Source organism: Campylobacteraceae bacterium, assembly GCA_013215945.1.
Taxonomy (GTDB): Bacteria; Campylobacterota; Campylobacteria; order Campylobacterales; family Arcobacteraceae; genus NORP36.
In genome coordinates, this window is sequence record JABSOM010000020.1 from 1 (window position 1) to 40,994 (window position 40,994).

Annotated in this window: 36 protein-coding genes; 29 read left to right on the forward strand and 7 right to left on the reverse strand. The window is 29.6% G+C overall.

From position 1 onward, the window contains the following. The 13 genes from HRT41_15525 to HRT41_15585 all read left to right on the forward strand — a co-directional run. On the forward strand, positions 1 to 5,990 hold a 5,990-nt coding region (locus HRT41_15525; protein NQY25431.1), incomplete at its 5' end, for a tandem-95 repeat protein. Between the two features lie 78 nt (positions 5,991 to 6,068). Beyond that, a complete protein-coding gene (gene tkt, locus HRT41_15530) occupies positions 6,069 to 7,985 on the forward strand; it encodes a transketolase (GenBank protein ID NQY25432.1) in 1,917 nt (638 codons plus the stop codon). A 119-nt stretch (positions 7,986 to 8,104) separates the two neighbouring features. Next, the gene (locus tag HRT41_15535) at positions 8,105 to 8,242 is read left to right on the forward strand and encodes a hypothetical protein (GenBank protein ID NQY25433.1); all 138 of its coding nucleotides are present in this window, start codon (positions 8,105 to 8,107) and stop codon (positions 8,240 to 8,242) included. Further along, positions 8,239 to 8,922, forward strand: coding sequence for an MOSC domain-containing protein (locus tag HRT41_15540; GenBank protein ID NQY25434.1), 684 nt, complete (start codon positions 8,239 to 8,241; stop codon positions 8,920 to 8,922). The genes HRT41_15535 and HRT41_15540 overlap by 4 nt, the downstream gene beginning before the upstream one ends. A 149-nt stretch (positions 8,923 to 9,071) precedes the next feature. Beyond that, the gene (locus HRT41_15545; GenBank protein ID NQY25435.1) at positions 9,072 to 9,383 is read left to right on the forward strand and encodes a winged helix-turn-helix transcriptional regulator; all 312 of its coding nucleotides are present in this window, start codon (positions 9,072 to 9,074) and stop codon (positions 9,381 to 9,383) included. 15 nt (positions 9,384 to 9,398) lie between these two features. Then, positions 9,399 to 9,755 (forward strand): gamma-glutamylcyclotransferase, encoded by a 357-nt coding sequence (locus HRT41_15550; GenBank protein NQY25436.1) that lies wholly within the window; start codon positions 9,399 to 9,401, stop codon positions 9,753 to 9,755. Between the two features lie 21 nt (positions 9,756 to 9,776). Next, complete coding sequence (locus HRT41_15555; protein ID NQY25437.1) at positions 9,777 to 11,039, forward strand: arsenic transporter; 1,263 nt, start codon at positions 9,777 to 9,779, stop codon at positions 11,037 to 11,039. 21 nt (positions 11,040 to 11,060) lie between these two features. Then, on the forward strand, positions 11,061 to 11,468 hold the full coding sequence (locus HRT41_15560; protein NQY25438.1) for an arsenate reductase ArsC: 408 nt from the start codon (positions 11,061 to 11,063) through the stop codon (positions 11,466 to 11,468). Further along, positions 11,468 to 11,800 carry an arsenite efflux transporter metallochaperone ArsD gene (arsD, locus tag HRT41_15565; GenBank protein NQY25439.1) on the forward strand — a complete coding sequence of 111 codons (333 nt, stop codon included), beginning with the start codon at positions 11,468 to 11,470 and terminating at the stop codon, positions 11,798 to 11,800. Before HRT41_15560 ends, arsD begins: the two co-directional genes overlap by 1 nt. 1 nt (position 11,801) lies before the next feature. After that, the gene (gene arsA, locus HRT41_15570) at positions 11,802 to 13,574 is read left to right on the forward strand and encodes an arsenical pump-driving ATPase (protein NQY25440.1); all 1,773 of its coding nucleotides are present in this window, start codon (positions 11,802 to 11,804) and stop codon (positions 13,572 to 13,574) included. Positions 13,575 to 13,600: 26 nt separating this feature from the next. Continuing rightward, complete coding sequence (gene rarD / locus HRT41_15575; protein NQY25441.1) at positions 13,601 to 14,482, forward strand: EamA family transporter RarD; 882 nt, start codon at positions 13,601 to 13,603, stop codon at positions 14,480 to 14,482. 90 nt (positions 14,483 to 14,572) lie between these two features. Then, the gene (locus tag HRT41_15580) at positions 14,573 to 18,070 is read left to right on the forward strand and encodes an MFS transporter (protein ID NQY25442.1); all 3,498 of its coding nucleotides are present in this window, start codon (positions 14,573 to 14,575) and stop codon (positions 18,068 to 18,070) included. A gap of 103 nt (positions 18,071 to 18,173) precedes the next feature. Beyond that, positions 18,174 to 19,163 carry an SDR family oxidoreductase gene (locus tag HRT41_15585; protein NQY25443.1) on the forward strand — a complete coding sequence of 330 codons (990 nt, stop codon included), beginning with the start codon at positions 18,174 to 18,176 and terminating at the stop codon, positions 19,161 to 19,163. Between the two features lie 7 nt (positions 19,164 to 19,170). Here the strand turns inward: HRT41_15585 and HRT41_15590 are convergent, their stop codons facing one another. Genes HRT41_15590 through HRT41_15600 form a run of 3 tightly spaced genes read right to left on the reverse strand, consistent with a single transcriptional unit; the run spans position 19,171 to position 23,358 of the window. Beyond that, on the reverse strand, positions 19,171 to 21,708 hold the full coding sequence (locus tag HRT41_15590; protein NQY25444.1) for an HD domain-containing protein: 2,538 nt from the start codon (positions 21,706 to 21,708) through the stop codon (positions 19,171 to 19,173). Continuing rightward, positions 21,708 to 22,457 carry a sigma 54-interacting transcriptional regulator gene (locus tag HRT41_15595; GenBank protein NQY25445.1) on the reverse strand — a complete coding sequence of 250 codons (750 nt, stop codon included), beginning with the start codon at positions 22,455 to 22,457 and terminating at the stop codon, positions 21,708 to 21,710. Before HRT41_15595 ends, HRT41_15590 begins: the two co-directional genes overlap by 1 nt. Before the next feature lie 28 nt (positions 22,458 to 22,485). After that, on the reverse strand, positions 22,486 to 23,358 hold the full coding sequence (locus HRT41_15600; GenBank protein ID NQY25446.1) for a hypothetical protein: 873 nt from the start codon (positions 23,356 to 23,358) through the stop codon (positions 22,486 to 22,488). A 140-nt stretch (positions 23,359 to 23,498) separates the two neighbouring features. On the opposite strand from HRT41_15600, the gene amt reads away from it, so the two are divergent. From amt to pyrC, 5 genes are all read left to right on the forward strand, one after another. Then, positions 23,499 to 24,713 (forward strand): ammonium transporter, encoded by a 1,215-nt coding sequence (gene amt, locus HRT41_15605; GenBank protein ID NQY25447.1) that lies wholly within the window; start codon positions 23,499 to 23,501, stop codon positions 24,711 to 24,713. Between the two features lie 125 nt (positions 24,714 to 24,838). Next, positions 24,839 to 25,177 carry a P-II family nitrogen regulator gene (locus HRT41_15610; GenBank protein ID NQY25448.1) on the forward strand — a complete coding sequence of 113 codons (339 nt, stop codon included), beginning with the start codon at positions 24,839 to 24,841 and terminating at the stop codon, positions 25,175 to 25,177. A gap of 119 nt (positions 25,178 to 25,296) precedes the next feature. Then, positions 25,297 to 26,481, forward strand: a complete 1,185-nt coding sequence (locus HRT41_15615; GenBank protein ID NQY25449.1) for an ammonium transporter — start codon at positions 25,297 to 25,299, stop codon at positions 26,479 to 26,481. A gap of 178 nt (positions 26,482 to 26,659) precedes the next feature. Beyond that, positions 26,660 to 26,998, forward strand: a complete 339-nt coding sequence (locus HRT41_15620) for a P-II family nitrogen regulator (protein ID NQY25450.1) — start codon at positions 26,660 to 26,662, stop codon at positions 26,996 to 26,998. Further along, entirely contained in the window at positions 26,998 to 28,011 is a 1,014-nt protein-coding gene (pyrC, locus tag HRT41_15625) for a dihydroorotase (protein ID NQY25451.1), read from the forward strand. The genes HRT41_15620 and pyrC overlap by 1 nt, the downstream gene beginning before the upstream one ends. A 30-nt stretch (positions 28,012 to 28,041) precedes the next feature. On the opposite strand, the gene fliM is transcribed toward pyrC, so the two are convergent. After that, positions 28,042 to 29,148, reverse strand: a complete 1,107-nt coding sequence (fliM, locus tag HRT41_15630; protein NQY25452.1) for a flagellar motor switch protein FliM — start codon at positions 29,146 to 29,148, stop codon at positions 28,042 to 28,044. A 1-nt stretch (position 29,149) separates the two neighbouring features. Continuing rightward, entirely contained in the window at positions 29,150 to 30,202 is a 1,053-nt protein-coding gene (locus tag HRT41_15635; GenBank protein ID NQY25453.1) for a flagellar basal body P-ring protein FlgI, read from the reverse strand. An 88-nt stretch (positions 30,203 to 30,290) separates the two neighbouring features. Between HRT41_15635 and HRT41_15640 the strand changes: the two genes are divergently transcribed. The 11 genes from HRT41_15640 (at position 30,291) to HRT41_15690 (ending at position 38,418) form a co-directional block, all read left to right on the forward strand. Next, positions 30,291 to 31,469, forward strand: coding sequence for a hypothetical protein (locus tag HRT41_15640; GenBank protein ID NQY25454.1), 1,179 nt, complete (start codon positions 30,291 to 30,293; stop codon positions 31,467 to 31,469). After that, positions 31,469 to 31,741: a flagellar biosynthetic protein FliQ gene (locus tag HRT41_15645; protein NQY25455.1), complete on the forward strand. Its 273-nt coding sequence runs from the start codon at positions 31,469 to 31,471 to the stop codon at positions 31,739 to 31,741. The genes HRT41_15640 and HRT41_15645 overlap by 1 nt, the downstream gene beginning before the upstream one ends. Beyond that, positions 31,738 to 32,133: a hypothetical protein gene (locus HRT41_15650; protein ID NQY25456.1), complete on the forward strand. Its 396-nt coding sequence runs from the start codon at positions 31,738 to 31,740 to the stop codon at positions 32,131 to 32,133. Before HRT41_15645 ends, HRT41_15650 begins: the two co-directional genes overlap by 4 nt. A 9-nt stretch (positions 32,134 to 32,142) precedes the next feature. After that, on the forward strand, positions 32,143 to 32,622 hold the full coding sequence (locus tag HRT41_15655; protein ID NQY25457.1) for a hypothetical protein: 480 nt from the start codon (positions 32,143 to 32,145) through the stop codon (positions 32,620 to 32,622). Continuing rightward, positions 32,622 to 33,152 carry a flagellar basal body-associated FliL family protein gene (locus HRT41_15660; protein NQY25458.1) on the forward strand — a complete coding sequence of 177 codons (531 nt, stop codon included), beginning with the start codon at positions 32,622 to 32,624 and terminating at the stop codon, positions 33,150 to 33,152. The genes HRT41_15655 and HRT41_15660 overlap by 1 nt, the downstream gene beginning before the upstream one ends. A gap of 9 nt (positions 33,153 to 33,161) precedes the next feature. After that, on the forward strand, positions 33,162 to 33,626 hold the full coding sequence (locus HRT41_15665) for a hypothetical protein (protein NQY25459.1): 465 nt from the start codon (positions 33,162 to 33,164) through the stop codon (positions 33,624 to 33,626). Then, positions 33,613 to 34,317, forward strand: coding sequence for a flagellar basal body L-ring protein FlgH (locus HRT41_15670; protein NQY25460.1), 705 nt, complete (start codon positions 33,613 to 33,615; stop codon positions 34,315 to 34,317). The genes HRT41_15665 and HRT41_15670 overlap by 14 nt, the downstream gene beginning before the upstream one ends. A 58-nt stretch (positions 34,318 to 34,375) precedes the next feature. Further along, positions 34,376 to 36,322, forward strand: a complete 1,947-nt coding sequence (locus tag HRT41_15675; GenBank protein ID NQY25461.1) for a flagellar hook-associated protein FlgK — start codon at positions 34,376 to 34,378, stop codon at positions 36,320 to 36,322. A gap of 10 nt (positions 36,323 to 36,332) precedes the next feature. Then, entirely contained in the window at positions 36,333 to 37,745 is a 1,413-nt protein-coding gene (gene fliD / locus HRT41_15680) for a flagellar filament capping protein FliD (protein NQY25462.1), read from the forward strand. A gap of 68 nt (positions 37,746 to 37,813) precedes the next feature. Then, positions 37,814 to 38,170, forward strand: coding sequence for a flagellar export chaperone FliS (gene fliS, locus HRT41_15685; GenBank protein NQY25463.1), 357 nt, complete (start codon positions 37,814 to 37,816; stop codon positions 38,168 to 38,170). Next, entirely contained in the window at positions 38,146 to 38,418 is a 273-nt protein-coding gene (locus HRT41_15690) for a hypothetical protein (GenBank protein NQY25464.1), read from the forward strand. Before fliS ends, HRT41_15690 begins: the two co-directional genes overlap by 25 nt. On the opposite strand, the gene tilS is transcribed toward HRT41_15690, so the two are convergent. Both tilS and rimO read right to left on the reverse strand, forming a co-directional pair. Then, positions 38,402 to 39,385: a tRNA lysidine(34) synthetase TilS gene (gene tilS / locus HRT41_15695; GenBank protein NQY25465.1), complete on the reverse strand. Its 984-nt coding sequence runs from the start codon at positions 39,383 to 39,385 to the stop codon at positions 38,402 to 38,404. The two genes, HRT41_15690 and tilS, sit on opposite strands and share 17 nt — an antisense overlap. Beyond that, a complete protein-coding gene (gene rimO / locus HRT41_15700) occupies positions 39,385 to 40,719 on the reverse strand; it encodes a 30S ribosomal protein S12 methylthiotransferase RimO (GenBank protein NQY25466.1) in 1,335 nt (444 codons plus the stop codon). The genes tilS and rimO overlap by 1 nt, the downstream gene beginning before the upstream one ends. Between the last annotated feature and the right edge of the window lie 275 nt (positions 40,720 to 40,994).

The following is a 40,994-nucleotide window of genomic DNA, read 5'->3' on the forward strand; positions in this document are numbered from 1 at the left end:
ACGGTGGAGATTTACCAGATTATAAAGTAAGTGCAGCATCAAGTACAGGTGATACAGGTTCAATAAGCATTGACCCAACCAATACAACAGATGTAGATGATGGCTTAACTGTAACAGTTGATTCTCAATTAGCTTCAATTACTGAAGGGACAGCAACAACTTCTACAATAGTGGGAGATGCGGAATCTACAAACCCAGATAATTCAACAATCACATTTAGTATAGATGACACAACAAACTATGCAATCGATCCAACATCAGGTGTTATTACATTAACAACTGCTGGTGCAAAAATCGTAAATGACGGTGGAGATTTACCAGATTATAAAGTAAGTGCAGCATCAAGTACAGGTGATACAGGTTCAATAAGCATTGACCCAGTAGATACAGATGTATTACCAGAAATTACTATCAATGATACTATATTGACAAATGACAATACTCCAACATTTAGTGGAACTTCTGAAAATACAGATGGCGACTTTACGTTAAATGTAAATGGAGAAGACTATACAGTTACACCAGAAGCAAATGGAACATGGAGCTTTACTATTCCAGCAGAAGATGCTTTAGATGATGGAAATTATACAGCTACTATTTCAGGAAGTGATGCACAAGGAAACAATGTAAGTGCAAATGATGCTCTTACAGTAGATGCAGATGCACCTGATATTAATGAATTAAAAATAACAGATATTGTTGATACAAATGGAGATCATTCTGAGATTATAATGAGTGGTACAGCAGATGAAGCTGGTAATACAATTAAACTTTATGATGAAGATGATAATTATTTAGGTTCAACAACTGTATTAGAAAATGGAACTTGGAGTTTTGATATTACAAATTTAGAAAACACTCCTCGAAATGATAATGAATTCTTTAAAGTAACAGAAACTGATGCTGCTGGTAATGTAACAGCTGAAACACCTGCGGTTCATTTTAATGCCTTTACTTGGAATAATGCTCAAAGTGATGATTTTGATGATTATGCATTAGCAGGTAGTGGTGATGATACTTTTACTTTTAATGATAATGATGTAAATGATAGTATTGTTTTTGATGGTGGAGATGGAACAGATACTGTTATTTTAAGTGGAAATAGAGAAGACTTTACTATTAGTATAAATGATAAGGGCGAAATTGTAATTGTTGATAATATCAATACCACAGGTGATACTATCATTGTAAGAAACACAGAGGTTTTCAAATTCAATGATGGTACATTTACCGCTGAAACTGTACTTTCAGGAGATTTACCAGAAATTTCTATTAATGATATTGGCTTAACTAATGACGATACTCCAACATTTAGTGGAACTTCACAAAATACAGATGGAGACTTTACTTTAAGTGTAAATGGAAAAGATTACAATGTTACACCTGAATCAAATGGAACGTGGGTGTTTACTATTCCAGCAGTAGATGCTTTAGCTGATGGAAATTATACAGCTACAATAAAAGGAAGTGATGGGCAAGGAAATCAAACATCTGCTAGTGATAGTTTGAGTATAGATGCAACTGCACCTGATATAAATGATTTAAAAATTACTGATATTGTTGATAATGAGGGTGATTATTCAAGTGTAACTATGAAAGGTACGGGAGCTGAAGTTGGAAATACTGTTACCCTTTATAATGAGGATGGAGATGCAGTTGGGACAACAGAAGTTCAATCTGATGGTACTTGGAATCTTTCAATTGAAAATCAAAGTGGAACACCTGTTAATGATAATGAATTTTATTCTGTGACAGAAACAGACAGTGTTGGGAATACAACAGCGCAAACAAATAGCACACATTATTGGCATGGGTCTTCGTCTAATATTAATACTGAATCAAGTGATGATTATGTAATGACTGGATCTGGAAATGATAGAATTAATACAGATGATGTATTATCTGGAACGAATGAAAATGGATATGTGACTAGTAATAACGATGATACAAATGATTCCTTAGTAATAGATGCGGGAGATGGAACAGATACTGTTTCTTTTGGAAAAGATATTGAAGAATACACGATTACGACTGATTCAACTGGAAATGTAATTGTAACAGAATCGATTGAAAGCGATAGTAATGATGACGGAAAAGGCGATGTTACAGAGCTTAGAAATGTAGAAACAATTGAATTTAAAGATGGTACTTATGATGTAGCAAGTGCTGTCTTTACTTCATACAATGTAGCTCCTGATGCAGTAGATGATAATACAATACAAGAGAGTGTTTTCTTAGGAACAAAAGAAGAAGACGGAAGCATCTCTCAGTGGGGAGCACAAAATACAGATGGTTCTTTAACCTACTCAACAGAAAATGGAAATGAAATCACTATAAGTGCAACAAGAGATGGATCAAGTACATCTATTGGATTTATGGATGATGATTTAGATAATCAAAAAGGCGTTGGTATAGGTGCCGTAGGTGGAAATGATGCACAATTAGAACAAAATGAAACCGTAACAATTGATTTTGGCGGAACTATTTTGGCAGGTGCAGAAATTGGATTAGCTGGACTTGGGGGCCATTTTGTTAGTACTCATAGTGCAGATGCAAAAGCAACATGGGAAGCATATGATAATAATGGAAATGTAGTAGCAAGCGGAGAATTACAACAAGATGATGATGCTTCTGTAATGACTAACTCTTTTACTGTAGGGGTAGCTTTTTCAAGTATTGAATTTTCTTTAAATGCAAATATAAATTCAAACTTTACTATTCAATACGTAGATGCTACTTATGTGGCTTCTGATATTACAACACAAGAAGATACGTCTCTTATTATTCAAGCCTCAGATTTATTGGCAAATGATACAGATACCAATGGTGATACAATAACAATTACAAATGTGACGGCTAGTACTAACACACATGGTACAGTTAGTTTAGATGATAATGGAAATGTTGTTTTTACCCCTGAAGAAAATTATTCAGGGGTTGCTAGTTTTACGTATACCATTAGTGATGGAAATGGGAAAAGTGATACTGCAACGGTTACAGTACAAGTAAACAGCGTTAATGATGCACCTGTTATTGATGCTTTATCTACACAAATAGTAGTAGAGGACGGAACCTTAGTTGGTCAAATTACTGCAAGTGATGCAGAAGGGGATACTTTAAGTTTTACTATTAAAGCTGGTGCTGATATACCAAATGGATTGATTGTAAATACAGATGGAAGTTATACCTTTGATGCAAGTTCATATGATTCTTTAAATGAAGGACAGTATGCAAATATCTTAGTGCCAATTGTAGTTAGTGATGGAAATGGGGGAATAAGTGAAACAACCTTAAATATTAATGTTACAGGTCTTAATAATGATCTTACTTTTGTAAGTGAGAGAGCTGGATATGATAATGTGGTTGGATATTATGAAATAGATGAGAATGGAAAGCCTATAGGAGAAGCAACCATAGTTGTGGATAATCAAAATGGAATGAATTCTGGGGCGCATTTAAGTGATTTAAATCCTAATACAAACTATGGATTCTTTATAATTGCTGGTTATAATGCAGATGATACTGTTGATGAAAACAGTGTAATTACTTTTGATACTACAAGTTCAACGCCTGTATTATTAATAGATGGAACTGCTTCATCTTTTCCTGTGTATTATGATAACCCTGTTTTTAATAGCGATGGAAAAGATCATTTTGTGTTTACTTCTGATGGACAAGGTGGAACAACTATTAAGATTGAAGATTTACCTAATCTAGGAGATGCTGATTTTGATGATTTAGTATTACATCTTAATTATGAAATTAGTGATAAAACATTGGCTGATTTTGCAGGTAAGGTTACACTTGATATTGAAGTGGTAAGTTACAATGTTGAAAAAGGAATGGGTAATATAGAGGATAAAATCAAGGAAATTGAATTAAATGATGATACTATTATTATAAATGGTGATTTAAATAATGAAATGGAATTAGGTTCTAGTGATGATGTGGTTTATATAGAAGGTAATACGAATGAAAAAATAAAGCTAGAAGCAGGTGATGATACTCTAGCTATAAGTGGGAATGTAAATAAAGAAATTAAGACAGGCTCTGGTGATGATGCGGTTTACATTGAAGGCAATACAAATGAAAAAATAAAGCTAGAGGCAGGTGATGATACCCTAGTTGTAAGCGGGAATGTAAATAAAGAAATTAAGTCAGGCTCTGGCGATGATAGAGTTTACATAGAAGGTAATACGACTGATAAAATAAAATTAGAATCTGGCAATGATATGATAACGATCAATGGTGCAATTAACAAAGACATTGATGGTGGTTCTGGAATAGATTCAATTGTATTAGGCTCATATACAAAAGCAGATTATGACAATAATGTAAATGGAATTCAAAACAAACTTAAAAACTTTGAAAACTTTAAATTCTCTGATGGTGAAACTATTGGAGATAGCAGCGTTTTTAATGAATCAGAAGTGACATATGAAACTACTATTTCTATTCTTGCTACACAAGAAGACATAAATGAGACTTTATCTGAAGTAAGTATTCTTATTCCTAATAATGTAAGTATGGTTAAAGATTCAAATGGAAATGAATTAAGTATTGAAGATGGAAGAGTTTCAATAGAAGTGCAAACAGGTGTACAAGCATCTATTATACTGATTAGTGGGAGTTCTTTAAGCAGCAGTGAAATTAATACAATAGAAGGAAGTGTTACTACAAGAGAAAGTAATGGAGATACAAGTACTGCAACAGATTCAATTGAGAGCAGTACAACAACGATGGATATTGTTAAAGAAGGTAGTGATATTGTAAATCTTGGTAATGATGGTGATGGGCATGCTTATGGATATGCACCTGATGATATTGAAACACAAGTATTTGATTTTGGAGTATTAAACGCAGGAAAAACAGTTACTTTAACATTTGATTCTACTGCTACAGGAAGCTGGGATAATGCGGAAACTGCATCTTCAATAACGGTTGATAAGTTTATTATTTCAATTAATGATGTAGAAGAAGAAACCTTGACATACAATCATTATACAGATTCAAATAATACATGGAATGAATCCAAAACCTATACGGGTGTATTAAACGAAGAAGGAAAGCTTGAGGTTTCATTTAACGTAAAAAGTACATACAATCAAGAAATTGTTAATATTACAGATATAGAAGTTGAGTTAAAAGATGCAATTGTTGACGGTACGTATTCAACACCTATTATTCTTGATTTAGACAATGATGGTATTGAAACTATATCTTTAGCAAATGGTGTGAAATTTGATATTGATAATGATGGAGATATTGATCTTACTGGTTGGGTTGGAGCTGATGATGGTTTATTGGTTCGAGATATTAACAATGATGGAATTATTAATGATGCCTCTGAATTATTTGGTGAAGAAACAATTAAAGAAGATGGAACAAAAGCCAGTGATGGATATGATGCTTTAAGAGAACTGGATTCAAATGAAGATGGCGTTATTAATGCAGATGATGATGCTTTTTCTGAACTTAAAATTTGGCAAGATTCAAATTCAGATGGTATTACTGATGAAGGTGAATTAATGGGTCTTAAAGAAGCAAATGTTTCTGAAATATCTTTAGGCACTATTACTAGTAATGAAACATCAAATGGTAATGTTATTGGTCTTAAATCAAGCTATTTAGACAATGATGGAAACGAAAAAGAAGCAGCTGATGTTTGGTTTGAAATAGAAGCAAAAGATTTAGTTCTTGATGATGATATTGATTTGGTTTCTGCAAAAGTAGAACCTGAAGTTGATAAAATGGCTTTAAATAATCAAAATGTTGATTTAAAAGGTGTCTTATTAGCTGATGAAGAAGAATATATAATTTTTGGAGAAAATGAAAACAGTATATCTTTGCAAGACAGTGATTTAAAATGGGTAAAACAAGAAGAAAATGAAATCATTGATGATGAAGAATTTAAAGTCTTTGAGAGTACTTTTTCACCCAACTCACATATAAAAATATTTATAGATAATGATATTGATGTGGATTTATAGAAGGCACTTGCCTTCTATAAATAACTTCACTTTTTAGGCTTATTTGGGTATAATCGCAAAAAATTATTCATAAATAGGATTCATATGTCTTTACTTCAAAAACAAGCTGATACAATTAGGTTTTTAGCAGCTGATATGGTACAAAAAGCAAACTCAGGACACCCAGGTGCACCTATGGGTTTAGCTGATATCGCAACAGTATTAAGTACTCACTTAAATATCAGTCCAACAAACTCAAAATGGTTAAATAGAGATAGATTAGTCTTTTCAGGCGGGCATGCAAGTGCTTTAATTTATTCATTATTACATCTTTGGGGTTTTGATTTAAGTATTGATGATATGAAACAATTTAGACAAACACACTCTTTAACTCCAGGTCATCCTGAATTTGGTCATACTCATGGTATTGAAATTACGACAGGACCTTTAGGTCAAGGTATTGCAAATGCGGTTGGTTTTTCAATGGCTTCTAAATATGCTCAAAATGTTTTAGGAAAAGATGTTATTAATCACAAAGTATACTGTTTTTGTGGAGATGGAGATTTACAAGAAGGTTTATCTTATGAAGCTACATCAACAGCAGGACATCAAAAATTAGACAATTTAGTAATTATTTACGATTCAAACAATATTACAATTGAAGGCGATACATCTATTGCTTGGGATGAAGATGTAGTTACACGTTTTAAAGCTATTAATTTTGAAGTAATTGAAATAGATGGACATAATTTTGAAGAAATAGAAGCAGCATTTGTACAAGCAAAAGCAGCTACAAAACCTGTATTAATTAAAGCAAATACTGCTATTGGTAAAGGTGCTGCAACGATGGAAGGTTCACACCATACTCATGGTGCACCACTTGGAGATGATGAAATAGCAGCTTCGAAAGTAAACGCTGGTTTTGATCCTTTGGAAAAATTTGTAATTTCATCTGATGTAAAAGCTGCTTTTGATAAAACAAAAAGTGGTCAAGATCTTGTATCTGCATGGGATACTTCTTTAAATGCAGAAGATAAAGCTAAAATAAAAACCTATACGAACCCTGATTTTTCTAGTATTGAATATCCCTCTTTTGAAGCAGATACTTCTGTTGCAACAAGAGATTCCAATCATAAAATTTTAAATGCAATTGCAGCTGCAATACCAGGTTTTATGGGTGGATCAGCTGATTTAGCACCTTCAAATAAAACAGAATTAAAAGGCATGGGAGATTATCCTCATGGTAAGAATCTGCATTTTGGAATCAAAGAGCATGCTATGGCATCTATTTGTAATGCTATGAATTTATATGGTTTATTCAGAGTTTTTTCCGCAACATTTTTTGTATTTTCTGATTATTTAAAACCAGCAGCAAGAATTGCAGCGTTAGCTTCTATTCCTCAACATTTCGTTTGGACTCATGATTCAATTGGTGTTGGTGAAGATGGACCAACACATCAACCAATTGAGCACTTATCTCAATTTAGAGCCTTACCTAATTTTTATGTTTTTAGACCAGCTGATGCTACTGAAAATGTAGAGTCATGGAAAAAAGCCTTAACGCTGAATGCTCCTAGTGCATTTGTATGTTCACGACAAGGATTAAAAGTTCTTAAAAATGAAAGAGCTTTTGGAAATGTTGAAAATGGTGCTTATTTGCTTAAAAAAAGAGACAATGCAAGTATTACTATTATGGCTTCTGGAAGTGAATTAATGTTAGCGTTACAAACATCTTGTGAATTAGAAAAAGAGGGTGTTTTAGCTAATGTGGTTTCTGTTCCTTGTTATGATTTATTTATAGAACAAGATAAAGAATACATTTCAAGTGTAATTGATAAAAATACAAAAGTATTTGCTATTGAAGCGGGACGTGCGCTGGAATATTATAGATTTGCTGATGTTGTATATGGAATGGATACTTTTGGTGCTTCTGGACCTGCTCCTGAATTATTCGAGCACTTTGGATTTACAGTACCTTCAATTAAAGCTAAAATTTTAGCTGACTTAAAAGACTAAACTTAATAAAACAAGCTTTTGGCTTGTTTTATTAATATGTACAATTTATCCTATCTATTGTAGCTTTTTGCTATTCTTATCCTGTTTTATTTTTTGTAAACTCTTTATAAGGAAATCAAATGAAACACTTATTACTTAAAATTACTTATTATTTTGTTTATCTAAATTATAACGTATCAAAAAAAATCTGTTTGTTTTTTGAAGAATGGGAACATGACTTAATGACAAAACGTATTCTTCTTTTGGATGAAAAATGAAAAGCCTAAGTATTGAAAATATCTTTGCAGGAAAAATAAAAGATATAAAAGATACCAAGGGAAAAAAATATCAAAGTTCTTATAAAAAAGAGCCAATTACTGAAGAGGTTTTTGTTACTTTTTTAGGATTAAAAAATGATACTCAAACAGATAAAGGACATCACGGAGGTTTTGATAAAGCCATTTGTGTTTATTCTAAAAAGAATTATGCTTATTTTAAAAAGACCTATAATATTGATTTACCCTTATGTGCTTTTGGCGAGAATATTACTCTTTCTAATACGGATGATAAAGATATTTGTTTGGGGGATCAATATTCAAATGGAAGTTTGATTGTAGAAGTATCTCAACCCAGACAACCATGTTGGAAAATATCTTCTATTTTAAATATTAAAAAACTCACGTCTCTTGTTGTAAAAGAGGCTAAAACGGGATTTTATTTTAGAGTGATAAAAGAAGGTTATTTATACCAAGATAAACCCTTAGAGCTTATATTAAGACCTCATAAAGATATTAATATAGAGTTTATTAATCAAGCACACCTTACTCGTAATGAAAAAGATATTGAGTGTATTTTAGAATGTAAAGTGTTAGCAGGTGCTTTTAGGATTTTTTTAGAGAAAAAAATTAAAAATAAGAAAAATATTGTACTTGAAAAATGGCAAGAAGAGGGCTACTAAAAGTTAAGTACTCTTGTATTAAACAAAAGAGATTTATACAGCGCTAAAATAAACAAACATATGCACTTTACAAACTTACATCTATATATCAACATATCTTGATATATAATAAATATTTGGTTATACTTCCTTAAATTATAAGGATGAAGATGGATGTGTTTTTAAAAACTACTGCTGCGTTAAACGATCCTACTCGAATAAAAATCCTTCAATTTATAAATCTTCATGGGAAATTATGCGTTTGTGATTTAGAAATATCCTTTGATATGATTCAATCACGTTTGTCAAGGCATTTAAAAATCTTAAAAGAAGCAGGATTTCTAAGCGTAAAAAGAGAAGGACGATGGGCTTTTTATGAAATACGTTCTCCTCAAGATCAATTTAGAAATGAATGCATAAAAGAAATTATGTATTTAGAATTAGATTTACCAAAACTTAAAAAAAATTGTAAAACATCATAAAATAGAAGGAAAAAAATGGAAGATTGTTTATTTGTATATGGAACATTAATGCCTAATTGTCCCAATGGACATGTATTAGAAGAAATTGTAGGAAAGTTTGTACCTGCAACAGTAAGAGGAAAATTAAAAGATCAAGGTTGGTCTGCTTCTATGGGTTATCCTGGTATTACTTTAGATGAGACCAGAGATACTATTCATGGTTTTTTGTTCTATTCTAGTAACTTGATAAATCATTGGGAAAAACTTGATATTTTTGAAGGGGATGAATTCGAACGTCTTGAAGTCTGTGTTGAACGATATGATGAGTTTGAAGTTGATACGTATATTTATGTCTTAAAAAGTGTGGATACTTTTGAAGATGACAATGTCTAATACAAGTAAAAAAGGAAGAGTATGATACTTGCCTCCTCTTTATTTATAATAACACTTATTTTTGTTATTTGGCAACCTAAAGATCTTCAAATAGGAACATCTGCTGTTATTGGGGCAATTGTTGCTTTACTTTTAGGAGTGGTATCATTTTCGGATGTACTAATTGTTAGTTCTATAGTTTGGGATGCCACCTTAAGTTTTATTGGAATCATTATTTTATCTATGGTTTTAGATGAAATTGGTTTTTTTGAATGGTGTGCTTTGAAAATGGCAAAAGTATCGAATGGAAATGGACACAAAATGTTTGTTTATTCTATTTTATTAGGGGCTTTTGTTTCTGCTATTTTTGCAAATGATGGAGCAGCACTAATATTAACGCCTATTTTATTAGCAAAAATGAAAATACTAAAACTTAATATGAAAAGTATTGTTGCTTTTTTATTAGCAGGGGGATTTATATCTGATTCTGCTTCTTTACCTTTTATTTTCTCTAATCTTACTAATATTGTTACCGCAAATTATTTTAATATTGGTTTTATGGAATACCTAAGTATTATGATTGTTCCTTATCTTGTTAGTGTTGTAGCTTCAATAGTTTTTTTATGGTTAATTTTACGAAAAGATATACCTAAAGAAGTTGATATTTCTTTATTAAAAGAACCTAGAACAGCTATTAAGAACATAACATTATTTTATATTTCTTGGGTATTTTTACTTGTATTGTTAGTGGGATACTTTATTGGTGATATTTATGATTTACCAGTAAGTGTATTTGCTTTAGGGGGAGGATTATTATTTTTACTTATTGCAACAGCATTTAAAAGTGTTAAACCCCTACATATTATAAAAGAAGCTCCATGGCAAATTGTATGGTTTTCTATTGGTTTGTATATTGTTGTGTATGGTTTGAAAAATGCTGGTTTAACGGATTACCTAGAAGTAGTTTTAAAAAACATAGCATCCCAAGGTGATGTATTTGCTATTGTTGCTACTGGTTTTTTATCGGCATTTTTATCAGCCATTATGAATAATATGCCAACCATTATGATTATGGATATAGCTTTGGAAAATATACCTAATACGGCTTTAGTATATGCAAATATTATTGGTTCAAACTTAGGACCCAAAATGACACCTTTTGGTTCTTTAGCAACACTTCTTTGGTTACATGTATTGGCAAAAAAAGGAATTAATATCTCTTTTTTACAATACAGTAAATTTGGATTTATTATAACGCCACCTGTGTTACTAATCGTATTACTTGCTTTGGCTTATAGTTATTAATTTATAAATAAAAGGAAAAAAATGAACACAGATAAAAAAATATTAATTTTATGTACAGGGAATTCGTGTAGAAGTATTATTGCGGAAGCTTTAATTAATGCTAACTTAGATGGTTATAGCGCTGATTCCTCAGGAGTAAAAGCAAGTGGAAAAGTCAATTCAAATGCGATTAAATTATTAAAAGAAAAAAAAATCTGGTTAGATTCTTATTATTCCAAAACGTTGGATGTTGTTATAAATAATGCTTATGATTTAGTAGTTACTGTATGCTCAAACGCTAAAGAAACATGCCCTATTTTCCCAAAAGCAGTAAAAACAATTCATGTTGGTTTTGAAGATCCCGATGGTTCCTCTTTTGATTCTTTTGTTAAAACGTATAATGATATTGAAGAAGTGTTATTACCTAAAGTAATAGAAGCACTAAAATAATGATGAAATGTAAAACCTTAACAATATATGATCCTGCTATGTGTTGTCCCACAGGTGTGTGTGGAACTGACATTGATGTTACACTTTTGCAATTAGCAAACTTCTTAAGTTCATTAAACAAAAAAAACTTTGAAGTTAATAGATATAGTTTAACAACTAATCCAGCAGAGTATGTATTAAATAAAAGTGTTTCAAGACTTTTACAGGATGAAGGTGTTTCGTGTTTACCATTATTTTTCTTAGACGATGAGCTAATTCTATCAAAAGAATATCCAAGTGTTCCTAGCTTAAGTGCTAAACTTGGTTTATCTTCTTTTGTAGCTAAGCTTTAAGATGAAAGAATTATTAAAGAATATTCCTAAGTTCGTCTTTTTTACTGGAAAAGGTGGGGTTGGAAAAACATCTATGTCTTGTGCTATTTCTTTAGCTTTAAGTAAAATGAATAAAAAAGTATTGTTGATTTCTACTGATCCTGCTTCTAATTTAGACGAAGTCTTAGATACCAAATTAGGCTCAACACCTTCTTTAATTAATAATACAAAAAACTTATTTGCAATGAATATTAATCCTGTAATTGCAGCAAATGAATACAAAGAAAAAGTGGTAGGTCCTTATAGAGATTTATTGCCAAAAGAGGCAATAAATCAAATGGAAGAACAGTTATCTGGAGCTTGTTCTGTAGAAATTGCTGGGTTTAATGAATTCTCTAAATATGTTGGAGATAATGATATTATAAAACAATATGATCATATTATTTTAGATACTGCTCCTACTGGTCATACTTTGAGATTGTTAAATCTTCCCAGTGCTTGGAAAGATTTTATTGCTAATAATCAAACGGGATCTTCATGTTTAGGACCCGTGTCTGGCTTAGTTGAGCAAAAGATACTTTATGAACAAGTGGTTGATAATTTAAAAGATAGCTCAAAAACTTTGTTGATTTTGGTGAGCAGAGCTGAAAAACTATCCCTTTTAGAAGTAAGTAAAGCAAGCAAAGAATTAAATGAACAAGGAATGAAGAAGCAACATTTATTAATAAATGGTGTTTTTAAAGAAGATTCAAGTGATGAAATCGCGCAGGCATTTTACCAAAAATCAAAAGAAGCATTAGCTGTTATGCCAGAAAATTTAAAAAATATATCGAGTAATGAAATTGGTTTTTACCCCCAAGGCGTTCTTGGTTTAGAATCTTTAGAAGCTGTTATAAACAATGAAGCAATGAAAGAAGATATGGCTGAACTTATTTCTTTTGAAGAGAAAATAAATGAAGCTTTAGAAGATACTATATCTTGGAAAGATTTATTAAATGATATTCAAAAAGATAAAAGTGGTTTAATTATGACTATGGGAAAAGGAGGCGTTGGTAAAACTTCTATTGCTTCCTTGATTGCTTATGAACTTTCTTCTCTAGGACATAAAGTAACTTTGTCAACCACAGATCCTGCTGCTCACTTGGATTATATAAAAAACAATAATACAAAAGATTTAATTATTGAGAAAATTGATCCAAAATATGAAACACAAAAACATATAAGCAGAGTAATTAAACAAAATGAAAACAAACTCTCATCTGATGATATGGCTTTATTAAAAGAAGAATTAAATTCGCCTTGTATAGAAGAGATTGCAATTTTCGAAGCTTTTGCATCTACCGTTAATAAAGCAAAAGAGCGATTTGTTGTTTTAGATACGGCACCAACAGGACATACTTTAATGTTATTAGATGCTTCAAATGCGTATCATAAAGAACTGTCTAAAAATGTAAAGAATGAAAATTCTGATGATCTAATACAATTGATTCCTTTATTAAAAGATAAAAAGTTTACAAAAATACTTTTATTAGCACTTGCCGAAGCTACTCCCACACATGAAGCAAAAGCATTACAAGAAGATTTACAAAGAGCGGGTATTACACCTTATGCTTGGGTAATTAACAGAAGTTTTGTTTTGTGTAAAACGAGTAATAGAGTATTGCAACATAAAGCGTTAAATGAAGTTAAATATATTAATGAAATCAAAAATACTTTAAGTAAAAAAGTTGTAATATCTCCTTGGATTAAAGATGAAATTAACAACAGTACTACACTTAAAAAGTTACTTCATTAAAAACAAATTTAAATAAAGAGAAGTATATGAAAGAAGAAAAATTAGGTTATATATTTGCAGTGTTTGCATTTTTATTTTGGGGTGCTGTATCTCCCATTTATTTTAAAGAAGTAGGAGGGGTTACTGCGCTTGAAGTTTTGATGCACAGAGTTGTTTGGTCCTTTCTTATTTTAATACCTTTGGTATATCTTACTAAACAAACAGAAGTACTCAAATTATTATTAAAAAATAAGAATAAATTGAAATACTTGTTGTACTCTACTTTTTTTGTATCAATTAATTGGCTTATTTTTATTTGGGCAGTTGCAAATGAACGAATAATGGAAGCTTCTCTTGGTTATTACATTAATCCACTTATTAACATTGCTTTGGGATTTATATTTTTTGGTGAACGAATGACGAGAAATCAAAATATTGCCATTGTAATTGCATTTTTAGCTGTTTTATATCAAATTATTGCCTTAGGAACACTTCCTTTAGTTTCTTTATCTTTGGCTGTTTCTTTCGCTTTTTATGGAATGATTAGAAAAAAGGTTGACGTAGGCTCAATAGTAGGTTTATTTGTTGAAACACTAATGTTAATGCCTTTGGCAATTATTTATATACTGTATTTAATTAATACAAACAGCATGGCATTTTTGAATGAAAGTGACTATATTACTTTTATGTTAACCCTTGGGGGATTAGCTACTATTATTCCTTTATTATTATTCAATGGGGCTGCTACAAGAATGAAACTTTCAACGCTTGGATTTTTTCAATACATAGGACCTACTTGTGCTTTTTTACTCGCGGTTTTTGTATATAATGAAGAATTTAATTTTGATAAATTAATTACTTTTGCACTTATTTGGTTGGCATTAATTATTTTTTCTTTGGATGCTATTATAAAAAAAATAAAAGCATAACTTAGAAAGAAGTTATATTTTTTCTAAGAGAGATTATCATCATAAATAATAAAGCATGCTTTATGTAGAATATCCTTTTTAAGGACCTACATGAATATAAAACTACTCAAATTTGCTTTCTTAGCAGTAATATTTTGTAATGTTGCTGTTGATATTTCGCATAAAATTCTACTACAAAACATAGCTTTCAAAATTTTTGATGGCAGTGAACAAGTTGTATTAATTTCAATAATTAATGCATTAATACTGATACCTTTTTTACTTTTTTTCTCAATATCTGCTTTTTTAAGTGACAAATATGATAAAAAAAATGTCTTAGTTTATGGTGCCGTTTCGTCTTTTATATTATCAATATTTATGGTAATTGCCTATGCTATAGGAAGCTTTAATTTAGCAATGTTTGGAATATTTTTATTGGCCATTCAAAGTGCTATTTATTCTCCTGCTAAGTTTGGAATTATTATAAGTATTTATAAAAAAGAGAATTTATCTTTAGGAAATTCTTTTGTGCAATCAATTTCAATGATTGCAATTTTATTTACTATGGGTTTATTTTCTTATATTTTTGAAACCTTATACGGAATTAATTCCTATGATTTAATTTCTTCTAAAGATGAGCTTTTAAATAAATTTTTGCCACTGACTTATTATATTGTTCTTATTGCTTTGTTTGAACTTAGTATTTCTTTTTTAATTTTAAAGAAAATAGATACTGGTTTTAAAGTGGATAAAAAGATTGTTTTTAACAGAGATGATTATTTTAAAGCCAAACTTTTAAAAAAGAATATAAAAGAGATTACAAATACAAGAGTACTTTTATTATCTATTTTTGGAATTTCCATTTTTTGGGCTATTTCTCAAGGAATGTTGGCTGTATTTCCTGCTTATGCAAAAGAATATTTAAATATTACCAGTGTATTTGTGATTAACGCAATTCTTGGAGCAGCAGGTTTTGGAGTTGCTTTTGGATCTTTTTTATATACAAGAATTTCAAAAAACTACATAGAAACGGGAAGTATCCCAATAGCAGCAGCAGGTTTATGTTTAATGATATATTTAAGTGTAAATGTTGATTCTTCTTTTTCACTGGCGCTTGTCTTTTTTGGTTTTGGTGTTTGTGGGGGATTATTTGTTGTTCCTCTAAATTCTCTCTTACAATTTAATGCTAAATTTGAAAAACTAGGTACGGTACTAGCTGGAAGTAACTTTTTTCAATCTTTATTTATGGTCTTAGTTTTAGTTCTTACAACAGTTGTTTCTTTTAATGGTTTAAACCCTAAAAGTACTATTTATTTATTATTGATTTTAACAATACTTGGCGCAATTTATACGGTAAAAAAACTTCCTTTATCTATGGTTCACTTTTTTGTTAAATTTGTTGTTGGTTTAAAATATAAATTAGAAGTTACAGGTATCTCAAATATCCCTTCTACTGGGGGCTTACTTCTTTTAGGGAACCATGTTTCTTGGTTAGACTGGGCTATTATTCAAATGGCGACGCCTAGAGATATCAAGTTTGTAATGGATAAAGGTATTTATAATAAGTGGTATTTAAAATGGTTTTTAAACTTTTTTGAAGTGTTACCTATTTCATCAACTTCTAGCAAAAGCAGCATTAATCAAATTGCAAAAGAATTAGATGAAGGAAATGTAGTTGTATTGTTTCCCGAAGGTACAATTACTAGAAATGGTCATTTAGGAGAGTTTAAAAAAGGTTTTGAACTTATTTTAAAACAAACAACAAAAGATGTAAATGTGCATGTTTTTTATATCAGAGGTTTATGGGAATCTATGTTTTCACGTGCAAATAAAAAATTTATTGAATCGTATCGTACAAATATAGTTACTGTTTCTTTTTCCCAAAAAATTCCTAAAGAATTAGCAAAAGCAGATTATGTTAAACATAGGGTAATGGATTTAACTATTGAGTCATGGACTGAGCATATAAAAGTACTTAAAAGTATTCCCGAAGAAATATTTAATACCATGAAAGAAGTTAAAAATAATCTTATTGTTGCTGATTCTACGGGAATGGAACTAACAGGATATAAGTTTTTAACGGTTGCTATTTTATTTAAAAATCTACTTAAAACAAGAATTAAGGGTCAAAATATTGGACTTTTAATTCCTTCTTCTGCTGCAGGTGCTTTTATTAACACTTCTGTTTTAATGTTAGGAAAAACGGCAGTTAATATTAATTATACGGCTGATGTGGAATCTTTGCTTAAATGTATTGCTAGTGCAGAAATACAATCTGTGGTAGCTTCTAAAAAATTCATTCAAAAACTAAAAGAGAGAGGAATGAATTTGGATCCTTTATTGGAAAAAGTAGAAGTATTTTATTTAGAAGATTTAAAACTTGAGATTAAAAAAATATCAGGCTTGATGACTTTTTTATCTGTCAAAATCTTCCCTGCCATGCTTTTAAAAGCCTTACACGTTAAAAAAGTACCTATTTCATCTAATGCCCTTATAATGTTCTCATCTGGCTCAGAAGGCAGTCCTAAAGGAATAGAACTGTCACATATGAATATTTTAGGAAACACGCAACAAATAGCTTCTGTACTTAATGTAAATGATGATGATACTGTTGTTGGTTCTTTGCCTTTATTTCATGCTTTTGGTATTTGTGTTACTACTTTTTTCCCTTTAATTGAAGGTATTAAATTAGTGGCTCATCCAGATCCTACTGATGGTTATGAAGTTGGGAAATTGGTTAATAAATATAAAGCAACAGTTATGTGTGGAACATCAACATTTTTTAGACTGTATATTATGAATAAAAAAGTTCATCCTTTAATGTTTGAATCTTTACGGTATACCGTTGCAGGTGCTGAAAAGTTATCCCAAAAAGTTAGAGATGATTTTAAAAGAAAATTTGGAAAAGTCATTATTGAAGGTTATGGAACTACCGAAACCTCGCCTGTTGCTGCTTGTAACTTGCCTGATATTTTAACCCCTGAACTTGATTTACAAGTGGGTAATAAAATTGGAACAGTAGGAATGCCACTTCCTGGAACCTCTATTAAAATAGTTGATCCTCATACTTTTAAACCTTTAGATATTGGGGAAGAAGGAATGGTACTCATTGGTGGGGTTCAAATTATGAAGGGTTATTTAAACAATGAAGCTAAAACAAACTCTGTTATAAAAAGTATTGATGGTAAATCTTGGTATGTTACAGGCGATAAAGGTAAGTTTGATAGTGATGGTTTCTTAAGCATTGTTGATAGGTATTCACGTTTTGCAAAACTTGCAGGTGAAATGGTTTCTTTAGGGGCTATTGAAGAAAAATTATCCTTTCTAATTGATAAAGAAGAAGTGGAATATGTAGCAACTACAGCGCCTGATGAAAAAAAAGGTGAAAAAGTTATTGTACTTATATCAGGACTAAATCAAGAAGAAATAAAAGAGTTAAAAACAAAAGTGATAAAAGCCTTTGATAATAAATTAATGATTCCATCTTCTTATGAAATGGTAGATGAGATTCCAAAATTAGGCTCTGGGAAAAAAGATTATGGAAAAGCAAAAAAACTTTTAATTTCTAAAACACAGTCTTATGATAGCTGTTTTAAGATGGATTTATAAATCTATCTTAAAGCAAAAAAATCTTTCAAAATCTTAAGAATGTATATAATTTAACTTGTTATAATTATTTCAGAAAAATAAAATAATTATAACAAGGAAAACCATGCTTCCTCACACCTCTAACAACCATACTTCAAAAGATATATTATTAACAGGATTAAATGAATTTTTAGGAAAAAGTGTATTAGAAGAATTATTAATAAAATTCCCCACTTCTAGAATTTTTTGTTTATTAGATTCTAAAACTCAAAAATTATCATGTGAAAAACTCATTGATAACTGTGCGTATAAAAATGTGAAATTATTAGATGGAAATACATCTAAGGAGCATTTGGGCTTATGTAAAGAAGATTATATGTTTTGTGTAGAAAGTATAAATTGTATTGTTCATTGTGAAGACGCAAGTTTTAAAAGCAAGATAAACAGTATTCAATCCAATATTCACATCTTAGATCTTATTAGAAACATTGAACAACTTGGAAATAAAAAACCTGCATTTCTTTTTGTAAGTGCTGCTTTACCTAATATTCTTGAGAACAAAGAAGTAGAAAATGATGCTTCTTTTAAATTTCGTAATAAATATGAAGAAGATAAATATACTATTGAGAAGTTAATAAAAAGTTATGAAAATCATTGCCATTATTTTATTGTTCGTCCTTCAACAATATTAGCAAAACACTCAGGAGAGTATGATTTAGGTGATGAAAATATCCAAGCTCTTGTAAATGTTAATAAAGAAAATCACAGTTTAATTAATGTACTTAGTAGAGATGCTTTGTATGATTTTGTTACTGTTGAGTATGTTGCCAAAAATATTGTTGATATTTTAAGCAATGCAAAAACAATACCTTCTTCAACCATTTTTAATATTACTGATCATAAAGGTGGTTTAACTCATACTCATGCAGTAGAGATTCTAAATACCATGTTTAAGATTAGTCTTAAAGATGAAAGTAGGAATAAAGAAAAAAATACGCAGTATTCTTGTGAAAATATTCAAAAGTATGTTTATGAAAATGATATCTTGACATTAAACAGCTCTGAGATACTTAGACGTGTATGCCAACATTATCTTGATAAACAAAAAAACTAAGATTGAACTAAACTTTGCTTTTCACACAAAGTAAGTTTATAATTTCATCTACATTAGAGGCAAAATTACCATTTTTTTCAATAAGAAATAAATCTCTAACTTTCCCTCTGCTGGCATACATTTTTGCACTTTCAATCTCAATATTATAATCATCTAAAATATTTGTAATAAAAGCCAAGAGACCTTTTTGATCAGCCGTTTTAACTTTTAAAGAAGCTAAAAAAGAAGTGTGATTAATGTCAACAATGATATCCTTTTTATTAATTATAGGTACAATCAATTTTGTTTTTTTACTCATGTCAAAAGAATTTTTAATGATATCTTCAATATACAATAAATCACTGTCATCTATTTTTTGAGTAAACTTGATTTCAAAACATTTTTTTTCATCGTAAAGCTTAAAAATATTCATAGATCCAATGTCTAGAAATTCCAATTTACCTAACAAATACCCAATATTTAAAGCTTTTGAACGAATAATTTGTATACTTAATACATCTTCATTTTTAATTCTATAAATGTAATCTTGGACATCTTTTGCTTTAATAGCAAGATCCAAAATATCTTTTGCTTTTAATTGTAAAAACAATTGTGAAGAAGCAATATAGGAGATTTTTCGTTTCATTATTACACTTAATTTATTGTACTGTGGAAGTTTTTTTATTGCATTTATTTTAGAAAGTTTTCTTGCACTTTCACTTAATAATTCTGTATTTTCAAAAGCAGGAAGTGTTTGATAATACAGCTCTTTTAATAAAGCAGAAGTAGCACTGGAGTAAATATTTTTTCCAACGGCTGAAATATCACAATAGGTTAAAACATATAACATATCTAAAAAACGTTTATCTTGAACAATACCTGTAAAGTTAAGAATTATTTTCTCAGAGTAAACATCTTCATTGGTTGCATACATAGACATTTGATTGTGATACCTAATAAGTTTGGAAATAATTTGAATACTAGAGGGCTCAAAACTCAAAAAAGATCCAAAACTTTTGAAGAGTTTTTCTCCTATTTCATGATGATCTTTTTTTCTTCCTTTTCCAATATCATGAAATAAGGTGGCTATTTTTGCTAGTTTTTGATCTGTTTTACTCATTTTATCAAATACATTTTTGACAAAAGGATCTTGTATATTTTCAAAATAAGTTATATTTAAAATAGAATGTAAATCAACAGGTAAGTCATGGTAACCATCAAATTGTGGTTGATGGGTTATTTTTTTGCAAACAGGTAATACCAATCTAAAGAGACCTGCTTGATACAAGAGATTAAGTAAAATACTTAATGATTCTTTTAATAATATACTCTTAATTAGTTTTTTATGCTCAGTAGTGAGTTCTGAAGGATGCTTTGTTTTTTTTAAGTAATAAACATAGGAAGCATCAAATTCTTCTACTTCTTTTGGTAATAATAATAACTCTTTTAAAATATAAGCAAGGTTTTTACTTTTCAAATGATACGAACAATAAATTTTATTCTCTATTATATAAATACTCTTTTTATATCTGTATTTTTTTAATAAAGGTATATTTTCTTTTTTAAACTCAACTTTTCTTGTAATTTTTTTGATCATAATAGATGTGAAACTATGAATATTATGCAAATACTCTAGGGTTTTTGCCATTAATTGTCGCTCTTTTGTATGCAAAGGGGTATTTTTAAATCCAAGCCTAGTACTTAGTTCAGGAAGCACATCAAAGTTAATAATATCCAATTTTTTACCTGCAATATTGTGTAAGTGATTTCTAATTTGGAAAATATATTCCAGTGATATTCTGTATTTCTGATATTCTTCTTCAGTAAAAAGAATATTCATTAGATCTCTTACTTTTGTTACTCCATAAATAATATTTGCAAACCAAAAAAGTGTATTCGATTCTCTCATTCCTCCATAACCATCTTTAATATTGGCTTGCATTTTTAAGGGATATTTTTTTAATCGCAAGCTATGTTCAAGGTTTTTTTCAAGAATAAAATCTAATTGTTTTGTTTTTCTTATTTTAAAAAGAACATTTTCATATGAATACCATAAGTGTTTTGAGCCATATATTAAACGAGATTCAATAAGCGAGGTTTTAATAGTGACATCTTCTTTTACACTTGTTTGTACATCTTTTAGTTCATGTACCCTTGAGCCTAGTTTTATCCCACAATCCCATGCTAAAGTAATGAATTCTTCCATAACTTCTTTTAGGTTATAGCCTTTGATATCTTCATAAAGAATCATCAAATCAATATCAGAATAAATACATAACTGTTCTCGTCCATAAGAACCAAGAGCAATTAAACAAATAGGTACAGAAGAACCCATAGGTAAATAAGAACCAAAATGTTTTCGCAAAATATATTTATACAAAGCAATAATAAATTTATCTGTTTGTTTGGTATGTTTAACTAAAAAATCTTTACCAATACTGTTTTGAAGAATTGTATCAATAGATGAAATATAGTTATTGATATAGGATTTAAATACCTTTGATACCTCAAAATTATCTGCATTATTGGAAATTAGATTTTCAATATCAATATTTAAAGCGGTGATCATAATAATTCTTTATGTATTTCTAATTTTTTTCTTAAAGTAATTCTGTTTAACCCCAAGTGTTTGGCCATTTGTACTTGTGATTTGTGCTTTTTTTGTGCTGCTTTTAATAAGGGAGCTTCAAATAAATACAAAAAGTCTTTGTAGGCATTCTCTCCTTCCATATTATCAAGAACATATTTTTCAATTAACATCATAATTTCATTTTCCCCAATAGACTCAAAGAGGTGAGATAAAAAAATCGATTTTCTTAAACTATGAGCATTATCAGAAGTATTGATAATTAGTTTATTGGGTTTTGATTCTTGCCCTAATATTATAGAAGCTTCTTTAGAGAAAGCTGTGGCAAGTGGTTTAATATCTTCTTTTCTTTTATCTAAGTTTGGAATGTCAAGGCTTAAAGAAAAAAGATCTGCAATTTTTTGTGACAAATTATCTTTAGTGGTACAAGCAATTATTCGAATGTTATTCTCTTCTACCCAAGAAAGGAATAAATCAGTATTAGAAATATCTTCAATATGCTCTATAATAATGCAGGTGTTAGATAAGCCCAATACTTTGTCTTGAATATCTTTTTGCAAAACTTTTGCAGTATAAAGATTGGCATTTTCATTGATATATCTTGCAAGAGATTTTTTTCCTACTCCAGATGACCCTTTAATTAAAACATTGACATCTAAGTGTTTTAATAAATTGGCTGAATTTTTTATTTCTTTCATGATATTGGATCTGGCGATAAACTCTTGCATATTTTTTAACCTTTTAAAAATTTATATATTATACAATTCTTTTATTCTTTTTATTATGAAAGTAAATAAATATTGATAAAGATATTATGATTAAAGAAACCCCAATTATAAGATATAAAGCATTTATCATTTGTGTATAATCTCCAAGAGCTATTTTAAATACTAACATTAAAGACTCAATAGATAAAGCAATAATGATTGTAATCAAAAATTTAATAAACATTTCGCTTTGTGTTTTTGAATTTGAGGTGTAGGATTTAAAGAATACTTCTTGTTCTAAAATAGTTTTTGCCAAATCAAAAATGGCTAATGCTAGGGTTAAAGATACTATCGGTTTAAATATCATTTCTAGGGAAAACTGATTGGAACCTATAAAAGCGCATAAAAAAGAATACATAGAATAAAATACAATAAATACAGAAAGCAAAGCCAAAGAAAAACCAGCGAAACAATAAAAGGCTTTGGTGAAGGTATGAAAAGGTTTGTTAAGTTCTATTAAGTTTAATTTTTCCAATAAAGCTTCAAGTTTAAAATCCATAAATAAAATAGAATCATTTGTTTTAATAGTAACAGTAATACAAACATTATTACTGGCTGCACTAATATATGCAGGTGAGAAATACAGTAAATTGCCTTTAAAATTTAGCTTATTGCATAAATAAGATCTGTCTTGTTGTTGTAATAAGTTTATGCTTTTGTTTCTAAATATATTAGGGGATGTTTGCATTTTTGTGTTTTTATCTACTATATAAATAAGTTCCAAGGATGAAAAAGTTGAGAATAATTTTTTATAGTTGTTTTTATTAATAAATTTTTCTATAGGTATGTTTGAAATACTTTCTTCTATAAAACCCTCTATCTTGGTTTTATTTCTTTCATATAAAGTGATTAGTTCTTCCATTATTACTCCTTAATTAGTGAAATTATAGCTATTCTGTTTAATAAATATATAAAATAATGTATAAAATATATACAACTATCTCATAAAATATGCTATAAAATATATTATACTTTTCTAAGAAAAAAATTTAAAGGGCGGAAATGGAAAATTTTGCGGACGTAAAATATATATTAGATGGTTTTTTATTGCTATTTGCTGGAATATTAGTAATGTGGATGGCAGCAGGTTTTGCAATGTTAGAAGCAGGACTTACAAGAAGTAAAAATAATGCAACGGTTCTCACAAAAAATATTGCTTTATTTGCAATTTCTTGTATTATGTTTTATTTTGTTGGATACAACTTTATGTATGGAGATGGAAATGCATTTATAGGTTCTGGTTCTATGTTAAGTGGGAAAACAGATGAAGCTATGGGTTATCCCGTAATGGCAGATTTCTTTTTTCAAATGGTATTTGTAGCAACAGCTGCTTCAGTTATTTCAGGAACGATTGCTGAGAGAATGAAATTATGGCCATTCTTAATTTTTGTTACTGTTTTATCGGCACTTATTTATCCTATTCAAGGACATTGGACATGGGGTGGAAGTGAATTAGGTGGACTATTAAGTGGTTTCTCTGATTTTGCTGGTTCTACTATTGTTCATAGTGTTGGTGGATGGGCTGCATTAGCTGGTGTTATTGTATTAGGTCCTAGAATTGGGAAATACGGAAAAAATGGAAGCGTAAGACCAATTCCAGGTTCTAACTTGAGTTTAGCAACGCTTGGAACATTTATTTTATGGATGGGTTGGTTTGGATTTAATGGTGGGTCTCAATTAGCTATGGGTTCTAAAGCAGATATTAATGGAATTGCTATGGTAATTGCTGATACGAATATGGCTGCTTGTGCAGGTGCATTAGCAGCAGCATTATTAACGCAACTTATTTATAAAAAAGTGGATTTAACTTTTGTATTAAATGGGGCACTTGCAGGTTTGGTTTCTGTAACTGCAGGTCCTGATTTAGGAATCATTATTTCTTTAATTGTAGGTGCTGTTGGTGGAATTATTGTTGTACTTGTTGTTCCTTTATGGGATAAAGTTAAAATTGATGATCCCGTTGGAGCGTTAAGTGTTCACTTAGTAGCAGGTATTTGGGGAACATTAGCTGTAGGTATTTTTAATCCTGAGGTATCAATTGTTGCACAACTTACTGGAATAGTAGTTATTGGTGCATTTGTATTTATTTCTTCTTTCATTGTATGGAAACTTTTAGATTTACTTATTGGTATTAGAGTTAGTGAAGAAGTTGAAATTGAAGGTTTAGATATACATGAAACAGGATTAGAGGCTTATCCAGAATTTAAAAGATCATAGTGTTTAAACAGTGGTAGTTTTTCACTGTTTATTTTGGATATTTGAGAGTATTTCAAGCTTGTAAAATAATTTATATGCTTAGATTTAATTGAAACTCAATATTGAGTTTCCTAAAAAGGAAGAAAATGAAAAAGATTGAAGCTATTGTTAAACCTTTTAAATTAGAAGATGTAAAAGAAGCTCTTGTTGAAGTAGGTGTTGTTGGAATGACTGTATCTGATGTAAAAGGATACGGAAGACAACAAGGGCATACTGAATTGTATAGAGGGGCTGAATATATTGTTGATTTTTTAGCAAAAAATAAAATTGAACTCATTGTTAATGATGATGAAGTTGAAAAAATTGTTGATGTAATTGCATCTGCCGCTAAAACAGGAAAAATCGGTGATGGAAAAATATTTGTTACTAGTGTTGATGAGGTGATTAGAATTAGAACGGGTGAGCGTGGTAGCGAAGCCGTTTAAGTACAGATAAATAACAGAAAGCTTTTTCTGTTATTTTGTATAGAATATATACAAAACTCTGGATAATAAAATCCATAAATTAACTATACTCATAGAATAAAAATACATGAAGGAAAAACATGAATTTAGATTCTATACCTTATATACTTGACACCTTTTTTGCAATTTTTGCAATGACGTTAATAATATTCATGGTGCCTGGTTTTGCAATGCTTGAAGCTGGGATTGTACGTACAAAAAATGTTGCTGCTGTTTTAACTATTAATACTCTTATATATGCTTTAGCCTCACTTTCTTTTTTATTAATTGGTTATGAAATAGCTTTTGGCGAATTTGGAAGTACCACTATGAGTAAATGGGCTGCATTTATGTTTCAAATGGCTTTTGTTGGAAAAGTTGTTAATATTATGTCAGGTGGGGTAAGTGAGAGAGCAAGAATTGTTCCTTTAGCTATTTTCACAGTTATTATGGCTTCTATTGTTTATCCTTTAATTGTAAATATTAGCTGGGGAAAGAACTTTTTAGCAGATAGTTTTCTAGAACTTTCTATGTATGATTTAGCTGGTTCAACAGTAATTCATAGTACTGGAGGTTGGGCATTATTAGCAGCCATATTAATAATTGGAAGCAGAAGAGGAAGATATCCCAAAAATGGTGGCATTAGAGTTATCCCTGCTTCTAATATTCCTCTAGTAACGCTGGGCGCTTTTCTTTTATGGATTGGATGGTTTGGTTTTAATGGAGGTTCTGTTGGTTCTATTTCTTCAAAAGAAAGTGCTGATGCGGTTGCTTTAACCATTATGAACACCAATACAGCTGGTTTAGCAGGAGCTTTAATGGTTGCGATTATTATGTATATTAAATACAAAAAACTAGATATTACAATGATTTTAAATGGTGCTTTGGGTGGTTTAGTTTCAATTACGGCAGGTCCTGATTTATACGATATTTATACGCCTATTTTAATTGGTGCCATTGGTGGATGTATTGTTGTTATTGGAGTATCTATGTTTGATAAATTAAAAATTGATGATCCCGTTGGTGCTTTATCAGTGCATTTATTAAATGGTATTTGGGGAACTGTAGCTGTTGCTATTTTTGCTTCAAGTAATACTATTAGTTTTTGGGGCCAAATAAAAGGAATTTTACTAATAGGTAGTTTTGCTTTTATTTCTTCTTTTATCATTCTTTTTATTATAAATAAAATAATGCCATTACGAGCCAGTGATGAAGATGAATTGGAAGGTTTAGATGTTAATGAATGTGGTTTGGAAGCTTACCCTGAATTTAAACGTGCATTTTAGGACGCAGTGTTTTTACAATTTCTTCGTTTAAAAATAAGAATGAAATACTTACATACTAATGTATGCTCCTACTTCCTTTTTATTTTTCGCTTTGAACTGCTAAAAACATTGCATCTAAAATAATTTATTGAACTATAGGAAGAATTACGATAAAATTAACTTAATAAAAGGATATAAATTGAAAAAAATTGAGGCAATTATTAAACCGTTTAAACTTGAAGATGTAAAAGATGCTTTAAGCGAAGCGGGAATCACAGGAATGACTGTATCTGATGTAAAAGGATATGGAAGACAACAAGGTCACTCTGAATTATATAGAGGAGCAGAGTATGTTGTAGATTTTTTACCAAAAATTAAAATAGAACTTATTGTAACAAACGATGATGTTGAATCAACAATTGATATTATTATTGCTGCTGCAAAAACAGGTAAAATTGGAGATGGAAAAATATTTGTTTCTAATATTGAAAGAATTGTTAGAATCAGAACAGGTGAAGAAGACGAGGAAGCTATTTAATGACATTACGTTTATCTTCTCCTTTAGATATGCATATTCATTTTCGTGATGAAGAAATGCTAAAACTTGTTGCTCCTTTAACTGCCAAAACATTTTCAGGTGCATTAATAATGCCTAATTTAGTTCCTCCAATTACCACAAAAAAAGCACTTCTTTCTTATATCGAAAGAATAAAAGAAGCTACAAAAGAGCAGAATGATTTTGAAGCATTTGTAACGTTGTTTTTTCAAGCCGATTATTCTTATGAATTTTTAAAAGACATAAAAGATTCTATTATTGGAATTAAATTATATCCTGCTGGCGTTACTACGAACAGTGAAACAGGTGTTTCTTCTATGGATATTAATGTATTAAGACCTACCTTAGAGTCTATGAGTAAATTAGGAATTCCTTTATGTGTTCATGGTGAAACCAATGGTTTTGTAATGGACAGAGAAAAAGAATTTATGCCAATTTATGAATCTATTGCATCTGCTTTTCCTGATTTAACTATTATTATGGAACATATTACAACAAAAGCAGCGGTTGATTTATTGGATAAGTATACAAATCTTTATGCCACAATTACTTTGCAGCATTTAATTATTACTCTTGATGATGTGGCAGGTGGAATGTTAAAACCTCACTTATTTTGTAAACCCATTGCTAAAAGACCTGAAGACAGAGATGCTTTATTGCATCTTGCAGTTTCCGGCCATCCTAAAGTAATGTTTGGTTCAGATTCAGCGCCTCACCCAAAACACAAGAAAGAGTCCTGTGGCTGTGCCGCAGGTGTTTTTACCGCACCTATTGCACTGCAAGTTTTAGCACAAATTTTTGAAGACAATAATGCTTTAGATAATTTGGATAAATTTATTTCTTTAAATGCCAGAGAGATTTATAAATTCACTCCTATTGAAAAAACAATTACTTTAATAAAAAAGGACTTTAGTGTTCCTTCTTCTTATGATGGTTTTAATCAAACAGTTGTACCTATGTTTGCAAATGAAAGTATTCCTTGGAGTTTAAAGTAAAGAAGTATTTATAAGTAAAAAGCCAGATACTTATCCGTATTTGGCTGCTTCTTTTTCTCTAAGAAGTCTTTTGATATTTTCAGTAGCTGCTTTTGATTTAATATCTCTTTCTTTTCTTATCGATCTTAGTGCTTCTAGTGTTTCTTGTTTTTCATGATCAAGATTTGACATTATTTGTATGGCTTTTCTATTATTCGATATTCCAGAACTAGCTAGAAACTTTTCTTTATTATTTATATAAATTTTTGCAGAAGAAGAACTTGCATTTTTTGAAAATAAAATAATATCATCTACTTGTAAATCAAGCAACTCAGAAACACTAAGTTCTGTTTCTGCAAGCATTGCTTCCATTTTCATTTTAGCACCTGCTAATAAAGTAGTGATATCTTGACGCCTACTTGCTTTTTTATTTACTGCTTCTGAGAACATTTTCTCAACAATCTTATTTAATAGATTTTCAATATAAGAAATAGGATAACAAACAGATAAAAAACCAGATTCTTCATCAATGGTTATTTCTAAAACAACTAATAGTACAATTTCATGATCTGAAATAATTTGAATAGCATTTGCATTGGTATCACGTGATTCAATATGAAAGTTAATGGTAGAAATTTCTTTCCAAGCTTTTTCCATATGTTTAACAAACATTTGATAAAAATGATCAAAAATCTCCACTTCTATTTCTGTTAATTCCCTATCTAAGTTATCACTTGAAGCAACCGCCCCCGAACCTAAAAGTTCAGCAATTATTTTATGAGAAATACCTGGATTACACTCAATTACAATACGACCTTCTAAGGGTTTTATTGACAATGTATTTAGTGAGGTTAATTGGGGAATGGATAAAATAAATTCTCCATATGTCATTTGTTCAATGGAATAAAGTTTTATGTCTACAATTTTCCTTAACATTGCGGAAAGGTCTGTAATTAAATCTCTTAACATTTTATCATGTAAAGATGAAAATGCTTTGAATTGTTCATTTGATATTCTATTTGGTTTTTTAAAATCGTAAATAGAGTAGTTCTTTTCTTTTGAAACTATGGGTTCGTCATTGGTAACCTCAATATCGTCACCTTGTTCTGCAATATCTAAGAGTGCATCAATCTCATCTTGACTTAAAAATTCTGCCATTCTATCCTCTTATCTCTAATTCTATATCTAAAGCGCCTAGGTCTTTTATCATTTTAATTGTATTTATAATATCGCTCATAGGAAGTTTCATAACTTTCATTGCTCTTACTAAATCTGATACAGTAGGTAACTCTTTCGTATTTATTAATGCATTATTAATATCAACTTGCACAGGTTTATTTCCAATAGTTACATCATCTCCAATATCAACGCCTAGGTTTACTTCATTATTTTCCCATTCTAAATCATTTAGTTTCGTTTTTCGAATACGAATAGTGAAGTTATCCCTTGCTATGGTTACTGGTTGAATGAAAATGTTTTCGCCTGCAATAATAGTTTCTGTATTCATATCAATAATAAGACGTTTTTTCATTGTAGTGTCGATTTCAATATTTTGAACAATGGCTAAAAACCTAACAATAGAGATGTCTTTTGGTTTTTGTACTTCTATGGTTCTTGTATCTAAAGCAATAGCAAGGCGTTTTCCAAAACGTTCATTAATTTTTCTTTCTATTAAATCTGCATATTTAGCAGAATTTCTAATCAAACTTAAGCGGATTTCTTTTTGATCTCTTAATTTATAAGGAATTTCATTTTCAATGGTTGCCCCATCATAAATATACCCAGTGGTTGCATTGTTTTCACCTGCTACAATAGTTCCTTGTGCAATGGCATAAACTTTTCCATTGACTGCTTTTAGTTGTGTGAGTAAGAGTTCTCCGTGATTAATGGACTTAGCATCCCCAATTGCAGAGATTTTGACTTTTATTGTATCCCCTTGTCTTGAAAAAGCGGGTAACTCACTGGTGACCATAACTGCTGCAATGTTCTTTGATGAAATCGAAGAAGATGGAATTTTAATATATGAGTTTCTTAAAAGATTTTGTAAGGATTGCATGGTAAACTTTGATTTGTCACCTGTTCCTGCAAGTCCAACAACTAAACCATAACCAAGAAGTTGATTGTTTCTTATTCCCACTACATTAGTAATATCTTTTATTGTTTGTGCATATATATGTGTAAAAAGTAAAAAAATTACTAGAATATATTTCAATTAATGCCTTTAATCTAAATTGATATATTTTATCTAAAATTTTATAAAATTCAGTTATAATCATAAATAAAATAATTTAGGTTAATCTTTGAATATATATATTTATGGAAATAATGACTTTACCAAAGAGATGCATGATGTCTTAGATTATGGAAATATTAGAAACAGACTAGACGAGTATGGTGTAGTCATTGATATTAATAGTCTTGATGAGCTTAAAAAAACCATTGAAGATTTCCCAGATTATATATACTTAATTGATGAATCCAAAATCATCAGTGAAAACTCCCTCTTATCCAAATTCAAATTTTTACATGCAAAAGATGCTATTGAACACAATTTTTTAATTGAACATGGTATAGAAGATATACAAATCGATTCAATAAAAGACATACCTAAACACATAATACAACGCATTGAAATTTTAGAAGCAACAAAAAATGTTGGAAATGACAGCGATAATATTCAAGACTCAATTATTGAAATTGTAGAAGATGCGTATGAAAACAATTCTGTAGATGCAATAAAAGAGTTAAATCAAAGTACTTATTTTCTGGAAGACGAAGTAGACCCTCATCTTGAATTAGATGATGAGTTAACAACTTTATTACGAAGTACTTCTGATATTAGTGAAAAAAAAGCAGAAAATATAAAAGAGATTGAGAATGTTATAAAAGAAATTGATGATAAAGAAGAAATAACTTCTCTAAACCAAGATGATTTCGATGAAAATGATGTACTTAAGTCTTTGGATAATGTTTTATTTGATGAAGAAAATAGTGAGCTTGATGAAATTAAAGCTATTGCTGATGATTTTGATACACAAGAAGATAATCTTTCTGAAGATGATATGAAAAATCTGCTTTTAGATTTAGATGAAAATATAGACAGTGATGAATATGAAACAATGTTTGAAAATATAGATGAAAACATACACAGAGATGATGTGCCAGAGGATAAGGACATATTAGATAGAATAGAACATGAAGATATGTTTAATTCACTAAATGGAATTAATACTACTAATGAAACTTTAAAAGAAGGAGCAGCAATGGCAAATGATTTTTCTTCATTAGATGAACTTAAAGAAAGTGATATTTTAAGTGCCTTAAATGGTACTACTGTAAGTGATGTCAATATAAATAACAGCAATACTAAAAGTGAAAGTATACAAGTTAATCTTGATAATATTAATGATATCACGGCTTTATTGGGAAAACTACTTAATAATAAAACATTAGAGATAACGATTAAAGTGAAAGATTAATGAATTTTGACCTAATTAGTATTGCACAAGGTACCGTTAAAATTATTCTTATTTTAGGTTTACCTTCTTTATTAGTTAGTATGATTATTGGTTTAACTATTTCTATTTTTCAAGCAGTAACTCAAGTAAGTGATGCTTCTTTGTCTTTTGTTCCTAAAATGGTTATTGTTTCTATTTTTATTTTAATCACTTTACCTTGGGTAGGTGATCATCTTTTTGAATATACAGAAAATTTGTGGGGGCAAATACTTATTTTTGGAGATAATTCATGATTAAAAAATTGCATAAACTTAAAAAAATGCAAACCGATCAAAAAATAATTGAAAAAAATATAATAACGAATGCAATTGAGAGTATTGATAGTGAGATATTGTTAACAAAAAATAAAATCAATCAAGCTTCTGTAACAAAATACGGAGCTATATCTGATTTCGCAGTTCTTGCTATGCATAAAAATTCAATGAAACTGCATTTAACAAAATTGGGCATTAAAAAAAATGCTTTGGTTATTAAAGAAGATGGTTTTATTAAAGATATTCTTGTTTTACAAAAAGAAACTGAACAGTTCGCATATATTTTAGATGAAGAGAGAAAAGAGTTAATTAAAAAACTATTGATTGCAGATGATGAAGCAGCTGCTGAATATATGCAAAGTAAATATTAAAGGCAAACATTGAAATTTATTATAGTATTAATCTTAAGTGTTACTTTTCTTTTTTCTGCATCTAAAAGTGCTAATTTAGAAAAAGAAAAAAAAGAAGTTATTCAATTAAAAAAAGACTTGAACCAATTTTATACAAAAAAAGAGAATGAATATCAAGATCGTAAAAAAGAATTGCAAGTTATTTTATCAAAAATTAAAAAAGAAAAAAAAGCTATACAAAATATATACGATAAAAATATGCTTACATTAAAAAATATTAAAGGTGTTGTAGTAGGAAAAACAACAAAAATATATAATGGAATGAAACCAAAAGATGCTGCAAAAATTTTTAATAAATTGATTGAAGATGGAGAAATTGATGATGTTTTTGATATACTCTTAAAACTAAAAGAGAAAAAGACAACATTGATACTGCGCTTTTTAAGCACGGAATATTCTGCAAATATTACAAAAATGTTACAAAATTATAATATAACTAAAGGCAAATAATGGCTGAAGAAGAAAAAGAAGCAAAAAGTGGTGGAAAAGGAATTTTAATAGTATTAATAGCATTAATTGTTATTTTATTATTAGCTGTTGTTGGTGGGGGATATTTTCTATATACGGAAATGAATAAAGCAGCTAATCCTGGTGGGGCTATGCAAGAAAAAACAGTTATGAAAGCAGATGCAAGTGGCGAAAAAGCTAATTTTCAAGCTGCGATTAATGATTTGGTTTTAAATATCACTAATGCTAAGGGCAGAGAAAAGTTAATGAAATTATCGTTTACTCTCAAAAGTTCAGAAGAAACAATTGAAGGTTTAATTGAAGAGAATAAAGCTGAAATTGTTGATGTTGTTATTGCTCAAATTTCAGCACGTTCATCTGAAGAATTGTTAACTGTTGGTGGAAAAGCTTTATTAAAAGAAGAATTATTAGAAGAAATTAATTCTGTAATTAACGAAGCAACCTCTGATAATTCAGATATAAAAAGAAACAGTGTTAAAAAATTGTTTTTTACATCTTTTGTAATTAAGTAGGATAAAAAAATGATAGTTACAGTCAAACGCTCAAAAAACAAAAAAATGCGAATATTATCCTTCATTGCTTTAGGAATAATGTTTTTTGCTTATTATAATTATATGAGTGAAGAGTATGGACAAGATCCTAAACAAATGATTGTAGAAAAAAAAGTAGATTCTTTAAAACTTCAAAAAAGCAAATTAGCAAAACGTTTGGAAAAAGTTATTTATAAAGAAATTGAAGCCAGCATCGATTTAATTGGACAAGAATATATAAAACAAGTAAAAGTAGTGAAAAACAAGGTAGTAATTATTACTGAAGCAGATACTAATATTGATGCTATTACTGTTAGGTATGGAAGTATTGCTTTGGTTAAAAAAAGTAAAGAAGATACCAAAATTGCAATTGATATTAAATACATTATTGATGCAAAATACAAAAGTGATTTACATATAAGAAAAAGTACTGAGATGAAAAATGATAAAAAATAGCATTCTTTCTTTTTTTACACTTATGTTGCTTCTTGGATGCACCAGTCCTGAAAAAATAAATTTTGATAAACCAATTATCCAAATTCCTAAAAAAATGCCAGCTCCTATAAATAACAAAGGATCTTTGTACTCTAGACAAGGTGCTTCTTTATTTGCTGATAAAAAAGATTTACAAATAGGGGATATCATACAAGTTGTGATTGCAGAAGAATTAAGTGGAGATACCAATAATTCAAGAGATCTTTCTCGTTCCAATAAGAGTGGTTTTGGAGGTGGTGTAGCTGCTCCTACTACAGGAAATACACTAAATGATAGAAGCCAAGGTTTTGTTGATAAATTTAATAAAAACTTTGGTTTTGGAATTTCTACTGAGTCTAGTTCTGCTTTTAAAGGGAGTGCTAAATCTTCTTTAGATGAAAGTTTTAATACAACAATATCTGTAATTATTGAAGAAACTTACCAGAATGGTAATTATTATATCAAAGGTGGCAAAGAAATGTTAATTGATGGACAAAAACAAGAAATAAAAATATCTGGAATTATCAGACCTTATGATATCAGCACAGATAATTCAATTTCATCTTCACAAATTGCCAATTTAAAAATTTTGTATATAAAAGAAGGGGATGAAAAAAATGCTGTTCATGTACCATGGGGAACAAAGGTCTTAAATATAATCTGGCCCTTTTAATCTAATTTTAAGAAATGTAATGTAATAATTAGACTAATTATATTGTAAAGGAGTTAAAATGTTATCATCATTAGGTACAGCATTATCAGGTTTAAATGCTGCAAGAATTTCAGTTGAAAATATTTCTAATAATATCGCAAATGAAAATACGCCTGGCTATAAAAAACGTACTGTACAAATGAATGAAATGAATTCATTAGACTCTATAATCGCTGGACAGGGTGTTAATATTGGTGGCATCAATCGTGTTGTTAGCCAATATATGTATGATAATATTATGGCAGAAAATGCCAAAAAAAACTATCATTCTACGATGGATAACATGTTAGCAGATATTGAATCTGTTTTTAAAGAAACAGATAACAGTGGTTTTACAAGCGACTTTAATAGGTACTTTCAAGCAGTAGAAAACTTACGCTCAAATCCAAATTCTCAAATATATAAAACGGATTTAAAAAACCAGGGTACAATAATAGTTGATACCTTAAACAGATTGTACGATGGTATTGAAGCTCAAGAAAAATTATCAGAAAACTCCTTAGAACGTGATGTTACTAGAGTTAATGAACTTCTAGAAGAAATGGGAAAAATCAATAAACAAATTGTAGAACAAGAAATTGCAAGTAATGCTTTATTAGATAGAAGAGACCTTTTAGAGATGGAACTTGGAACTTATGTTGATATTGAAGTTGACAGAAGTTCTTACGGTTATGAGTTAAGAATTGGTGGTTCAGTTGCTTTACGATATGGAGACAATGCAAGAACTTTTTCTGTTTTACAAGAAAGTGTAGCACAAAAAGATGTTTATTTAAAAGATGATGGACAAACATCATCTCTCGAGTTTTCAGAACCTGCTGGTGATCCTACCTTTGATGAAAATGATATTATTCGATATAAATTTAATAATGATATAGAAGTAAGTCTTCAATTTGGTGAACATGTTGATATGAATAATGATGGAATTGTTGATGCCGGTGAGACAGCAAATAATACAAATTATCTTCGTTTATTAACGCATAAAATAAATAATACAGAAGAACTTAAAGATACGATTACTGCATATAATGGAACCTATAAAGTAGATGCAGATGGAAATAAAACAACCAATGATTCAAAAGATAATTATTTATTAATTGAAGCTGACGTAGGAGGACCAGAAGGAAGGTTTGATGGCAGAATTGTAATTGAAGAATATGATGATACACCCTTAGATGTGACAAATTTGGAAGCTAAAAATACTGTGTACCAAGACGAATACCAAAGTAAAATTGGTTCAATTACTATTGATATTCAATTATTTGACAGAAGTATTAATGTTACTTCAGGTTCTATTAAAGCCTATGTTGATAACTTACAAACAGAATCAGGTGCTAATAAATTCCAAGAATATAAAGATCAACTGGACCAATTTGCAAAAACACTTGGCGATATGACATCTCAGTATATTAAAAACGATGACGGAACCTATTTATATGGTGAAATGAGTATAGATGGCAATGTAAATCCTGATGGTTCACTTGTTACTAAAGATGCTTTTTATATTGGGAATATTACTTCAAATGACCCCACTCCAGATGGTTTATTTTCAGGTTCTGATGTAAGAAGTATGCGTTTTAATGAAGGTATTGTTGATTATTTAGATCAAGATAAACTTGATTATTTGTCTAAATTACAGTGGAAAGATGATATATCTTTTAAAGATGGTAGTCAAGGAACATTAACCCAAGCAGGAATACTGGAAGATCCTACTGCAACATCGTTTACTGCTTTTTTTCAAAAATTAACTTTAGATGTTTCAAGTGACAAAGAAAGTAATGCTTTTTTATTAGAAACACAAAAGACAGTTATTTTTTCTCTGGAAGAATCGTATAACCAAATTGTAAAAGTAGATAAAGATGAAGAACTGTTAGATTTAATAAAATATCAAGCAGCTTATGCTGCAAACGCAAAAGTAATTACAGCATTGGATGAAATGATTCAGGTATTACTTGGTATTAAAAGATAAGGAGTAGGTTATGGCTGATGGAGTATTAGGATTAGGTGCTGGAGGTTCTGGATTAAGTAGTGAATTACTTGAAAAATTAAAAACAGCAGATACCGCTTCGAAAATAAATCCTATTGAAACCTCAATAGAAAATATTACAAAAGAAAGAGAATCAATTGCAACCATTACAGAGAAATTAGATGCTTTTTATGAAGCAGTTAAACCTTTGGATTTATTTGTAGCTGGTGGAAGTAATGCGTTTACGCAAATTTCTGTTAACTCTCAAGGAGATTCTGTTTTATTTGATGCCGAAGATATTAATTCACTTAAACTAGGAACAACTACAATAGAAGTTACAAGCTTAGCTAAACAAGATGTTTTTCAAACAGCAACATTTGGTGCTGCTGGTGATCCTATTACTGTGGTACCTGACAGTAAAATTACGATTAGTTATATGGAAGATGGAAGTCTTGTTGCTGTTGATTTTGATACAGTAAACCAAACGTATCAAGAGCTTGCGGATGCAATTAATTCTAATGAAAAATTTGAAGCAGCAATTGAACAAGTAGGAAACAATGATTTTAGAATTATTATTAAAAGTAAAGACTTAGGTGAAGCTAATAAACTTACAATTACTGATACAAACCTAGGTACTCCAGATGATTTAGGTTTGGGATTAGCTGAGAACTATGTTCAAGTTGGTTCTGATTTGGATGCTACAGTTAATGGTGTTAATTATGTTTTAAGCACGAATGATATTACTTTATCTAATGGCCTTAAAATAACAGCTTTAAAAGTAGACAGTGATGGCAGTAGTTCTACTATATCAATCGGTAGAGATAATTCTTCGGTTGAGGAGGTTCTTACAAAGTTAGCAACCAGTTATAACGCGTTAGTTGCTGCTGTGGATTCTGAATTATACGACAGTAATTCTAATATTGATGATAAAGCATCTTTACGTAATATGATGACAGGAATTAAAGATTTTTTGTTTAATAGCTATGGTTCTACTGATGATGGTTCAGGTGGATATGTTTCTGATAAATCTATTTTCAATTATGGATTTGAATTAGGAAAAGATGGTTCTTTAACAGTTAATTCTGAAGATCTAAATAAAGTAATTTCTGATGATTTTGAAGGTTTAAAAGATTTATTCATTGGAGAAGCGGGTACAAATGCAAGAGGGCTTGGGACTCAATTAAAAGAGCATATAGATTTTGCCATTAATTCAAGTACAGGTGGTATTCTTAATTCTTATATCGCTCTTATGGATACAAGAGAAACTGCACTAAAAGAAGACAAAGAAAAAGCAGTAGAGTCTTTAGATAACAAATATAAACAAATGGCACTTGAATTTGCCGCTTATGGTGGAATTATTGCTAGGTTTGAAGGTTCATTTTCTGCACTTAGCCTTATGATTTCACAATCTGTTTCAACTGGTTAAGAGATACATGGATTTTTAAGTTAATGTGTAATATAATAATTTTGAAATTAACGATGGAGAGTATATAAATGGGTATTGAAGCCTACAATCAACAAAATGCAGTTAGTGATGATCCTTATGTATTGATTTTAAAATTATACGAAGGTTTACTAAAATATCTGTCTTTTGTAAAAACTGCAATGGAAAGTGGTGATATTGAATATAAGTTTAATTATATTAATCGATCAATTGCTATTTTTGATGAATTAAGATCAGTACTTGATTTTGATGGTGGAGAAGTTGCACATTATTTAGATGGTTTATATCTTTACCAAATAGAAACTCTGTTCTCAGCAGGTGTTGATGATAATGTAAATGCAGTAAATCAAGTTATGAAAGTAACTCAAGGATTATTAGAAGCATGGAAAGACGAAACAGGTCTTTAAAAGCCTTAAAAGAACTTAAGACTATAAATTATCTTGATGAAAAAGAAAAAGCCGAGCATTTAAAAAAATGGTGCGAAGAATATCTTATCGAGCAAAGTATTGAAGATTTTGATTTAGAATTATCAGATTTGGAACAATTATCTGAACTTTTTTTTAGAAATATTCATTTTCTAAAAGACTTTAAAGAACAAATACGTAAAGAACTAATTGAAAATAAAAAACTAAAAAAGTTTATCTTAAACTCTTAAGAATATTCTCTAAAGAAATATCTTCTTTGTATATATAAGCTCTAATATTAGCAGGTATTTTTAATACTCTACATTTTTCTTTGAATTCTTTTGGCATTGTTTCTTTTGTTTCTTTTGCAATGTAAATAAATTTTTCTTCAATTGAAATAGAAAAACAATGTGAAACTACTAGATCTTTTTGTTTTAAGATTTCATCTCTTTGTTTTTTACTTAATAACAAACCTCTTTTTTTTAAACTGTAATCTATTATTCGTATATTTAAATTGTCATCGTTTAAATTTCTAAATATTTCTAAGTCTTTTTCTTTGAATAAAGCTTCTTTATTAATTTTTAAAGAAGATAAATCTTTATGTAGATATAAAAAACTTTTTTTCACTCCTTTTTCATACTTGTTTAAAAAAGAAGTAGAAAATTCATGCCTCATTTTATTTCTTGTATACTTTGAACTTAGATTACTTTCATCAATAAAATATTTAAAAGAATTCTTATTTAAGTATTCTAGTAAAGATTTTTTAGAAACATTCAAAAGAGGGCGTGTTAAATAATAGTTTTCTTTTTTTTCATTTTCATTTATTCCTAAGATTTCTAATAAACCAGCTCCCTTACTTAATTGCATTAAAAACCATTCCAGTTTGTCATCTAATTGATGTGCAGTAAATAAACGTTTATAAGAATGTTTTGAAATTAGTTCTTCAAAAAAAGAGTATCTAATATTTCTTGCTTCTTGTTCAAAGTTTGATTTATCATCTAAAAAAACATTCTTTATAAAACATTTTTTGTTATATTTAAGGGCAAGTTCTTGAGCATAAAGAATTTCTTTTTTACTTTGTTCACGTATATTATAATTAACAATAGCTAAATCAAAAGGGATATTATTTTCTAAAAGTATAAAGAATAAAGCACTTGAATCAATACCCGCAGAAAATGCAAGCAAGTTTTTATTGGTATTAAATTCAAGTTTAATCATTATCTAAGTGCAGTGGCCAAAAGTTTATCACCTGAAAGTTCAGTGATTTTTACTGTGTATTTTTTTCCAAAAGTAAGTTTCCCATTTGTTTCATTATCATTAATATAAATTTCACCATCAATATCAGGAGCCCAAAGCATTTTTCTTGCAGAGAGTAAATATTCATGTTCATCGCTTTCTCCATCAACATATACTTCAAAGGTTTTGCCTACTTCTTTTTCTAGAGATTCTTGCGTTTTTCTTGCTATAATCTCCCCCAAGATATCTGCTCTTTTATCAATGGTTTCTTGATCAACTTTATCATTACTTGTAAATGCTTTTGTTCCTTCTTCATCAGAATAAGAAAATACATTGGCCCTGTCAAAACCAAAATCTTCTACATAAGCACATAACTCATTGAAGTCTTCTTCTGTTTCTCCTGGATGACCAACTATAAAAGTAGTTCTTACAAAAGAGTCTTTTGTTTTTCTCATACCTTCCATTAATTCTCTTAAGTGTTCAACACCTTTTCCTCTTTTCATTATTTTTAATAATGATGAGGAAATATGTTGTAGCGGCATATCAAAATAGTTTACAAAGTTTTTAGAATTTTCTATACTTCTAATTAAATCTAAATTGGTTGTAGAAGGATATAAATATAAAATACGTGCACTGTTAATCTCATCTAATGTATCTATTTCTTTGATTAATTGTTCTAAACCATTTTTAATTCCTAAATCTCTTAAAAAAGAAGATGAATCTTGTGAAACAAAGGTAAAATCATTGTAACCCTTTAAAATTAAGTTTTTTACTTCTTTGATTAATGAAATAAGTGTTCTTGAATGAAGTTTACCTTTAAAAGATGGAATTGCACAAAAAGAGCAGACCTGGTTACAGCCTTCACTTAGTTTGATATACGCATGATAAGATGAACCAGTAATTACTCTCTCATTATCTTCGTTGGCTAAAAATACTTCATTTGTAAATGATGATCGTTTCTCATTTACCAGTTGATCAATTTTATCGTAATCACCAACCCCTGTAAAGATATCAACTTCTATTAATTCTTTTTGCAAATCATCTTTATATCGTTGGGATAAACATCCAGCCATTACTAACACGGAGTCTTTTTTTCTAAGATCATGTAAGTCAAGTAAAGTATTAATACTTTCTTCTTTTGCAGAATCAATAAAACCACAGGTGTTAACTATTAATACATCTGCAATACTAGAATCGTCTGTCATTTTATAGTCTTTAAGTTTACCTAACATGATTTCTGAATCAATTAGGTTTTTTGTACAGCCTAAAGATACTAAATGTAAAAATTTGGTAGGTTTTTGTATTGTAAATTTCATTCTTTGCCTCGTAACAAGTTTTTAAGTTTACTTGTATATTTTTGAAATTTTAACATAAATTTAAGTATTTGCATAATATCTCTTATTAATAGGATGTACTAGTAAAATTTTAGCTTCTTACAAAGAGATCAAATATGACATAAAACACGAATTCAAACATTTAAGCTACATTTATGTTTATGCCCTTGACAAAGTTCATAAAACCTCCTATAATTCCCGTCCAAATCAAGTGTGACACTTTAAACTGACACGTGAGAGACTGGATGATCTTTAAC

Excerpts from the sequence above, each read along its gene's own strand:
- HRT41_15650 (NQY25456.1), top strand. The coding sequence starts at position 31,738 with ATGATTAAAAAATTGCATAAACTTAAAAAAATGCAAACCGATCAAAAA.
- HRT41_15665 (NQY25459.1), top strand. The coding sequence starts at position 33,162 with ATGATAGTTACAGTCAAACGCTCAAAAAACAAAAAAATGCGAATATTA.
- HRT41_15660 (NQY25458.1), top strand. The coding sequence starts at position 32,622 with ATGGCTGAAGAAGAAAAAGAAGCAAAAAGTGGTGGAAAAGGAATTTTA.
- HRT41_15600 (NQY25446.1), bottom strand. The coding sequence starts at position 23,358 with ATGGAAGAACTAATCACTTTATATGAAAGAAATAAAACCAAGATAGAG.
- HRT41_15610 (NQY25448.1), top strand. The coding sequence starts at position 24,839 with ATGAAAAAGATTGAAGCTATTGTTAAACCTTTTAAATTAGAAGATGTA.
- fliD (NQY25462.1), top strand. The coding sequence starts at position 36,333 with ATGGCTGATGGAGTATTAGGATTAGGTGCTGGAGGTTCTGGATTAAGT.
- HRT41_15615 (NQY25449.1), top strand. The coding sequence starts at position 25,297 with ATGAATTTAGATTCTATACCTTATATACTTGACACCTTTTTTGCAATT.
- fliS (NQY25463.1), top strand. The coding sequence starts at position 37,814 with ATGGGTATTGAAGCCTACAATCAACAAAATGCAGTTAGTGATGATCCT.
- arsD (NQY25439.1), top strand. The coding sequence starts at position 11,468 with ATGATGAAATGTAAAACCTTAACAATATATGATCCTGCTATGTGTTGT.
- HRT41_15550 (NQY25436.1), top strand. The coding sequence starts at position 9,399 with ATGGAAGATTGTTTATTTGTATATGGAACATTAATGCCTAATTGTCCC.
- arsA (NQY25440.1), top strand. The coding sequence starts at position 11,802 with ATGAAAGAATTATTAAAGAATATTCCTAAGTTCGTCTTTTTTACTGGA.
- HRT41_15545 (NQY25435.1), top strand. The coding sequence starts at position 9,072 with ATGGATGTGTTTTTAAAAACTACTGCTGCGTTAAACGATCCTACTCGA.
- HRT41_15670 (NQY25460.1), top strand. The coding sequence starts at position 33,613 with ATGATAAAAAATAGCATTCTTTCTTTTTTTACACTTATGTTGCTTCTT.
- HRT41_15555 (NQY25437.1), top strand. The coding sequence starts at position 9,777 with ATGATACTTGCCTCCTCTTTATTTATAATAACACTTATTTTTGTTATT.
- HRT41_15535 (NQY25433.1), top strand. The coding sequence starts at position 8,105 with ATGAAACACTTATTACTTAAAATTACTTATTATTTTGTTTATCTAAAT.
- HRT41_15540 (NQY25434.1), top strand. The coding sequence starts at position 8,239 with ATGAAAAGCCTAAGTATTGAAAATATCTTTGCAGGAAAAATAAAAGAT.
- HRT41_15690 (NQY25464.1), top strand. The coding sequence starts at position 38,146 with ATGGAAAGACGAAACAGGTCTTTAAAAGCCTTAAAAGAACTTAAGACT.
- HRT41_15675 (NQY25461.1), top strand. The coding sequence starts at position 34,376 with ATGTTATCATCATTAGGTACAGCATTATCAGGTTTAAATGCTGCAAGA.
- HRT41_15560 (NQY25438.1), top strand. The coding sequence starts at position 11,061 with ATGAACACAGATAAAAAAATATTAATTTTATGTACAGGGAATTCGTGT.
- fliM (NQY25452.1), bottom strand. The coding sequence starts at position 29,148 with ATGGCAGAATTTTTAAGTCAAGATGAGATTGATGCACTCTTAGATATT.
- HRT41_15580 (NQY25442.1), top strand. The coding sequence starts at position 14,573 with ATGAATATAAAACTACTCAAATTTGCTTTCTTAGCAGTAATATTTTGT.
- pyrC (NQY25451.1), top strand. The coding sequence starts at position 26,998 with ATGACATTACGTTTATCTTCTCCTTTAGATATGCATATTCATTTTCGT.
- HRT41_15585 (NQY25443.1), top strand. The coding sequence starts at position 18,174 with ATGCTTCCTCACACCTCTAACAACCATACTTCAAAAGATATATTATTA.
- HRT41_15645 (NQY25455.1), top strand. The coding sequence starts at position 31,469 with ATGAATTTTGACCTAATTAGTATTGCACAAGGTACCGTTAAAATTATT.
- amt (NQY25447.1), top strand. The coding sequence starts at position 23,499 with ATGGAAAATTTTGCGGACGTAAAATATATATTAGATGGTTTTTTATTG.
- tilS (NQY25465.1), bottom strand. The coding sequence starts at position 39,385 with ATGATTAAACTTGAATTTAATACCAATAAAAACTTGCTTGCATTTTCT.
- rimO (NQY25466.1), bottom strand. The coding sequence starts at position 40,719 with ATGAAATTTACAATACAAAAACCTACCAAATTTTTACATTTAGTATCT.
- HRT41_15595 (NQY25445.1), bottom strand. The coding sequence starts at position 22,457 with ATGCAAGAGTTTATCGCCAGATCCAATATCATGAAAGAAATAAAAAAT.
- rarD (NQY25441.1), top strand. The coding sequence starts at position 13,601 with ATGAAAGAAGAAAAATTAGGTTATATATTTGCAGTGTTTGCATTTTTA.